The sequence below is a fragment of the Mycobacterium sp. UM_WGJ genome, assembly GCF_000455125.1.
Lineage (GTDB): Bacteria > Actinomycetota > Actinomycetes > Mycobacteriales > Mycobacteriaceae > Mycobacterium.
Genome location: NZ_AUWR01000060.1, coordinates 1 through 41,046, shown reverse-complemented (window position 1 = coordinate 41,046; position 41,046 = coordinate 1). Strand labels below are relative to the sequence as shown.

Here is a 41,046-nt window from a genome sequence, read left to right as displayed (position 1 = left end):
CTCGCTCAACTCAACCTCCCCGAGAGCCGCGCGAGCAGCTCGTCATCTGTCATACAGACCGAGCAGTAGCATCCAGTCGGTCGAACCCATCACGCTGGTAGATCTCCACGCAGCTGGAACGGCGGATCTTGCCGCTGGTCGTGATCGGGATGGCACCCGGCGACACCAGGACCAGGTCTCCACTCACCAGGCCGTGCGCCTTGGACAGCGCAGCGGTCACCTTGCGACGGACCTCGGTCAGCCTGTCCAGAATCTCCTCATCGGACCCCCCCTTGTTCTTGAACTCTGCGATCGTAACAAGCTGCTCGGAGTGGCTGTTCGGGATCGAGACCGCGGCCACACGCCCACCGGTGATCTCCTGCACGGTTGCCTCGATGTCGTCCGGGTAGTGATTGCGCCCGTCGACGATCAGCAGGTCCTTGATCCGGCCGACGATGTAGAGCTCTCCGCCGGAGATGACACCGAGGTCGCCGGTCATCAGCCAGGGCCCCTGCGGTGTCCCCGGCGTGGGCTCGACGAGCTTGCCGCCGAAGGTAGCTTCGGTGGCCTGCTGGTTGTGCCAGTAGCCCGCCGCGACGTTGGGCCCGTGCGTCCAGATCTCGCCGACTTTGCCTTCCGGATTCTCGGTCTGGGTCTCCGGGTCCACGATACGCACGGTGCAGGCCCGAGGAACACCGCAGCTGACCAGCTCGACGCCGCCTTCGGCGCCACTGGGCTCAGCTGTACCGGCCGCCAGCTTGGTGTAGTCGAACCGCGCGGTCGGTGGCGGGTTTCCGGGGGTGTTGGACGTCAAGTAAACGCTCGCCTCGGCCAGCCCGTAGCCCGGACGCAGCGCGGCCGGGTTCACGTTGAACTTGGCGAATCGGTCGACGAAGCGTCGCAGCGTCGCGGCGTGAATGCGTTCCGCGCCGAAACAGAAGGTGTGCACATTGGCCAGGTCAAGACCCGCCATGTCCTCATCAGAGGTCCGCCGCACGGCCAACTCGTAGGCGAAGTTCGGTCCACCGGTGAAGCCGATCGGCTGGCGGGCCAGCTCCTGCATCCACCGGGCCGGCTTCGCCAAGAACGCCATCGGGCTCATGTGCACCGTGTGAAGGCCCAAGACCATCGGGTAGATGACGGTGCCGAGCAGGCCCAAGTCGTGGTAGAAGGGCATCCACGAAACGATGGTGAGTTCCGGGGGCGGCGTTCCGCCGGACAGCTCGAACGTGTCCGAAGCCATCTGCCACATGTTCGAAACTGCGTTGGCGTGGGTCACCATCACACCGGCCGGCGTCCGAGTCGAACCCGATGTGTACTGCAGGAATGCGATCTTGGTGTGCGCGGTGGCCGTCGGTGCCGCCGCCGGCTCGGAGTCGAGATCCAAGGCGTCGACCTCAATGACCACCGGCGGCTTTCCGCCCAGGCCCTTGATTGAGCTGGCGATGTCGCCGACAGCCGACGTGGTAGTCAGGATCGCGGCCGGGGCGCTGTCCCGCAGTGCCGCCGACACCCGCTCGTCGTGCACGCCGAACATCGGCACCGGCAGCGGGACGGCGATCAGGCCCGCTTCCAGCGCACCGTAGAACCCGACGATGTACTCCAGGCTCTGCGGGGCCAGAATCGCCACCCGGTCGCCCGGCGAGGCGCAGGTTGCCAGTTCTGCCGCCACTACCCGCACGCGGTTACGCAGCTGCGACCAGGTGACGGTTTCGCGGTAGCCGGCGGGGTCGACGTCGTAGTCGATGAACGTGTACGCAGGCTCGTCCGGCTTGTCCCGTTCGAGGTTCGCCAACAGGGTCGGGATGTGCGTTTCAGTTACCGACATTGCGTTGTCTTCTCCTTGTGCTGTCAGGTCCGTGGACCTCACCTGCTGAGTACTTCGGCCCCGTCGAGAGTCATTGCGCTTGCTGTTGAACTGACGGTTTCGCTGCGCAAGGTCCCTGCACAGCGGAGGTATGCAATTGGATTAGCGACATTTGGGATGGGCCCCCCGCGGGGATCAGCTCTGGCGGGCATCCCTGGCGGAGTTGCTCAGCTGAATACGTCAGCCTCAGCACAGGTCGGTTGCTCGCCCTGCCGGGTGGAGACGGGGGCGGGGACCTCCGAGCGCCGGGATCGACCGGCCGACACGGCCGGTGCGGATGATTCGACCAACGACACGGGTTACCCCTTCTGGATGTTTGAAACCTGCGCTAAAACTCCTTGGACCCCGACATCCCAGGTGTTTCCCTCCGGCGGAGGCTACCACGGACGCGCTGTTGACAGGCAATTTGTGGCCCACATCCAGCGCAAACGCAGCAGATCCGCCATACTAGCGGAGAAGTCAATTTCGTGCATCACGAGTAACTTCGGCACCAAGAGCCCATTAACAATCCAGACCGGGCCGGCCGGGTCAGCCCTGGCCGTACCGCGCGATCTTCTGCTCGATATCGCCGACCAGTTCCGGCAGGTGATCGTTGAGGTAGAAGTGGTGTCCGGGCGCGGTGAACACTCGCGCGCTGAATTCGGCGGTGGTGCGCTCGGCCCAGGGCCCGACCTTCTCGGCGGTGGCGACGTCATCTTCGTCACCATGGAACGCAAAGATGGGGCACGACACTTGCGCCTCGGGCGGGCAGTCGTAGTTCGCGATGGCTTTGAGGCCGCGCAGAGTCGGCAGAATCTTGGCCGCGAACTCCTCGTTCTCCAAGAATTCGGGGTTGACTCCCGTCATGGAGCTGACGGCGTCCAGCAGGCCGCGGTCGGACTCGGGAATGTTGTCGTAGCCGGCTCGTCCCGGGGCGCCCGCCGCCGACACGAACAACGCGGCAATCCGGTGTCCGTCCGCCTCGAATCGGCGGGCCACCTCGAACGCCAGCAGCGCACCCATGCTGTGCCCGAAAAAGGCGACCGGCCCGTCGGACGGGGCCGGCGGCGCGACGGTCTTGCAGACCTGGTCAGCAAGGTCTTCGATGCTGGTGAAGGCGCCGAGGTCGTGAGTTCCGCCCTTGCCCGGGTATTGCACTCCGATGCGCTTGACGTCGGTGGTGAACGTCTTGGAGAAGGGAACGTAGTACTGCGGCGATCCGCCGGCGTGCGGGAAGATGTAGAGCTTCGGCGTACGGTCAGTCACTCGGCAACCTTACCGGCGGGCCAAGACGCCGCGGACCCCTCCCGCGCGCGGACCGGTGCACTAGCCGGTCGCGGCGTCCGGCGCGGCGAACGGCTCCCCCAGCTGCGGGATCGGGGTGTAGCCGTGCCGGCGTCCTCGGGCGACGCCCCGTCGGATCAAGGCGGCCGTGCCGACGAAACCGGCATGGTCGAGCGCCACGAACGGGGTCAGCAGCCGGTTGTGCACGAAGCCGATCGCCAGCCCGGAGGCGGGATCCGCCCAGCCCATCGACCCCCCGAGGCCGACGTGGCCGAAGCCGGGCAACACCGGCGCGAACGGGACCGCGTGATAACCCAGGTGGAACGCCAACGGAACGCCGACGGTGCGGTCCAGTTGCAGGCTGCGCGGACCGGTCAGCCCCGCCACCAGCCGGCGCGACAGGAGTTGGGTGCCGTCGATCTGCCCGCCGTTGGCCAGTGCGCCGTAGAGGCGAGCCAAGCCGCGGGCCGTGGCCACCCCGTTGAGGGAGGCGGCCTCGGTGTCCAGGAACGGGATGCCACCGCGAACGGTGTCCGTCACGCCAGGGAAATAGATGGCGCCAAGCCCCCCGTACCGCGTCGCCGCGGCGGCCCTGGGCACCAGCAGGTCGATCACCGGGTTCCGGCGGCTGCGCTGCGGCATGATGATCTCCGCGGCGACGGTGGGAGCGCCGGCGGGTGGCCGGCCCAGGTGCAGGCCGTCGACACCGAGTGGCCCGGCCAGCTCCGTGCGGAACAGCTCGCGCATGCCGACGCCGGTGACGGCGCGAGCCAGCCCGGACACCAGCCAGCCGTAGGTCAGCGCGTGATAGGCCGGTTTGCCGCGTTCGGGCCCCGGCGCCGCAGCGGCCATTCGGGCTTCCATCGTCACGTGGTCCAGCAGGTCTGCCCTGCTGGCGCCGTTGAGGTGGGTCAGGCCGGCCCGGTGTCCCAACAGCTCGCGGACGGTTATCGCCGACTTGCCGTTTGCGCCGAACTCCGGCCAGTACTGCGCCACCGGCACGTCGTAGTCGAGCAGTCCCCGGTCGACCAGCCGGTGGATGACAGTCGAGGCCGCACCCTTGGTCGCCGAGAACACCATGGCTCCGGTGTCGGCCGACCACGGCACCTGCCCTGCCCGATCCGACCACCCGGTCCACACGTCCACCACGGGCTCGCCGTCGAGGTAGACCGCCAGCGCCCCGCCGCCGTAGCGGCGGCCCGGGAACATCGCGGCGAAGGCGCGCACAGCACAGGCGAAGTTCGGATCGGCCGCGCCGTGCACATTCGCCGGAAGCCCTGAACGGCGAATGTTGAGATGCTGTGTCATGGTTGGGAATCTACCGCGCGAACCGGCGAACATGAGCCGGATTACCGCACGCGCGTGCCACTAATCCCAGATGGCACCGAGGATGCGCTGGGCGGCCAGCGCAGGGGTCAGTTCTCCGCTGAGTACCTGCTGTTCCACCTCGGTGCGCACGTCTCGCACCGCCGGGTCCGACAGGGCTCGTTCGAGCACGGCGTCGCGCACCAACTGGCGGGTCCAATCCACCTGTTGCGCCCGTCGCCGGGCGTCGAATTCACCGGCGTCGATCAGCGTCTGTCGATGGCGCTCCACGGTCTCCCAAAATTCCGACAGCCCGGTGCCCTCGATCGCGCTCATCGTCAAAACCGGTGGTCGCCACAGCGTTTCGCGGGGATAGATGAGCCGGATCGCGGTCGACAACTCCCGCGCAGCCATGCGCGCCTCGGCCAGGTGGTGGCCGTCGGCCTTGTTGACCACCACGATGTCGGCCAGCTCCAGCACACCCTTCTTGATGCCCTGCAACTGGTCACCGGTGCGGGCCAGCGTCAAGAACACGAAGGTGTCAACCATGTTGGCCACAGTGACCTCGGATTGGCCCACGCCGACGGTCTCGATCAGGATCACGTCGAAGCCGGCGGCCTCCAGCAGCACCACCGTCTCGCGGGTGGCCTTGGCGACCCCGCCCAGCGTGCCCGACGTCGGCGACGGCCGGATGTAGGCGCGTTCGTCCGCGCCCAACCGTTGCATCCGGGTCTTGTCGCCGAGGATCGAACCACCGGTGCGCGTCGACGACGGGTCGACCGCCAGTACCGCGACCCGGTGGCCTTGCTCGATGAGGTGCATTCCGAGGGCTTCGATGGTGGTCGACTTGCCCACCCCGGGAACACCGGTGATGCCCACCCGCCGAGCCCCGCCGGCATCCGGCAACAGCGCCAACAGCAGTTCCTGGGCTTGCTGGCGGTGATCGGCCCGAGAAGACTCGACCAGGGTGATGGCTCGGGGCAGCACGGAGCGGTCACCAGCGCGTACCGCCGCCGCCAACTCGGCAACGGTGTCAGACACGTTGTCGACCATCTACGTCGGGTCTGCCGCCGGTTCTGCCTGGTCGGCGAGCTCATAACCACGCTGGGACGCGAGGGTCTTCAGCAGGTCCACCGCAGCATCGGCGATCACCGTGCCAGGCGGGAAGATCGCGGTCGCCCCAGCGGCATAGAGCTCATCGAAGTCGCCGGGCGGAATGACTCCCCCGACCACGATCATGATGTCGGGCCGGCCCACTGCGGCCAGCGCGTCACGCAGCGCGGGCACCAACGTCAGGTGCCCGGCAGCCAGTGATGACACCCCGACCACGTGCACGTCGTTGTCCGCTGCCTGGCGCGCCACCTCGTCGGGGGTGGAGAACAGGGCGCCGACGTCCACGTCGAAGCCGATGTCGGCGAACGCGGTGGCGATCACCTTCTGGCCACGGTCATGCCCGTCCTGGCCCATCTTGGCGACCAGGATGCGGGGCCGACGGCCGTCGGCCTCGGCGAACTTCTCGACCAGGGCGGATGCGCTAGCGATATTGCTGCCTTTCCCGACTTCGTCGCGGTAGACGCCGGAGATCGTGCGGATCTCGGCCTGGTGGCGACCGTATACCTTCTCCAGAGCGTCGGAGATCTCGCCGAGCGTTGCCTTGGCCCGGGCGGCGTCGATCGCCAGTGCCAGCAGGTTGTTGCCGAGCCCGTCCTCCCCCGACTGGCCGCTGGCGCCGGCAGCCCGGGTCAGCTCGGCCAGGGCGGCCTGGCAGGCCGATTCGTCACGCTCGGCGCGCAGCGCTTGCAGCTTGGCCAGCTGTTCGGCGCGCACCCGACTGTTCTCGACCTTGAGGACCTCGATCTCTTGGTCTTCGGCGACCTGGTACTTGTTGACGCCGATCAGCGGCTGACGCCCGGAGTCGATCCGGGCCTGTGTGCGGGCGGCGGCTTCCTCGATGCGCAACTTCGGGATGCCGTCGCTGATCGCCTGGGCCATGCCGCCGTGCGCCTCGACCTCCTCGATGTGGGCCCGGGCTCGCTGCGCCAGCTGATGGGTCAGCCACTCCACGTAGTAGGAGCCGCCCCACGGGTCGATCGGCCGGGTGGTGCCCGACTCCTGCTGCAGCAGCAGCTGGGTGTTTCGGGCGATCCGGGCGGAGAAGTCGGTGGGCAGCGCCAGCGCCTCATCCAGGGCGTTGGTGTGCAGCGACTGGGTGTGCCCCTGGGTGGCGGCCATCGCCTCGATACAGGTACGCGCAACGTTGTTGAACACGTCCTGGGCGGTCAGCGACCAGCCGGAGGTCTGCGAATGCGTGCGCAGCGACAGCGATTTCGAGCTCTTGGGGTCAAACCGCGCGACCAGCTCGCTCCACAGCAGCCGTCCGGCCCGCAGCTTGGCCACCTCCATGAAGAAGTTCATGCCGATGCCCCAGAAGAACGACAGCCGAGGCGCGAACTTGTCGATGTCCAGGCCGGCGTCCAGACCGGCCTTGATGTAGTCCACTCCGTCGGCCAGGGTGTAGGCCAACTCCAGATCCGCTGTGGCACCGGCCTCTTGGATGTGGTAGCCCGAGATCGAGATCGAATTGAACTTCGGCATCTTGGCGCTGGTGTAGCCGAAGATGTCGGAGATGATCCGCATCGACGGCTTCGGCGGATAGATGTAGGTGTTGCGCACCATGAACTCTTTGAGGATGTCGTTCTGGATGGTGCCGGCCAGTTTCTCCGGCGGCACCCCCTGCTCCTCGGCGGCCACCACGTACAGCGCCAGGATCGGCAGCACGGCGCCGTTCATGGTCATCGAGACGCTGACCGCGCTGAGGTCGATCCCGTCGAACAGTTGCCGCATGTCGAGGATGGAATCGATTGCCACCCCGGCCATTCCGACGTCGCCCTGCACCCGGGGATGATCCGAGTCGTAGCCGCGGTGGGTGGCCAGGTCGAACGCGACCGACAGACCCTTCTGGCCGGCCGCGAGATTGCGGCGGTAGAACGCGTTGGAGTCCGCCGCGGTCGAGAACCCGGCGTACTGGCGGATCGTCCACGGCTGGTTGACGTACATCGTCGGGTACGGCCCGCGTACAAACGGCGCTTCACCGGGGAAGCTGTCCAGCGGGTAGCCCTCGGCGACCGCGGCGGAGCGATCGGCGGCGGTGTACACCGGCTTGACCGCAATTCCCTCCGGGGTCTGCCATTCCAGCTGCTCCGGTGTGTAGCCGTGCGCGGCCGCGGCGGCCGCGACGTGCTCGGCGACGGCGGCCTCGGTCACCGGTTCGGCGACGCGGTCACCGTGCAGCGCCACCTCGGCGAAACTGCCGAGCGTGCCGTGTGAGGTGCTCGTGGTCATGGCTCTCAGGCCCCCAATCGGGTCAGTAAGTCCGACAGCGCCTGCACCGCATCGATCTTCATGGTCAGGTAGTCGTCCGGCTTCGGATCGGTGTCGGCGTTGGGTCCGCCAGGGCCCCCTAGAGCCGTGGCCGGGCCCGCCAGATAGACCCGGTCGACTCCGGCGCTACGCGCCGCCTCGATGACTGCGGCCGCTTCGGCACCGTAGCGGGCATCGCTGCCGCACAGCACCGCCGCGGCGGGCGAGCCGGCGTCGGCGACGGCGGCGGCGACGGCGGCCACCTGCTCGGCGTCCACCGTGCCGGGGTTGATCACCGCGATGCCGCCGGAAGCCAGCAGGTTCGCCACGAATGTGGTCCGAATGTTGTGTTCGGCCATCGGCCCCAGCGGCAGCAGCAATACCTGCGGCCGGGCGCCGGTGCGCGCCAAGTACATGTCGGAGCGGTCACGCAACTCCTCGAACTGCGCCGCGTAGCGCCGCACACCGGCCGGGGAATTCTGCGTCGCGGATGGCGGCAACGGCGCCTCATCGAGGTTCGGGTACTCGTTGACCCCGGTGATCGCGCTGCGCCGATGTGCGATCTCGTCGGCCCGCGCGGCGGCCACCTCGGCGATCCGCTCGGCGATGTGCTCCCGCGCGGCCTCGAATCCGCCGAGCGCCTCGATCTCCTGGAATTGACGCCACGCCTGCTGCGCCAGCTGTTCGGTGAGGTCTTCGACGAACCAGGAGCCGCCCGCCGGGTCCAGCACCTGACCCAGGTGCGACTCCTCGAGCAGCAGCAGCTGGGTGTTGCGGGCGATCCGCCGCGAGAACGTCGTCGAGGTGCCGGGCTGCCCACCCGGAATCACCGCGTCGAACGGCCACACCAGCACGGTGTCGGCGCCGCCGACACCGGCGCCGAAGGCGGCCAGGGTGGTGCGCAGCATGTTCACCCACGGGTCACGCTGCGTCATCATCGCCAGAGACGTCTCGGCGTGGACGACGGCGGCGCCCGCTTCTGGCACCCCGGCGACCTCGGTGACCCGCGCCCAGAGTTGGCGCGCCGCCCGGATCTTGGCGATGGTGATGAACTGGTCGTCGTCGGCGGCGATCCGGAAGCTGACCTGGCGGGCGGCGTCGGCCACCGACAGGCCGGCCTCGGTGAGCACGCGCAGGTAGGCCACGGCCGCGGCCAAGCCGGCAGCCAACTCCCCCGACGCACCCGCGCCCAGGTTGTGCAGGGCCGGGCCGTTGACGGCGATAGCCCGCACCCCCGGATGGGCGGCGGCCCGCGCCGCCACCGCGACCACCTCGTCGATCGACGGCGCCGGACGGTCCGTCAGGGGCGCGGTCAGCGGGTCGGCACCCAGATCCACCGACAGGTTGGCGCGGTTGTCCGGGTCGAGCGCGTCGACCAGCGCCAGCATGGTCTCGGCGGCGGTGGCGTAGTCGCCGGCACCGGCACCGTCGAGAAGTACCGGAACCAGGTCCAGGTAGACGTCGTCGAATACGCCCCGCAACTCGGCGGCCGGCACCCCGGTGTCCCCGACCCGCAGGGTCAGCGCGCTGACCCCGTCCGTCAGGGCACTCAGAACGGCGCCGTTGGCGTCAGTGGCCGAACCCGGCCCGCCGATGGGAAAGACCTCGGCGACCTTCCAGCCGGTGTTGACATCGCGGCGGGCGTCGGCACCGCGCACGAAGGGCCACTGGCCCGGCAACGGTGGCTCCGGCCGGGCGTCCAGCGCGGTGTAGAGCGCCCGGACGGCGAAGCCGCCCTGCCCCGCCAGCCCCTCCACCGGGGTGTCCAGCAGCCGCTCCGGCTCACCGCCGGTCTCGGCGTCGATATCGGCCGGCTCGCGGCGCGCGCTCTTGGCCAGCACCCCGGCCACGGCCGCACGCCAGCGGGCCCGGGCCTGCTGGATGCCGGCGGGTTCGGCGGACACCTCGATTGACACCGGCGACTCCTGTGGTTACTCGCGAGTAACTGTGGAAGCGCTACCCGACATGTGTCAACCAGGCTAAATGATGCCGATCAGCCGACACGGGTGAGGTGTGCCGAGCGGCGAAACTCCCGCTGAGTGACACGAGGTGTTCACCCACGGCCCGTAGTCTTGGGCGCTGTGACGCCCGCCTCGACCCGAATCGCGCAGGTGCTGCGTGGCACCCGGTCGGCAGTCCTCGCCACCGCGCTGCAAGTGGGGCTGCGACGATTGGCGTTGACCACGGCGGTCATCCTGAGCTTGGTCGCGGTGGCGCTGCTGGTCCCGGTGCCCTCCGCCGTACAGCTGCGGGACTGGGCGCAGACGTTGGGGCCGTGGTTTCCGGTGGCGTTTCTGCTGGCCCACACGGTCGTGACGGTGTTCCCGTTTCCACGGACCGCCTTCACGTTGGCCGCCGGCCTGCTGTTCGGCCCGTGGCTGGGCGTCCTGCTTGCCGTGGTGGCCAGCGCATTGAGCGCGGTGGGGGTGTTGATCCTGATGCGGGTATTCGGTTGGCAGTTGAGCCGGGTGGTGCAACACCCGCGACTTGACGCGCTCGACACCCGCCTTCGCCAACGCGGCTGGCCCGCGGTGGTCTCGCTGAGGTTGATTCCGGCGATCCCGTTCTCGGTGATCAACTACGCCGCCGGTGCCTCGGCGGTGCGACTCGTGCCGTACACGGTGGCCACCCTGATCGGGCTGCTGCCGGGCACGGCCGCCGTGGTGGTGCTCGGCGACGCCCTGACCGGTGAGGTGAGCCCGTTGCTGTTCGCGGTCTCGGCCTGCACCGCCGCGGTCGGGGTGGCGCTGCTGGTGTACGAAGCGCGCTCGCACCGCGTACAGCGGCCCGTGGCCGGCCCGGACACCCGCGAAATCGACTCGAGCGAATCGGTGGCCATCGGCTGATCACGGCGCGCCGACCGGGCCGCGGGTAGCGTGCTGAAGATGCCGTCCTTGGCCGACACCGTCAGCCGATTGTTGAGTTCGCGCCGGCTGATGCGCGCCCCGATCTGGCTGTACCGCGCACGACTCGGCGGCCTCCTCGGCCAGCGCCTGTTGATGCTCGAGCACATCGGGCGCAAGACGGGGGCGCGCCGCCGCGTCGTCCTAGAAGTCATCGACCGCCCCGCCGACGACAGCTATGTGGTGGCATCGGGTTTCGGCGACCGCGCTCAATGGTTTCGCAACATCCGCGCCAACCCCCGGGTGCATGTCTACGTCGGGAGCAGGTCCGCGGTACCGGCCACCGCCCGAGTGCTGGAACAGACCGAAGCCGACCGGGTGCTGGGCCACTACATCGAGCGCCATCCCCGCGCTTGGGAGAAGTTCAGCGCGGTGCTCGAGAAGACGCTGGGCGCAGCCGTGAACCCGCCCAATACGGCACTGCCACTGGTCGAATTGCGCCTGAACCGATAGCGCCGCGGCAAACAACACGAAGCCCTCATTAATCCAGCAACAATTCGGTGAAAAATGGTGGGCGAATAGCCGCCTGAAGGCCCTGCGCCGTTACAGTCCTGATTAGTGCCATGTGCTGGCACAGCACAAATTGGGCAAGTGCCCGACGGAGTGAAGGGACCGGATCAATGGCTGATCGGAACGCCTCGGTGCGCAAATATTTGACCGAAATGATCGGCACATTCGTTTTCATGTTCGCAGTGCTCGGGATCGTCTTGTCCGGCACCGAATGCGTGGCTGCCACCGCGCTGGGCATCGGCTCGGTGCTGATGGTGATGGTGTATGCCAGTGGGCACATCTCGGGCGGCCACCTGAACCCGGCCGTCTCCGTGGCCGCTTATCTGCGGGGTGCACTGCCCTTGGGCGACTTGGGGCCCTACATCGTTGCGCAGTTGGTCGGTGCCCTCGCCGCGTTCGGTGTGGGATTCGGGTTGTGGCATGACAAGTACGCCACGGGCACACTTGATCTGACCGGCACGGTCTGGGCCGCATTCTTGGCCGAGTTGGTATTCACATTCGCGTTGTGTTACGTCGTTTTGCACACCGCAACCAGCAAAGACAGCGCCGGCAACAGCTTTTACGGTCTGGCGATCGGCTTCGTGGTGACCGTGGGCGTGGTGGCGGTCGGCGCGATCTCGGGCGCGGCGTTCAACCCGGCCATCACCTTCGGTCTGATGCTGTCGGGGATCTTCGCCTGGAAGTTCCTCTGGGTCTACCTGATCGCCCAGTTGCTCGGCGCGGTAGTGGCCGCCTACGCCTACAAAGCGACCACGCTCGACGAGCACACCGCCGCGTCCCGCCGGGGCTGAATCTCCCCCGGAAACCCCCGGGAACCCCGAAAGCTAGGACTCCAGGGCCCGTACCCCGCCCCCAGCGGTGTGCGGGCCCTGCGCGGTCATCGCGGCGAACACCATCAGCAGCAGTACCGTGGGCACGATGTTGGCGATCCGGTTGCGCACGCGCAGGTGGATGCCCAGCGCTCCGGCAAAATACAACGTCAACAAGCCGGTGGTGAGCCGGGCGACGGCCGGGAAGCGGAACACCGATGCCAGCCCCAACGCGGTGGCGGCCTTGGCCACCGGGACCGCCCAGCGGACCTCCTCGGGAATCCGCATGGCATCCATGTTCTTGGCGACGTAGGGCACCGGGACCGCCGACGCCACGGCGTCACCCGCCAGGAATGCGGCCAGCGCCGCGTAGGTCGGCCGTGCCGTCAGCGCGCTCACGCCGGACCGGGATCGAGCTGCGGCGGCAACACGCCCTCGACCGGCTTACGCGCATCCGCCTCGGCTTTGGCGACGGCCTGGGCGATCGCCGGGTCGGTCTGGGTGGTGAACCAGTCGGCGACTTCGTCACTGTCGTCCTCGGCCCGGTGCCGGGGCTCGTCATAGGGCGAGGGCTGGTAGCGGAACACGCCGTCCTCGCCGGGGGCACCGAGCAGTTTGGTGAAGCCCTGCAGTGCGGTGCCGAAATCACTGGGCACCACCCACACCTTGTTGGCTTCTCCCCGGGCCATCTCCGGCAACACCTGCAGGTACTGGTACGCCAGCAGCTCGGGGGTGGGCCGAGCGGCCTTGATCGCGGCGAAGGTCTTCTCGATGGCTTTGGCCTCCCCCTGAGCCTGCAGGTAGGCCGCGGCACGCTCACCTTGGGCGCGCAGCATCCGGGACTGCCGGTCGGCTTCGGCGGCCAGGATCGCCGCCTGCTTGGCGCCCTCGGCGGTGAGGATCTCGGACTGCTTCTGGCCTTCGGCCTGTTTGATGGCGGCCTCGCGCTGTCCCTCGGCGGTCAAGATCATGGCCCGCTTCTCGCGGTCGGCCTTCATCTGCTTCTCCATCGATGCCTGGATCGACGGCGGCGGGTCGATGCTGCGCAGCTCCACCCGGGCCACCCGCAGACCCCACCGTCCGGTCGCCTCGTCGAGCACGCCGCGCAGCTGGCTGTTGATCACCTCGCGGGAGGTCAGCGTCTGCTCCAGCGTCATCCCGCCGACGACGTTGCGCAGCGTCGTGGTGGTCAGCTGTTCCACACCGACGATGTAGTTGCTGATCTCATACACCGCGGCCTTGGGGTTGGTGACCTGGAAGTACACCACGGTGTCGATGTTCAGGGTCAGGTTGTCCTCGGTGATCACCGGCTGCGGCGGGAAGGACACCACCCGTTCACGCAGGTCGATGCGGGCCCGCACGCGGTCGATGAACGGAACCAACAGGGTCAGCTGTCCGCTGACGGTGCGACTGTAGCGGCCCAGGCGTTCGATCACCGCTGCCTCGGCCTGCGGGATCAGCGCGACCGACTTGGCGACCACGATGATCGCGAACACCACCAACACGGCCAGCAACAGCAGCCCGGTTGTGACGCCTTCCATGACGATTCCTTTCGTTACAGGATCTTGCCGACCACGGCGGTAGCGCCGTCGATGTGCATCACGGTGACCTGCTCCCCCGGTTCGAAGACGTCGCCTTCGGTGAGCGCGCGGGCGGTCCACACCTCGCCGCCCAGCTTCACCCGGCCACCGTGTTGTTCGACCCGGTCGAGCACCAGGGCGGTCTTGCCCTGCAGCGCCAGCACCCCCGTGTCGCCGCCTGTTTCGGCCCATAGCCGTCGCCGCAGCGCGGGACGGACCAACGCCAGCAGCAGCACCGAAACCACCAGGAACACCGCGCCGTCGGTCCACAGCGGCCAGTCGGTCAGGGCGCTGGCCGCCGCCGCCGACAGCGCACCACCGGACAGCATGAGCAGGAACATGTCGCCGGTGAGGGCCTCGGCTCCTGCGAGACCGAGTGCGAAGACCAACCAGATCAGGGCAGTCGGCATGCGGTCAGGATAGCCCGAGAACCGCCCGTACCTATGCGGTCCAGCAACGAAGGGGCGGCAACTACACTGCCTTGCATCATGTGGTGCCCGAGTACTTCCCTGTCGGTGTGGGCCAACGCCTGGCTTGCCGGCCGAGCCGCACCCGACGATGTGTTGGACGCACTATCGGCCTGGGCGCCAGTGCAATCGGTGGCCGCCCACGACGCGGTCGTCGCGAGCAGCGTTGGTCTGTCATGGCCGGACGCGTGCGACGGCGGCGCCGCCGCCCTGCTGCAGTTGGTGCGGGGTGCGGGGCCGTCGGCCGCCGGAGCCGGCATCCGCCCGGTGTTTCCGGTCCCCGGCGACGTCCGCGGACTGCCGGCCGGGACGGTCTTTTCCCAGGAGGCGATCCTCGCCGGCGAAGCCGTTTTGCTCGGCTCTTCGGATGCCTCGACTCCGATCGGGCTGGTTCCGGCGTACTCGGAAGACGCCGACGCTGATTACGCCGCCGAACTGTGCTGGACCGTGTTCCCGCTGACCAGCGTGCCGGCCGGCGAGCAGCACGATCTCGGTGACGCCGAGTACTCGTTGCGGTCGGCGGTGCGGACGGCCGCCGAAGCATTGGGCTCCACCGGTTCGCGGTGGGCCGACTACGGCGTGGCGGATCCGCGACTGCGTGTGGAGCAGATGATGGAAGCTGCTCTCTTGCACAGGATTCCGGACCATGCGCCGAACCGTGCGGTACGTGTTCTGCAGAGCGCCGCCCACGTCGAGGCGATCATCACCGTCAGCGCCGATCTGCTGACCGCCAGCGCTCAGACGTCGGCGGCGGTGCAGCGCGCCGTGGATGCGGTCGCGCCGCTGGCGAGCGTGGTGCGCGCGGCACGCAGCGCAGCGGTGACCGAGATTCTGCAGTCGGCCTGGCGCAACTAGCGAGCCGGCGGCGTCACGGCCGCGATGCAGTGCGATGAGCCGCATGGCGCGCCGTCGACCCCGAACCCACAGCCCAGGCCGGGCGGACCGGCGACGCGTTCGGGTGCGCAGCCGTCGCGCAGCTCCTCGACCAGGCCGCGGGCCAGCCGGGCCAGTCGTCGATCGGCATTCGGTGTGGTCGCTCGCGCGTAGGCGATTCCGGCCTTCTGCGCCGCAGTGCGGACTTCGTTGTCGAGGTCCCAGAGCACCTCGATGTTGTCGCTGAGAAAGCCGATCGGGCACACGATCACCGCGGGCACACCGGCGTCGGCCAGGGCTACCAGATGTGCTTCGACGTCGGGCTCCAACCAGGGCACCTGCGGCGGCCCCGAGCGCGACTGCCACACCTGGTCGTAGTCGGTGTAACCCGCGGCGGCCGCGACCAGACTCGTCGCGTGGGCGACCTGGCGGCTGTACAGCTGTGGACCGTAGCGCGCGTCGGCGCTCACCGGAATGGAGTGCGCGGTGAACACCAGCCGGGCCGAATCGCGCAGGCCCGGCGGCAGCGTGTCAGCGGCGGCGCCAATCGCCTCGGCGAACATCGCCACGAACAACGGGTGGTCGAAGTACTGGCGCAGTTTCACCAGTTCCGGGGCCTGATCCCCCACCGCCGCTCGCGCCCGGGCGATGTCCTCGGCGTACTGGTCGCAACCCGAATACCCGCCCCACGCCGAGGTCGGGAACACCGCGGCTCGTCGCACGCCGTCGGCCGCCATCTGCGCGACGACATCCTCGACGTAGGGCTCCCAGTTGCGATTGCCGAAGTACACCGGCAGAAAGGGCATTTCGGCACACAGCGCATCGGCCAGCTCGCGGTTGATCCCATTGATCGGCGACACGCCACCGAAGTGCTGGTAGTGCTCGGCGACCGCGTCGAGCCGGGCCGGGGGCACGCCACGTCCCCGGGTGACGTTCTCCAGGAACGGCCGAACCTGTTCCGGGCCTTCCGGACCGCCGAAGGACAGGAGTAAGACGGCGTCTAGATCCATCCGCCGTCCTATCTACAGCAACTGGGTGTGCGCGCCACCGTCGGCGTAGACGACCGTTCCGGTGGTGGACGGCAGCCAGTCGGACAGCAACGCGCAGACGGTCTTGGCCACCGGCGTCGGGTCCTTCATGTCCCAGCCGATCGGGGCCCGCTGGTCCCAGCCCTCCTCCAGCAGCCGGATCTGCTCGCCGGCGCCCTCACCCAGGGCACCACCCACGATGGCGCTCATCGCCAGTGTCCGGATCGGGCCGGCCGCAACGAGATTCGACCGGACCCCGACCTTGCCGGCTTCGCGCGCCACGAACCGGTTCACCGACTCCAGGGCACTCTTGGCCACCGTCATCCAGTTGTAGGCCGGCATCGCCCGCGTGGGGTCGAAGTCCATGCCGACGATGCCCCCGCCGGGGTTCATGATCGGCAGTACCGCTTTGGCCAGCGAGGCATAGGAGTATGCCGAGATGTGGATGCCCTTGGCGACATCCTCGTAGGGGGCGTCGAAGAACGGGTTGATGCCCATGCCGGTCTGCGGCATGAAGCCGATGGAGTGCACCACGCCGTCGAGCTTGTTGCCCTCGCCGATCACCTCGGTGACACGCTCGGCCAACGAACCCAGGTGCTCCTCGTTCTGCACGTCGAGTTCGAGCAGCGGCGCCGGCTCCGGCAGCCGGTCGATGATGCGCTGGATCAGCCGCAGCCGGTCGAACCCAGTACACACCAGCTGCGCGCCGGCCTCCTGCGCCACCTTGGCGATGTGGAATGCGATCGAGGAATCGGTGATGATCCCGGTGACCAGGATCCGCTTGCCTTCGAGAATGCCTGCCATGAAAAGTCCCCTATCTTGAACTGAACGAGTCGCTAGTGGCCCATGCCCATGCCGCCGTCGACGGGGATGACCGCGCCGGCGATGTAGCTCGCGTCCTCCGATGCCAGGAAGCTGACCGCGCCGGCGACCTCCTCGGCGGTGCCCACCCGCTTGGCGGGGATGAAGTCCAGCGCGCCCTCCTGGATCCGCTCGTCGAGGGCGCGGGTCATCTCGGTGTCGATGTAACCGGGCGCAACCACGTTGGCGGTGACGCCGGCCTTGGACAGCTCGCGCGAGATCGAGCGGGCCATGCCGATCAGACCCGCCTTGGCGGCCGCATAGTTGGCCTGGTTGCCGATCCCCCACATGCCAGAGACCGATCCGATGTAGATGATCCGGCCAAAGCGCTTGCGCTGCATGCTGCGCGACGCCCGTTGGGTGACCCGGAAAGCGCCGGTGAGGTTGGCGTTGATGACCTCTTCGAAGCGCTCCTCGGTCATCCGCATCAGGAACGCGTCTTTGGAGATGCCGGCGTTGGCCACCAGCACCTCGACGGGGCCCTGGTGCTCCTCGACCTCTTTGAAGGCGCGGTCGACGGCGTCGTTGTCGGTGACATCGCACACCACCCCGAACAGCCCCTCGGGTGCACCGGAGCCGCGGTGCGTCACCGCCACCTTGTGGCCGTCGGCGGCCAGTCGCTGCGCGATCGCCAATCCGATGCCCCGGTTTCCACCGGTGACGAGGACCGAACGGGACACAAAGGCGGGCTTTGCTGCGGGGGCTTCGCTGTCTGTCACCGGCATAACCTATCGAATCGACACGTTGACTCTGCGCACAGGGCGCGGGCTACTCGCACTTGCGCGCCGGGAACGCAGAGTCAACGCGGAAGAGGTGGGGTGGGACCTAGGCGGGCAGCCGCCGGTTGAGCAGCAGTGCCGCCAGCGCGGCCACCGCCAGAGTGAAAGCACCGAGGCGCAGCCAGCCGGTGCTGGCGTCACCGCGAATGGTCTCGAAGCCGATCTGGTCCTGCAGGGTCGCGTAGACCTCTTTGAGCTGCTGCAGGCTGGAGGCGGTGTAGGCGCTGCCGCCGGACAGGTCGGCGATCTTCTTCAGCGAATCGTCATCGACGGGCACCGGTTGACGCTGCTCGTTGATCTCGACATAGCCGTAGGCCGTGCCGAATGAGATCGTCGAGACCGGAACGCCCTGGTCCTTGGCGGTGCGCGCTGCGGTGAACGCCCCCTTGGGATTGTCGGGGTTGGACGGCACGGTCTCCTTACCGTCGGAGAGCAGCACAATTCGGGCCGGTGGCGGGGTGTCACCGCCGCCGATGACCGCACCCACCGTGGCGATCGCCTGCAGCGCGGTGAAGATGCCTTCACCGGTGGCGGTGCGGTCGGCCAATTGCAGCTTGTCGATAGCAGCCTTGGTGGCTTCGCGGTTGGTGGTCGGCGAGGTCAGCACCGTCGCGGTGCCGGCGTAGGCGATCAGGCCCAGGTTGATGCCTGCGGTCAGTTCGTCGGCGAACTGCTTGCCGGCCTCTTGGGCGGCTGCCAGCCGGCTGGGCGCGACGTCGGTGGCCCGCATCGACTGGGAGACGTCGATCACCAGCATCACCACCGCGCGGTTGCGCGGAATCCGGACGTCGTGGGTGGGGCCGGCCATCGCCACGGTGAACAGCAGCAACGAGCTGATCAGCAGGATCGCTGACAGGTGCCGCCAGCGCGTCGGCGATTTGGGCGCCACGCTCTCCAGCAGCTCCATGTTGGCGAACCGCAGGATCCGCCGGTGCCGCGCCACCTGCATGAGGATGTAGAGCGCGATCAGACCCAGGATCGCCAACAGGAACAGAAAGAACCACGGGTGGGCGAAGCCGGTAAGCGTCATCGGCCCGAGTATCGGCAATGTCATAACAGACCTGTCTTTGTACGGGTCGAGGTCACGGCGTTCCCGCCAGCGCCCCGCGCCGGCGTGACTCGACGAAACGGACGATGTCAGCAATCCAGTCCCGGTCGGTCCGCAACCCCAGCAACGGCGCGCCGCAGCTGCGCAACGCGCGTGCGACGTCGGCGCGGTGGGCCACCGCGGCCCGGGCGAAATCGTCGCGCAGTTTGGCGTCGATGGTGAACTCGCGAGTGATCCCGGACTCGGTGTCCTGCAGCACCACGTCGCCGACGTCGGGCAACTCGACGTCACGCGGGTCGAGGATCTCGATGCCCAGCACCTCGTGGCGGGCGGCGATCGCTCGCAGCGGGCGCATCCAGTTGATCGGTCCGAGGAAGTCACTGATGATGACTGCCATCCCGCGCCGACGTTCGGGCCTGCGCAAGGCGTCGATGGCCGCCGCCAAGTCACCACGCACCCCGGCGGGGGCCCGCGGAATGGTGGCGATGGTGCGCAGCAGGGTCTGCTCGTGGTTGCGCCCCGAGCGGGCCGGTACCCGCACGAGGCGGTCACCGTTGGCCACCAGGGCGCCCAGCCGGTTGCCGCCGCCGCTGTTGAGGTAGACGATCGCCGAGGCCGCCGCCACCGCCAGGTCACGCTTCTCGCAGGTGGCGGTGCCGAAATCCATGCTGGCCGACATGTCGACCACCAGCCAGGTCTCCAGCTCGCGGTCGGCGATCATCTGGCGGACGTGCGGATGGGTGGTGCGGGCCGTGACCGACCAGTCCATCCGGCGCACGTCATCGCCGGGCTGGTACAGCCGGGATTCGCCCGGCTCGGAACCCGGGCCGGGGATCAAGCCGAGGTGATCCCCGTGCAGCACCCCGTCGAGCTTGCGCTTGACCGTGAGCTCCAGGGTGCGCAGTGCCGCCGCCAGCTTGGGGTCGCGGATTCCGCCGCGCAGCATCGACGGCGGTGCGGTGCTGGTTCCCGGTGGCTGATTCGATCCAGCCCCGGTGTCGGGGTCGCTCACCGACCGCCGGCCACTGCCGCTGCGGTCGGGGCACCTGGTGCCGACGAATGCTGTTGCTGCGGAACGGCGTTCACCTGCGGCAGCGGCACCGTCTGCAGCACCCGGTTGATGACGATCTCCGGGGTGATCTCGTCGGCGAGTGCGTCGTAGGACAGCACCAGCCGGTGCCGCAGCACGTCCGGGATGACCTCGATGACATCTTGCGGGATCACGTAGTCGCGGCCACGGACCAGGGCCAGCGCCCGGGACGCCGAGATGATGCCCAGCGAGGCACGCGGCGAGGCACCGAACGACAGCCAGTTCTTCACGTCCGGCATGCCGAACTGCTCGGGCTGGCGCGTTGCGGTGATCACTCGCACCACGTAGTCCACCAGGGCGTGGTGCACGAAGTTGTTGGCCGCCAGCGTCTGCAGCCGCACCAGGTCGCCGGTGCCGAGGATCTGCTTGGGCTCCGGCGGGGTCACGCCCATCCGGTAGATGATCTCGCGCTCTTCCTCGGGCGAGGGGTAGCTGACGTTGATCTTGAACAGGAAGCGGTCACGCTGCGCTTCAGGCAGCGGGTAGACGCCCTCGTGTTCGATCGGGTTCTGGGTGGCCATCACCAGGAACGGGTTGGGCAGCGGGAAACTCTTGCCGCCGATGGAGACCTTGCGCTCCTGCATGACCTCCAGCAGCGCCGACTGCACCTTGGCCGGTGCGCGGTTGATCTCGTCGGCCAGCAGGAAGTTGGTCATCACCGGGCCGAGCTCGGTGTCGAACTCCTCGCGGCCCTGACGGTAGATGCGGGTACCGATGATGTCGGTCGGCACCAGGTCCGGGGTGAACTGGATCCTGGCGAAGCTCCCGCCGACCACTTTGGCGAAGGTCTCCACGGCGAGGGTCTTGGCGACACCGGGCACGCCTTCGAGCAGCACGTGGCCCTTGGCCAGCAGGCCGACCAGGATGCGCTCGACGAGCTGGTCCTGGCCGACGATGACACGCTTGACCTCAAAGATGGCCCGCTCCAGCGCGTGTACGTCGGCGGCGAGCCCGCTACCGCCGACTGTGCCTGTTTCGGCACCGGCCGAGCCGGGGAAACCGCTGGCGCCCGCGGGCGTCCCATCCGATGACGTCATCGACAAATCCTCCACAAAGGTCGGTCAGACACAACTGCTTGCACGGCGCACGGCCGAGGGGCAGCGTTGTGCCCGCGTTTCACTATTCCAGGGTTAGCAGCATCCGTCGACGTAAGGGCCGTCCCGAATGCGTCAGTACTCGATGATGCGGGTCAGATACGGCGTCATTCCCGACGTCCGCACCGGGCTGACGACGACTTTGCCGGCGCTGCCGGAGGCCTCCAGCATCTTCCCGCCACCCAGGTACATGGTGACGTGCTGGCCGCCACCGGGGCCGTAGAACATCAGGTCGCCGCGACGGGCCTGGTTGGGCGGAATGTGCCGACCGGCGTTGTACTGATCACCGGAGAACCGCGGGATCAGCACGCCGACGCCGGCGAACGCGTACCGCATCAGGCCCGAACAGTCGAAACCGACGGTGCCCGCGCCGGAGTCGACGCCCTTGCTGGGACCGGTCAGCGAGCCACCGCCCCAGGAGTAGGGCACGCCCATCTGTGAGCCGCCGCGACGAATCACGTACTCGATGGCCTGCTTGCCGTGCACCCGCTGCCCGGGCGAGACGTTGCCGGTGGCTTCGTCGCCGACGTTGAAGCCGAGGCCGGACAGAAATTTGCGGCCCAGGTCCATGGTGGTCTGGGTGGCCTGTGCGGTGGCCTGCAACGAGGCGTTGGCGATCGCCAAGGGGTCACCAGGCGCACCGGCGCTGATTGTCGCCGGCAGCGTGGGGTCCCACCCCGGGTCCGCCTCGGCCGATCCGGCCAGGCCCACCATCACCGGAATCGCCACCAGCAGCGACCCGATGAGGCGCGATAGTCGTAGAGAACTCAGTTGCATTGCACCGCCGTCAGTACTCGATGTATCGGACTACATAGGGCGTCATCCCGCTCTTACGGACCGGTGACACCTTTACCGTCTGACCCACGTCGGGGGCCTCCAGCATCAGGCCGTTGCCGAGGTAGAGCGTCACGTGCTGGCTGCCACCGGGCCCGTAGAAGATGACGTCGCCACGACGCGCCAGCGCCGAGGGGATCTGGCGGCCCATCTTGTACTGCGAACCCGAGTAGTGCGGCAGCTTGATGCCCACCCCGGCGAAGGCGTAGAGGATCAGCCCGGAACAGTCGAAACCGACCGTGCCCGAACCGGAACCGATACCGCGGCCGGGCCCCGCGGCGGTGCCCCCGCCCCAGGAGTAGGGCACGCCGCGCTGCGAAAGACCGCGGCGGATCACGTACTCGGAGGCCTGCCGCCCGTAAACCCGCGGGATCTTGCCGTTGTTGATCCCGGTGTCGTCGGGCTTGGCCAGTCCCAGCGACTGCAGGAACTTCTGGCCCAGGTTTGCCGTCACCTGCGCCGAGGTCTGCGAGATCCCGAGCACCTGGTTGATCACCGCGATCGGGTCGCCGGGGACGTCGGCGCTGGGGATCATCGGCAGGGTCGGGTCCCAGGGGCCGTCCCACTGCGCGGGCTTGCCGACGGTGGGGCCGACGACCGGACCGGCGGGGTTTCCCCACCGGTCACCGGCGGGAGCACCGGCCGGAGCCGGCCCGGATTGGGGCTGCTCGTGGCCACGGGCCGCGGCGAGTTTGGCCTGCGCCTGGTTGCGTCGTGCGGCCAGCCGGTCGATCTCGCCCTGCTGCTCGCCGAACTTGCGCTGGGTGTCGGTGAGCGCAGCCACCGCGGCGTCCTGACTGGACTGCGCGTCGGCGACGGCCTGATCGGCCTTCTGCTTGGCCAGCCGGGCGGCCGACTCCTTGTTCAGCTGTTCGGTGCGGGCCTGCTTGAGCTGGTCCAGCGCCCGCTGGGAGGAGAGCGCCAGGGTCTGGCCGGCCGCGGCCGTGGCGATCATCTCCGAGGGGTTGGCGGCGGTCAGGTAACTATCGGAGGGTCCGTTGACATACGTGGACGCGGCGAAGGTGTTGAACCGGCGCTGCGCGGCGGCGATCGCGGCGTCGGCGTCGGCGATTGCCTGCCGGCCGGACTCCACCTCCTGCTGGGCGGCAGCCGCGTCCTCGCGCGCAGTCTGCAGATCCACCAGGGCCTTGTTGACGCCTTCCTTCTCCTCGGCGATCTGCGCGCCCAGGTTCTGCAGCTGCTGGTTGGCGTCGGCGACGTCGGCGATCAGCGCGGCGATGCCGTCGGGATCCTGGCCGGGGTGAGCCGCCGCCAGCCCCGGGGTGCCCAGCACCATCGCGGCACTGAGCACCGACACCGTCGCAGGTTGGGCGAACCGGATCGCCATACGGAACACAGAGCCATCGGAGCCACAACGGATGCGTCTCATTCGGCTTGGATCTCCTCGGACTCTGAGCAGGCGGCGCCGCACTTCGGCCGGTGGCAAAAGCACAGAAACAACAGGTACAACAGCTGCGCCTTTTGAGACCATACGTCACATCAGTCACTGGAGAAACGTTCGTAACAAACTACATTATTGTAGTTAAGCGCGTTGTGACCCTACGGTGACCTAATTATTTGCGACAGCCCGCCACCGGGCGACAATTGATCGCCCGGTTTCCGTGTTTTCGGCGGTAAGGCCGCTAGTCGGGGACGCTGGAGCGCTCCGCAGCCTGTTTGCTGCGTCGCTGCAGGAAGCGGGTCCCGACGGCTGCCGCGGCCACCCCCACCAGCAGCACCACTGTCATGCCCGTCCAGGGCAGATCCGGAGCGGTCAATTCGTGCAGGAAATTCTGCGCGGAAGTCACCGGATTACCGGTTTTCGCATGATCCTCGGCGGCTTCCAGCTTGGACCGGTGAAACTGGCCGCTGTAGCTGCCGACATAGTTCGTACTGACGACCAGGACCGTGGAATCCGGATAGTCGTAGCCGACCACCGTGGCGACGTCGCGCAGTGCGGTGTCCATGCCCGGGTTGCGGGCGACCTCGACGATCTTGAGGTCGATGCCGTCGCGGCCCGCCTGCGCCACCACTTCGCGCAGTGCCGGTACGTCGGCCGCCGGGGCGCTCACCCCGTCGGCGGCGACAGCAACCTTGACCAGCGCCATGCAGTCGTCGGGCGGGGTGGCCGGGTCAAGGCCGACGGTGAGGCAGAGCTCGCCGGGGATGTAGGCCGGCGGGTGCTGGATCGTCACGGGTGTTGACGGTATCAACCCCGCCCAGGTGAGGTGAACCTTACTTTATACAGGACAATCGTACTGTTAGGGTTGTGTCGCCCGTCGGCGCGGACCCGTCGATGGATGAGAACTCGATCTCGGGGAGTTGAAGTGACCAGCAAAGATTCGGTGAATTCGTTCGGAGCCCGCGCCACCCTGACCGTGGGTGAGAAGGACTATGAGATCTACCGCCTCGATGCCGTCCCCGGCACCGAGAAACTCCCCTACAGCCTCAAGGTGCTGGCCGAGAACCTGCTGCGCACCGAGGACGGCGCCAACATCACCAAAGATCACATCAACGCGATCGCCAATTGGGACCCGGCCGCCGAGCCGAGCATCGAGATCCAGTTCACCCCGGCCCGGGTGATCATGCAGGACTTCACCGGTGTGCCCTGCGTCGTCGACCTGGCCACCATGCGTGAAGCCGTAACCGCCCTGGGCGGCGACCCCAACAAGGTCAACCCGCTCTCGCCCGCCGAGATGGTCATCGACCACTCCGTGATCCTCGACGTCTTCGGCACCGCCGACGCCTTCGAGCGCAATGTCGAGCTGGAGTACCAGCGCAACGCCGAGCGCTACCAGTTCCTGCGTTGGGGCCAAGGCGCTTTCGATGACTTCAAGGTCGTCCCGCCGGGCACCGGGATCGTGCACCAGGTCAACATCGAGTACCTGGCCCGCACCGTGATGGTCCGTGACGGGAAGGCCTACCCCGACACCTGTGTCGGCACCGACAGCCACACGACCATGCAGAACGGCCTGGGCGTGCTGGGCTGGGGCGTCGGCGGCATCGAGGCCGAGGCCGCCATGCTGGGCCAGCCGGTGTCGATGCTGATCCCCCGCGTCGTCGGCTTCAAGCTGACCGGCGAGATCCAGCCGGGCGTCACCGCCACCGACGTGGTGCTCACCGTCACCGACATGCTGCGTAAGCACGGGGTGGTCGGCAAGTTCGTCGAGTTCTACGGCAAGGGCGTCGCCGAGGTGCCGCTGGCCAACCGCGCCACCCTGGGCAACATGAGCCCCGAATTCGGCTCGACCTGCGCGATCTTCCCGATCGACGCCGAGACCATCAACTACCTGCGGCTGACCGGCCGCACCGACGAGCAGCTCGCGCTGGTCGAGGCCTACGCCAAGGCCCAGGGCATGTGGCACAACCCCGATCGCGAGCCGGCCTTCTCCGAGTACCTGGAGCTGGACCTGTCCACCGTGGTCCCGTCGATCGCCGGCCCGAAGCGTCCGCAGGACCGAATCCTGTTGTCGGAGAGCAAGGTCGCTTTCCGCAAAGACATCCACAACTACGTCGAAGAGCAGCACCCGACGCCGGAGACCAAGCTCGACGAAGCCATCGAGGAATCCTTCCCGGCCTCCGACCCGGTCTCGCTGTCCTTCGCCGACGACGGTGCCGTGGACGTGCAGTCCGCCGCCAACGGCGCCGAGGGCCGGCCGAGCAAGCCGGTGCGGGTCAAGGGCGAGCGCGGCGAGTTCATCCTCGACCACGGCGCCGTCGCGGTCGCGGGTATCACCTCGTGCACCAACACCTCCAACCCCTCGGTGATGATCGGTGCGGCCCTGCTGGCCCGCAACGCCGTCGAGAAGGGCCTGTCGTCCAAGCCGTGGGTGAAGACCAACATGGCGCCGGGCAGCCAGGTCGTGACCGACTACTACGAGAAGGCCGGCCTGTGGCCCTACCTGGAGAAGCTCGGCTTCTACCTCGGCGGTTACGGCTGCACCACCTGTATCGGTAACACCGGCCCGCTGCCCGAGGAGATCTCCAAGGCGGTCAACGAGGAAGACCTGACCGTCACCGCGGTGCTGTCGGGTAACCGCAACTTCGAGGGCCGCATCTCCCCCGACGTCAAGATGAACTACCTGGCTTCGCCGCCGCTGGTGATCGCCTACGCCCTGGCCGGCACCATGGACTTCGACTTCGAGACCGATTCCCTGGGCAAGGACTCGGACGGCAACGACGTCTTCCTGCGCGACATCTGGCCGTCGGCCCAGGAGATCGACGACACCATCAAGTCCGCGATCAACCAGGACATGTTCCGCAAGTCCTACGCCGACGTGTTCAAGGGCGACGAGAACTGGCGCAACCTGCCCACCCCGGACGGCGACACCTTCGCCTGGGACGACGCGTCGACCTACGTGCGCAAGGCGCCGTACTTCGACGGTATGGGGCTCGAGCCCGAGCCGGTCTCCGACATCAAGGGCGCCCGGGTGATGGCCCTGCTGGGCGACTCGGTGACCACCGACCACATCAGCCCGGCCGGCCCGATCAAGCCCGGCACCCCGGCTGCGGACTACCTGGATTCCCACGGCGTGGCGCGCAAGGACTACAACTCGCTGGGCAGCCGTCGCGGCAACCACGAGGTCATGGTCCGCGGCACCTTCGCCAACATCCGGCTGCAGAACCGGGTGCTCGACACCATCGGGCTGGAGGGCACCCAGGGCGGCTACACCCGCGACTTCACCCAGGAGGGCGGCCCGAAGGAGTTCATCTACAACGCCTGCGTGAACTACCAGAAGGCCGGCATTCCGCTGGTGGTGCTCGGCGGCAAGGAGTACGGCTCCGGTTCGTCGCGTGACTGGGCGGCCAAGGGCACCACGCTGCTGGGTGTGAAGGCCGTCATCACCGAGTCGTTCGAGCGCATCCACCGCTCGAACCTGATCGGCATGGGCGTGATCCCGCTGCAGTTCCCGGTCGGCGAGAGCGCCCAGTCGCTGGGCCTGGACGGCACCGAGACCTTCGACATCGTCGGTATCGAAGAACTCAATGCCGGCAAGACGCCCAAGACGGTCAAGGTCACCGCCACCAAAGAGACCGGCGAGAAGGTCACCTTCGACGCCGTGGTGCGCATCGACACACCCGGCGAGGCCGACTACTACCGCAACGGCGGCATCCTGCAGTACGTGCTGCGCAACATGCTGAAGTCCGCTACGACCGCGTAGACGGCGATCACCTGATGCCCAGGGTCAGCGAGGATCACCTGGCGGCCCGGCGCCGTCAGATCCTCGATGGCGCACGGCGGTGCTTCGCCGCCTACGGCTACGACCAGGCGACGGTGCGGCGACTCGAACAGACGGTGGGCTTGTCGCGCGGGGCGATCTTCCATCACTTCCGCGACAAGGACACCCTGTTCTTCGAGTTGGCCCGCGAGGACGCCGAGCGGATGGCCGATCTGACCTCACGTGAGGGCCTGATCGCCGTGATGCGGGACATGCTGGCCGCGCCCGAACAGTTCGACTGGCTGGCGACCCGGCTGGAGATCGCCCGCAAGCTGCGCCACGACCCGGAGTTCAGCCGTGGCTGGGCGGAGCGATCAGCCGAATTGGCCGCTGCGACAACCGATCGGCTGCGCCGCCAGAAGCAGGCCGGCCGGCTGCGCAACGATGTCGCGGCGGATGTGCTGCACTGCTATCTGGATCTGGTGCTCGACGGCCTGGTCGCGCGACTGGCCTCGGGCGAAGATCCACAGCGACTGTCAGCGGTCCTCGACCTGGTCGAGGATTCGGTGCGGCAGAGCTGATTTCGCTGCGCAGTGACGCGCGGCTGCGCAGTGGCTAGCGAGATCGGGTGCGGTGGTTGGGCCCACCGCGGCTGCGCATCGCCACACCCGACTCGCGCAGCATGCTGTGCACGGATCCGTACGATCGGCCGGTCGAGGCCGCCAGGGTCCGGATGCTCGCCCCGCCCTCGTAGGCGCTCCGCAACTCGACCAGTTGACGATCGCGTTGCTTGTTCGGTTTCGTCGTTGTCGCCACGTCCCACCATCCCCTCGCCGGCCCAACGGGTTCAGCGTAAGAAGACGGTGCCGCCACCGGGCGACTTTGACTGAATCAGGCGAGCTCGATCAGATCCCGGTAGTCCGCCGACCAGTGATCCTCGGTGCCATCGGGCAGCAACACCACCCGCTGCGGGTCGAGCGCCTCGGCCGCGCCCGGGTCGTGGGTGACCAGCACCACCGCACCGGCATAGCTGCGCAGCGCGTCGAGTACCTGCTCACGTGACGCCGGGTCGAGGTTGTTGGTCGGCTCGTCGAGCAGCAGCACGTTCGCGGTGGATGCCACCAGACCGGCCAGCGCCAGTCGGGTCTTCTCACCGCCGGACAGCGTGCCGGCCGGTTGCTCCAGCTGCGGCCCGGTGAACATGAACGCGCCCAGCAGTCCCCGCAGATCCTGCTCGGAGGTGTCGGGGGCCGCGTGCCGAATGTTCTCCCACACCGTCGCGGCGTTGTCGATGGTGTCGTGCTCCTGGGCGAAGTAGCCGATCTTGCAGCCGTATCCGGGCTCCAACTGACCCGCGTCGGGGGTTTCGACGCCGGCGAGCAGTCGCAGCAGGGTGGTCTTGCCGGCCCCATTGAGGCCCAGCACGACAACGCGCGAGCCCCGGTCGATGGCCAGGTCGACACCGGTGAAGATCTCCAGCGAGCCGTAGACCTTGGTCAGCCCAGATGCCATCAATGGGGTTTTCCCGCAGGCCGACGGGGTGGGGAACTTGATCCGGGCGACCTTGTCGGCGACCCGTTCCTCATCCAGCGCCGCCAGCATCCGGTCGGCGCGACGCAACATGTTCTGCGCGGCAACGGCTTTGGTGGCTTTGGCGCCCAGCTTCGCGGCCTGGTTGCGCAGCGCGGCGACCTTGCGTTCGGCGTTGGCCCGCTCCCGGCGGCGACGCTGCTCATCGGTGGCTCGGGCGTCGAGGTACTTCTGCCAGCCCATGTTGTAGACGTCGGCCTCGCCGCGCACCGCATCGAGGAACCACACCCGGTTGACCACGTCGGCCAACAGGTCCACGTCGTGGCTGATAAGGACCAGTCCCCCGCTGTGGTTCTTCAGGAAGTCCCGCAGCCAGCCGATGGAGTCCGCGTCGAGGTGGTTGGTCGGTTCGTCGAGCAGCAGGGTGGTCTGGTTCGAGCCGCCCGCTCCCGCTTCTGAGGCGGCGAACAGGATCCGGGCCAGTTCCACGCGGCGGCGCTGTCCGCCGGACAGAGTGCGCAGCGGCTGGGTCAGCACCCGGTCGGGCAGGCCCAGGCTGGTGCAGATCCGGCCCGCCTCGCTCTCGGCGGCGTAGCCGCCCAGGGCGGAGAAGCGCTCTTCGAGCTGGCCGTAGCGGCGGATGGCACGGTCGCGCTCGGTCTCGTCGACGACCTCGGCCATCCGTACCTGCTGCTTCTCCAGGTCGGCCAGGATGGCGTCCAGGCCTCGGGCTGACAGCACCCGGTCGCGCGCCAGGACGTCGAGGTTGCCTTCCCTAGGGTCCTGCGGCAGGTAGCCCACCTCGCCGGTGCGGGTGATGGTGCCGGCGTAGGGCTCACCTTCACCGGCCAGGATGCGCAGCGTCGTCGTCTTGCCGGCGCCGTTACGGCCGACCAGACCGATCCGGTCGCCGGGTTGCACCCGCAGCACCGAGTCCACCGAGTCGAGCAGGGTGCGCGCTCCGGCGCGGACCTCCAGGCCCGTTGCGGTAATCACGCGCGCGTACTCCTGTCGTGGTTATTGCTACTTATCGTCAGTGAAGGCAGGCGGGCGCTTCTCGGCGCGCGCAGCGACGGCTTCCTCGAAGTTGCTGGTCAGCAGGCGCACGTAGAGCTGTCCGAGCCCCTCGGCCTGCATGTGCCCCTCTAGACTACCGGCGTCGAGTCCGCTCCAGAGCGTCCGCTTGGTCAATTCGGCCCCCGGCCGGGAGAAGCCGGCGATCCGCTCGGCCATGTCGTAGCAGGTGTCCAGCAGGTCGCGCTGCTCCACCACGCGCGAGACCAGGCCGATTCGCTCGGCCTCGGCGGCGTCGACGTCGCGGCCGGTGAGCATGATCTCGAACGCCCGCGACGCCCCGATCGCTCGGGGCAACAAGTAACTCAGGCCCAGCTCACTGGCGGTCAACCCGTTGTTGATGCCGGCCGCCCGAAAGTAGGCGCCCGACGCGGCGACCCGGATGTCGGCCGCCAGCGCCAGGCACAGTCCGCCCCCGATGGCCGCCCCGTTGACCGCGGCGATCACCGGCTGGTGCAGGCGCCGTAGGCCCAGGATGATGTCGTCGAGGAGTTCCATCGAGCGCAGCCCGAATGTGGGCCGGGTCAGGCCGGCCACATTGGGCACCGAACCCGCGGACTTGTGGTCAGCGCCCGAGGAGAACCCGCGGCCCGCCCCGGTCAGCACCACCACCCGCACCGAGTTGTCGTAGCTGACTTCTGCCAGCACGTCGCGTAGCGGAACCATGACGTCGAACGCCATGGAGTTCATCCGCTCCGGGCGGTTCAGCGTGATCAGGGCGACGTGCGGGCGTGGGCGCTCGACCAGGACGAATTCGGATTCGGAAGACACGGATGCACGCTATCGCGTGCGCGCACTCAGACCTGCTCGGGCTTGCCGGCAGCGGCCTGCTCGGCCAGGGCGGCCTCGACGTCGAGGTCCTTGACCTGCTGGACCAGGTTCTCCAACGCCGCAGCGGGTAGGGCGCCGGCCTGGTTGAACACCAGGGTGCCCTTCTTGAACGCCATCAGGGTCGGAATGGAGCGGATCTGGGCGGCAGCGGCCAGCTGCTGCTCGGCTTCGGTATCGACCTTGGCGAACACCACGTCGGGGTGCTTCTCGGAGACAGCCGCGAACGTCGGCGCGAACGATCGACACGGTCCACACCAGGACGCCCAGAAGTCGACGAGCACGATGTCGTTGTCGGCGATGGTTTCTTCGAACTTCGCTGCGGTGAGGTCTTGGGTTGCCATGATTGGGGTAACGCCCGGACGCCTCCCGGTGTTCCCGGCGGCCGTCGCGCAGGTGCCGAGTGGTCTACACAGCGGGCTCACAGCTCAGAGCTAGCTGCCCGCTAACTCGACCATCGACGGTGGTAGCACCGGTCGGCGGTATCCACCGTCGCCGATATCAACGAACGGAGACTGCCGATGTCCCCCCGCCCGAGCACACCCACCCACACGATCCGCGCCCTGACCGGAGTGACCGCGCTGTTCGCGGCCGGGATGTTCGTCCCGGCATTGGCGCACGCCCAGGGCGACCACGTGATGGGTTCGGTCTCCTCGGTGTCCGGCGACACCTTCGAGGTGGCCCGCTCGGCCGGCACCACCACCGTTTCGTTGGCCGATGACACCCGGATTTTCGAATCGGTGCCCGCCCAGCGCGGCGAGATCACCGCCGGCACCTGCATCAAGGCCGGTGCCGGTCGCGACAGCGCCCCGGCCGACGACGGCGCCATCACCGCGAAGTTCGTGGCGATCAGCACCACGGTCGACGGCCAGTGCCCGCAGCGGCCCGCCGCCGCGGCCGACGCTCCGGCACCGGCGAAGCCGCACCATGGCGTACGCGGTGTGGTCGAGTCGGTCTCCGGCGACACCCTGACCGTCAGCGGCCCGTCCGGCCCGACCACCGTCACGCTCAACGACAGCACCCGCTTCCGCCGGATGGTCGCCGTCAGCGCGCCGTCGATCAGCCCCGGAAAGTGTGTCGCCGCCGGTGGCACCACCGACGGCGACGGTGTGCTGCAGGCACGCCGGGTCACCGTGTGGACGGCCAACGGCGATTGCCTCGAGCGGCCCGCGTAGCGGGCCCGAGGCGCCCGCTCGCCAACCCCTACCCCAGCACCTTCCCGTAGGTCTGCCGACCCATCAGATAAGTGGCCTCCACAGCCACGTCACGCAGTTCGTCCGGCGGAACCCGGCGGGGGTTGTGCGACAGCACCACCAGATCGGCGTACTTGCCGGCTTCCAGGCTGCCGATCTCGGTGTCCAGCCGCAGTTGCCATGCGGCGTTGAGGGTCTGCGCCTTGATCGCCGCGTCGACGCCGATGCGCTGCTCGGGGGCCAGCACCCGGCCGCTGCCCTTGGCGATCCGGTTCACCGCGGTGGCGATGTTGCCGATCGGATTGGGCGGGGTGACGGTGCCGTCATTGTGGAACGACAGGTGCAAGCCGGCGTCCAGGGCCGACCGCGCCGACATCCAGTGCGAGCCGTGTTCTGGACCGAACAGCTTGTCCACCAACACATCTCCCCAGAAATAGAGGTGTTCGATGAACAGGCTGGGGGTGATTCCCAGCTTGGCGGCCCGCGCGAACTGATCGGGCCGCATGGCCCCGACATGTTCGATCCGGGGCCGTAGCGCCGGCGGTGTGCGCGCCTGTTCGAACGCGTCCAGCACCACGTCGATCGCGGCATCGCCGTGGACGTGGCAGGAGACCTGCCAATGCTGATCGACGAAGGCCTTGGTCAGTTCCTGGATCTGCTCGGGCGAGTAGTTCATCCTGCCGCGGTGGTCGGGTCCCAGCCCCATGTTCGCCGTGGTGGCGTTGGTCAGATACGGGAAGGTGGTGAAGATGTTGCCCTGCCAGGGCGAACCGTCCGCCCACATCTTCATCCCGATCTTGTCGAACAGCACGTCGGCGCGGGCTCGCTTGCCGCGCACATTCTTCGAATCCGCAGCCAGATCTGCGGTGCCGATCTCATAGGCCCGCACCCGCACCGCGCAGTCGGCCTGCTGGGCGAGCTTGCCGAACACCTCAGACTGGGCACGTGCGTCATAGGAATGCTCGGTGGCCGTGGCGATTCCCGCGCGCGCGAGTTGCGCGTAGGCCCAGCGCAGGTTATCCCCGGCGTTGGCCATGATCGCCCCGGAGAACGGCGCGATCAACGCCATCACCGCCGCCGCCTCACGCACCTCGCCGGTCAGCTGTCCGTCCGGGCCGTGGAGGTACTGCGCTCCGGCCGGGTTGGGGGTGGTTTTGGTGATGCCGGCCGCGGTGAACGCGGCGGTGTTGCCGTAAGCGGCGTGGCCGCTGTTGGAGATGATCACCACGGGATTGTTCGGGGCCAGCCGGGACAGTTCGGCCCGGGTGAAGGGCTGTAGCCCGGTCTGCAGCAGCGGATCCACCCCGTTGAGCAGAATCGGCTGGCCCTTGGGGGTGTCTGCCACGGCCTCGGCCAGCTTGGCGAATACCCCGTTGGCGGTGGGGACGGTGAAGGGCCGCACGTCGATGGCCGGTGGGGCCAGGGTGGAGCCCATTTCGAAGGGATGCCCATGCGGCTCCACGAACGCCGGTAGCAGCGCCCGGCCGCGCAGGTCGATGACGGTGGTGTCCGACCCGCGCAGTCGCAGCACGTCGTCGGCTGCGCCGACCTGGCTGATCCGTCCGCCGGTGACGGCGAGTGCTTCGGCTTCCGGGGCGCCGGGTGCCACTGTCACCACCGGGCCACCGACGAAGATCGTGTCGGCCCCCGGCCCTCGTGATCCGCACCCGGCGAGCCCACCGACGGCTGTGCCGGCCGCGGCGGCAGCCATCCCGGCCATAAACCGTCGTCTGCTTGTCGTCACCGTGTCCGCTCGTTTTCGGTCGCAGTCACGCGACGAGTATGGCAGCGCCCGCCTCCCGGGCCGCCGGCCGGGACACATGACAACGTTGACCGGTCCCGCGCTAGGTGAGGTCGTCGTGGTCGCCGCGGGCCCAGGCTGCGTGGCGGTCCGCCGAGAACCGGACCGCGGCCACCGCATCGGTGTCGATGGTGTTGGTGTGCAGGCCGTAAATGCGGTCGAAGCGCAACTGTTCCATCGTCTCGGCCATCCGCTGGGCGACAGCGGCCGACAGCGGTATCCGGTTCGGGTAGCTGCGCAAGAAGGCCACGGTGCGCCGGTCCGGGTTCGGGAATACGGTGTCGCCGACCAGCAGCACTCCGCGACCGTCGGCACCGGCGTCCCAGCAGGCGACGGAGCTGCCCGGAAAGTGCCCGCCGACTTGAATCAGGGTCAATCCGGGTGCGATCTCCAACCGCCCGGACCAGTATCGGATCGCCGGATCCGGACGCATCACCCATTCTTTGTCCGCGGCGTTGACGTACACCGGTACCCCGCCGAGTCGCCGGCCCCATTCCACCTGGGCGCCGAACATGTGCGGGTGACTGGCTACCACACCGAGCACCGGGCCCTGCTCGAGCGCCGCAGCGACCCCGGCCTCATCGATGAATCCCGAAGGATCCCAGAGGATGTTGCCGCTGGGCGTGCACACCAGCTTGCCCAGTTGACCGATACCCAGGGGCGGGTTGCTGCCGATCCCGATCAATCCGGGTTCTAGCTCAAAGGCGTAGGACCGCATGCCCTCGGCGACCAAGCCGTCCAACGTGGCCCAGTGCTGGCCGTCCTGCGGCACCCATTGCCGGTCGTCCTCGCAGATCGCACACACCTGCGGCGTCGCATCGTGTTCGACACCGCAGGTCCGGCACAGCCAGAACTCGGATGCCGGCACGGTCAGACCGTGAAACCGACTGCGCGCATCATCTCGCGGCCCTCGTCGGTGATCTTGTCCGGTCCCCAGGCCGGCTCCCAGACCCAGGACAGGTCGACCTTCTTGACCAGGCCGGCACCCACCGTGGCGTTCTCGACCTGTTCGGCGATCATGTCCTGCAGCGGGCAGGCCGGCGAGGTGAGGGTCATGGTGACGACCGCGGCCGCCCCGTCCTCGTCCTGCCGGATCGACAGGTCATACACCAGGCCCAGGTCCATCACGTTGATGCCGATCTCGGGGTCGATGACGTCGTGCATCGATTCCTCGACTTCGGCGAGCAGCTCGTCCGGTCCCAATTCGCTCATCGATTCATCTCCTGGGTTGTGCCACTGACTGATGCCAGCGTTTGTTCCGATGTCTTCGCGAGTGCCTGTGCCAAAGCATCTTTGAACGCCATCCAGCCGAGCAACGCGCACTTGACTCGCGCCGGGTACTTGGCCACTCCGGCGAACGCGATACCGTCGCCGAGCACCTCCTCGTCGCCTTCCACGCTGCCGCGCGACGACACCATTTCGTGGAACGCATCGAATGTCGCGCACGCCTGCTCCACCGTCAAGCCGATCACCTGGGTGGCCAGCACCGAGGTGGCTGCCTGCGAGATCGAGCAACCCTGCCCGTCGTAGGAGACATCGGCGATCTGCGTACCGTCGGCCGACAGCGCCACCCGCAGGGTCAGTTCGTCACCGCAGGTGGGATTGACGTGATACACCTGCGCGCCGTAGGGCTCCCGCAGACCGCGATGCTGCGGATGCTTGTAGTGATCGAGGATCACCTCTTGATAGAACTGCTCAAGACGCAAGTCTCACACTCCCCCAAAGAATTCCACGGCTCGGCGCACACCCGCCAGCAGGCGCTCCACCTCCTCGTGGGTGTTGTACACCGCGAATGAGGCGCGCGCGGTGGCCGCCACATTGAATTTGCGGTGCAACGGCATGGCACAGTGGTGGCCCACCCTGACCGCGACACCGTCGTCGTCGAGTACCTGCCCGACATCGTGCGCGTGCACCCCGTCGATCACGAACGACACCGGCGAGCCGCGGTCGACCGTCGTGGTCGGCCCGACGATATGCACCCCGGGAATGCCGGCGAGGCCCTCGAGCGCGGCGGCCACCAGCTCACCTTCGTGGGCGGCCACCACCTCCATCCCGATCGCGTCCAGGTAGCGAGCGGCCGCAGCCAGCCCGACGACCTGCGAGGTCATCGGCGTACCGGCCTCAAAACGTTGCGGCGCCGGCGCGTAGGTGCTCGAAGCCATCGTGACGGTCTCGATCATCGATCCACCGGTGAGGAATGGCGGCAGCGTCGCCAACAGCTCCCGCCGGCCGTAGAGCACCCCGATCCCGTTGGGCCCCAGCATCTTGTGCCCGGAGAACGCCGCGAAGTCCACCCCCAGCGCGTGGAAGTCGACCGGCTGGTGCGGAACGGACTGGCAGGCGTCCAGCACGGTGAATGCACCCACCGCGCGGGCCCGCGACACCAGCTCGGCGACCGGGGCCAGTGCACCGGTCACGTTGGAGTGATGAGTGAACGCAACGACTTTGACCCGCTCGTCGAGTTCCAGCGAGTCCAGGTCGATGCGCCCATCGGGCGTCACCGCGTACCACTGCAGGGTCGCACCGGTACGCCGCGCCAGCTCCTGCCACGGAATCAGGTTGGCGTGGTGCTCCAATTCGGTGGTGACGATGACATCGCCGGGGCCGACGGCCGACTCGAAGCGGTCGTCGCCGAGCACATAGGACACCAGGTTCAGCGACTCGGTGGCGTTCTTGGTGAACACCAGCTCATCCGGGTGGGCGCCGACGAAGCGCGCGATCGCAGACCGGCCGTCCTCGTAGGCGTCGGTGGCCTCCTCCATGAGCTGGTGCGCCCCGCGGTGCACCGCACCGTTGGAGTTCAGCAGGAACTCCCGCTCGGCGTCGAGCACCGGCAGCGGACGCTGCGAGGTGGCCCCGGAGTCCAGGTAGGCCAGCCGGCTTCCGCCGCGCATGACACGGTTCAGGATCGGGAAATCCGCCCGAATCGCATCGAGGTCCGGCACCGCCGGACGACTGACCGAAAGTGTCATGTCCTACGCCTCCGCCACTGCCGCCTCGGCGGTGAAGCGCTCGTAGCCGTTCTCCTCCAGCTCGTCGGCCAGCTCCGGCCCACCCGACTCGACGATCCGGCCGCCGGCGAAGACGTGCACGAACTGCGGCTGGATGTAGCGCAGGATGCGGGTGTAGTGCGTGATCACCAGCACGCCACCGTTCTCCGCCTCCTGGTAGCGATTCACCCCTTCGCTGACCACCCGCAGCGCGTCGACGTCCAGGCCGGAGTCGGTCTCGTCGAGGACCGCGATCTTCGGCTTGAGCAGGCTCAGCTGCAGGATCTCGTGGCGCTTCTTCTCACCACCGGAGAAGCCCTCGTTGACGTTGCGCTCGGCGAACGCGGAGTCGATGCCCAATTCGGTGAAGGCCGCGCGCTGCTCCTTGATCCAGGCCCGCAGCTTCGGCGCCTCGCCGCGCACGGCGGTCACCGCGGTGCGCAGGAAGTTCGACATCGACACCCCCGGCACCTCGACCGGGTATTGCATGGCCAGGAACAGTCCCGCACGCGCACGCTCATCGATGCTCATCGCCAGCACGTCTTCGCCGTCGAGGGTGATCGACCCGGACGTGACGGTGTACTTGGGGTGCCCGGCAATCGCGTACGACAGGGTGGACTTGCCCGACCCGTTGGGGCCCATCAAGGCGTGCGTCTCACCGGAGTTCACCGTGAGGTCGACGCCGTGCAGAATCGGGATGTCGGCCGTGCCGTCGTCGCCGGTGCCGCCAGGCGACACACTCACATGCAGGTCCTTGATTTCCAGTGTGCTCATTGCTGATGCGTGTCCTTAGATGATGAGTTCGGGGTTATTGGTTCTCGGTGACCGCGAGTTCACGCTCGACGGCCTCGGTGAGGCGTTCCTGCACAGCCGGAACGGGGATCTTGCCGATGATCTCGCCGAAGAAGCCGCGCACGATCAGGCGTCGGGCCTGCTCTTCCGGGATGCCGCGCGCCTGTAGGTAGAACAACTGCAGGTCATCGAATCGTCCAGTCGCACTGGCGTGTCCGGCCTGCACGATCTCCCCGGTCTCGATTTCGAGGTTGGGGATCGAGTCGGCCCGGGCACCGTCGGCCAGGACAAGGTTGCGGTTCACCTCGAAGGTGTCGGTGCCGACGCCGGTCGCGCGGATCAGCACGTCGCCGACCCAGACGGTGCGGGCGTCCGGCAGGGCCGAATCCGGGTCACCTTGCAGCGCACCCTTGTACAGCACGTTCGACCGGCAGTTGGGCTGAGCGTGGTCGACCAGCAGCCGCGATTCGAGGTGCTGGCCGTCGTCGGCGAAGTACAGGCCGAGCATCTCGGCGTCGCCCCCCGGGCCGTCGAAGCGGACCCGTCCGGTCAGACGCACCAGTTCGCCACCCAGCTGCACGGCGCTGTGGCGCAGCACCGCGTCCTTGCCCAGCGCCGCGTGATGCATGGTGACGTGCACCAGATCCGAGTCGGCGTCGGCGATCCACACCACGGTCAGCGCAGCGCCGTCGCCGACCACGAGTTCCAGGTTGTCGGCGTAGGTCCCACCGCCCCGCACGTCGATCACGACCGTTGCCCGCGACAGTTCCTCAGCGCGCACCTGCAGATGGCCGTAGGCCGTCGCTCCGGCCCCCGGGCCGGTGACCGTGATCGCGATGGGTTCCTCGACGCTGACTTCCTTGGGCACGGTTACCACCGTCGCCTCACGAAACGCCGAGAAGGCCTGGGCCGCAATGCGGTCCGCGGGCACGCCAGCCGCACCGAGCCGGTGGTCGCCGCGTGCGACCGTCTCGATCCGCACCGTGTCCGAACCGCGGACTTCGATGCCTGCGGACGCGTCGGCGACCGCGGAACCGTCGTGCAGGCCGCGCAGCCGGCGCAGCGGGGTGAACCGCCACATCTCATCGCGACCGTGCGGCACCTCGAATGCCTCGACGTCGAACGAGGTGAACGCGGTGCCCTTGGTGCCGCCTTCGACCGCTGCGGTCAGGTTGGCCGCCGGGGCGGACGTCAAACCAGTCGAGGTCACCTAGCCCACCGAGCCTTCCATCTGCAGCTGGATCAGCTTGTTGAGTTCCAGCGCATATTCCATCGGCAGTTCCTTGGCGATCGGCTCGACGAAGCCGCGCACCACCATCGCCATCGCCTCGTCCTCGGTCAGGCCACGGCTCATAAGGTAGAACAGCTGGTTTTCGCTGACCTTCGACACGGTGGCCTCGTGGCCGACGGTGACGTCGTCCTCACGGATGTCGACGTAGGGGTAGGTGTCGCTGCGGCTGACGTTGTCGACCAGCAGCGCATCGCATTTCACGCTCGACTTCGCCCCGTGCGCGCCCTTGTGGATCTCCACCAGACCCCGGTATGAGGACCGACCGCCGCCGCGCGACACCGACTTGGAGACGATGTTCGACGACGTGTTGGGCGCCAGGTGCAGCATCTTGGCGCCGGTGTCCTGGTGCTGGTCCTCGCCGGCGAACGCCACCGAGAGCACCTCGCCCTTGGCGTGCTCGCCGGTCATCCACACCGCCGGGTACTTCATGGTGACCTTCGAGCCGATGTTGCCGTCGACCCATTCCATGGTGGCTCCGGCCTCGGCCCGGGCCCGTTTGGTGACCAGGTTGTAGACGTTGACCGACCAGTTCTGGATGGTGGTGTAGCGGCACCGGCCGCCCGGCTTGACGACGATCTCCACCACCGCGGAGTGCAGCGAGTCCGAGGTATAGACCGGCGCGGTGCAGCCCTCGATGTAGTGCACATAGGCGTCTTCGTCGATGATCATCAGCGTCCGCTCGAACTGGCCCATGTTCTCGGTGTTGATCCGGAAGTAGGCCTGCAGCGGGATGTCGACGTGCACGCCCTTGGGCACGTAGATGAACGATCCCCCGCTCCACACCGCGGTGTTGAGCGCGGAGAACTTGTTGTCGCCCGCCGGGATCACCGTGCCGAAGTACTCGCGGAACAGTTCCTCGTGTTCCTTGAGCGCGGTGTCGGTGTCAAGGAAGACGACGCCCTGGGCTTCCAGGTCTTCGCGGATCTTGTGGTAGACGACCTCGGACTCGTACTGGGCCGCCACACCACCGATGTAGCGCTGCTTCTCAGCCTCCGGGATACCCAGCCGGTCGTAGGTGTTGCGGATGTCCTCGGGCAGGTCGTCCCAGGTCTGGGCCTGCTTTTCGGTGGACCGCACGAAGTACTTGATGTTGTCGAAGTCGATGCCGGACAGATCCGAACCCCAGTTGGGCATCGGCTTCTTCATGAAGGTCCGGTAGGCCCGCAGGCGGGCTTCGAGCATCCACTCCGGCTCGTTCTTCTTCGCCGAGATGTCGCGCACCACGGCTTCGGACAGCCCGCGCTGGGCGGCGGCGCCCGCGGCATCGGTGTCGGCCCAACCGTATTCGTACCGGCCCAGCGACGCGATCGTCTCTTCCTGGGTGGTCGGCTCCACAGCTGCTGTGGTGGCCTCCGGCGTCAGTGTCATGGTGACACTCCTTCGGTGCTCGTGATGGCTTCGGCGCAGGGTGTGCGCCGAAGGTCGGTCGGTGCTGCTAATGCTGTTTTTTGACGGTCGCGGCGGCGCCGGACTTGCCGGCCTTGGCGATCTTGGCGCTCCGGTTGGTCAGTGGCACATGGGTGGTGCAGACGTAGCCGCCGTCGGCGATGGTCGCCAACCGTTGCACGTGAGTGCCCAGCACTTCGGCCATCGCCTGCCGCTCGGCCCGGCACAATTCCGGGAACTCCTTGGCGACGTTGGCCACCGGGCAGTGGTGCTGCAGGATCTGCACCCCGGGTACACCTCCCTGCACCCGAGCCGTGGTGGCGGCATAGCCGGCCTCCGTCAGCGCGCCGGCGATGCGTTGGGCGGTGGCCTCCAGGTCGCCGTCGTCGCCCGTGCCGCTGCCGGCTGCGACGGCCGCCACCTTGGCCAGGATGGCGTCAATGCGCTGTCGAGCGAAGTCGACCACCGCGTCCTCGCCGCCGATCTCGCGCAGCTGGCGCATGGCGGCCACCGCGAGGTCGTCGTAGCGGTGGCCGAGCTTGCCGCGGCCGGCGTCGGTGAGCTGGAACCGCTTCGCCGGACGCCCGCGTCCCACCTGCTGCCAGGATGCCGCCGCATGTGCCTCGGCGTCACCCATCTCGATCAGGGCATCGAGGTGGCGACGCACCCCGGCGGCCGACAAACCCAACCGGGCGCCGATCTCCCCCGCGGTGATCGATCCGGATTCCATCAGCAGGCGTACCACCGCGTGACGCGTGTCGTGGCCGCCGGCGACTTCGGCCGGGGTGTCCGCCGTAACCGCACCGCCGGGGCGTTGCCCGGCGGTTTCGGTTGCGGTGTCCACCTCCCCCATTTCGGAGGCCTCGAATTTCACAACACCAGTGTGACGCAATTCCAGAGCTCGGTCTAGAAAGGGTTACCTCAGTTCAGCCCGGATCGGCCGTTGCGCTGATCACATCCGGCGCGGCGCCGGGCGTCCCCAGGCTTCGAAGAGCGGCCGTTACGCTGCTGTGATGGCCCTCCGCCGGCACTCGCTGAGCTCGTCGATCGCGCACCTGCACGGCGATGAGCGCACCGTCGGCTCCCCGCTTAACGCCGCTGAACTGGTCGCATTGCGGAGAACCCGCCGGTTCGGCGCCACCGGCACCGTGCTGATGGCCATCGGTGCGCTCGGGGCCGGTGCACGGCCGGTGGTGCAGGACCCGACCTTCGGAGTCCGGCTGCTGAACCTGCCGTCGCGGCTCGCGACGGTGGCCCTGACCATGACCACCACCGGCGCGGTGATGATGGCGCTGGCCTGGCTCATGCTGGGGCGGTTCGCGCTGTCTTCTTCACCGGACTCCTCCGCACCT

Annotated in this window: 39 protein-coding genes; 8 read left to right on the top strand and 31 right to left on the bottom strand. The window is 68.0% G+C overall.

What is annotated here, in order from left to right:
- Positions 1-49: 49 nt before the first annotated feature.
- From N416_RS0117625 to mutA, 6 genes are all read right to left on the bottom strand, one after another.
- Positions 50-1,807, bottom strand: a complete 1,758-nt coding sequence (locus N416_RS0117625) for an AMP-binding protein (protein WP_024443422.1) — start codon at positions 1,805-1,807, stop codon at positions 50-52.
- A gap of 567 nt (positions 1,808-2,374) precedes the next feature.
- Positions 2,375-3,091: a thioesterase II family protein gene (locus N416_RS0117620; RefSeq protein ID WP_024443421.1), complete on the bottom strand. Its 717-nt coding sequence runs from the start codon at positions 3,089-3,091 to the stop codon at positions 2,375-2,377.
- A gap of 60 nt (positions 3,092-3,151) precedes the next feature.
- Positions 3,152-4,417, bottom strand: a complete 1,266-nt coding sequence (locus N416_RS0117615) for a serine hydrolase domain-containing protein (RefSeq protein WP_036458426.1) — start codon at positions 4,415-4,417, stop codon at positions 3,152-3,154.
- Between the two features lie 60 nt (positions 4,418-4,477).
- Positions 4,478-5,467 (bottom strand): methylmalonyl Co-A mutase-associated GTPase MeaB, encoded by a 990-nt coding sequence (gene meaB / locus N416_RS0117610; RefSeq protein ID WP_024443419.1) that lies wholly within the window; start codon positions 5,465-5,467, stop codon positions 4,478-4,480.
- Complete coding sequence (gene scpA / locus N416_RS0117605; RefSeq protein ID WP_024443418.1) at positions 5,468-7,756, bottom strand: methylmalonyl-CoA mutase; 2,289 nt, start codon at positions 7,754-7,756, stop codon at positions 5,468-5,470.
- Between the two features lie 5 nt (positions 7,757-7,761).
- Positions 7,762-9,690: a methylmalonyl-CoA mutase small subunit gene (mutA, locus tag N416_RS0117600; RefSeq protein WP_024443417.1), complete on the bottom strand. Its 1,929-nt coding sequence runs from the start codon at positions 9,688-9,690 to the stop codon at positions 7,762-7,764.
- A gap of 165 nt (positions 9,691-9,855) precedes the next feature.
- Here mutA and N416_RS0117595 point away from each other — a divergent pair, with 165 nt between their 5' ends.
- From N416_RS0117595 to N416_RS0117585, 3 genes are all read left to right on the top strand, one after another.
- The gene (locus N416_RS0117595; RefSeq protein WP_024443416.1) at positions 9,856-10,620 is read left to right on the top strand and encodes a TVP38/TMEM64 family protein; all 765 of its coding nucleotides are present in this window, start codon (positions 9,856-9,858) and stop codon (positions 10,618-10,620) included.
- A 39-nt stretch (positions 10,621-10,659) separates the two neighbouring features.
- Positions 10,660-11,130 carry a nitroreductase family deazaflavin-dependent oxidoreductase gene (locus N416_RS0117590; protein ID WP_024443415.1) on the top strand — a complete coding sequence of 157 codons (471 nt, stop codon included), beginning with the start codon at positions 10,660-10,662 and terminating at the stop codon, positions 11,128-11,130.
- A gap of 167 nt (positions 11,131-11,297) precedes the next feature.
- Positions 11,298-11,978, top strand: coding sequence for an MIP/aquaporin family protein (locus N416_RS0117585; protein ID WP_036458424.1), 681 nt, complete (start codon positions 11,298-11,300; stop codon positions 11,976-11,978).
- Between the two features lie 33 nt (positions 11,979-12,011).
- On the opposite strand, the gene N416_RS0117580 is transcribed toward N416_RS0117585, so the two are convergent.
- Genes N416_RS0117580 through N416_RS0117570 form a run of 3 tightly spaced genes read right to left on the bottom strand, consistent with a single transcriptional unit; the run spans position 12,012 to position 13,986 of the window.
- Complete coding sequence (locus N416_RS0117580) at positions 12,012-12,395, bottom strand: DoxX family protein (RefSeq protein WP_024443413.1); 384 nt, start codon at positions 12,393-12,395, stop codon at positions 12,012-12,014.
- Complete coding sequence (locus N416_RS0117575; protein ID WP_024443412.1) at positions 12,392-13,537, bottom strand: SPFH domain-containing protein; 1,146 nt, start codon at positions 13,535-13,537, stop codon at positions 12,392-12,394. Before N416_RS0117575 ends, N416_RS0117580 begins: the two co-directional genes overlap by 4 nt.
- Before the next feature lie 14 nt (positions 13,538-13,551).
- A complete protein-coding gene (locus tag N416_RS0117570) occupies positions 13,552-13,986 on the bottom strand; it encodes an NfeD family protein (protein ID WP_024443411.1) in 435 nt (144 codons plus the stop codon).
- A 78-nt stretch (positions 13,987-14,064) separates the two neighbouring features.
- Between N416_RS0117570 and N416_RS0117565 the strand changes: the two genes are divergently transcribed.
- Positions 14,065-14,898, top strand: coding sequence for a hypothetical protein (locus N416_RS0117565; RefSeq protein ID WP_024443410.1), 834 nt, complete (start codon positions 14,065-14,067; stop codon positions 14,896-14,898).
- Here the strand turns inward: N416_RS0117565 and N416_RS0117560 are convergent.
- The 9 genes from N416_RS0117560 to N416_RS0117520 form a co-directional block, all read right to left on the bottom strand.
- Positions 14,895-15,926, bottom strand: a complete 1,032-nt coding sequence (locus N416_RS0117560) for a ferrochelatase (RefSeq protein ID WP_024443409.1) — start codon at positions 15,924-15,926, stop codon at positions 14,895-14,897. The two genes, N416_RS0117565 and N416_RS0117560, sit on opposite strands and share 4 nt — an antisense overlap.
- A 12-nt stretch (positions 15,927-15,938) precedes the next feature.
- Positions 15,939-16,748, bottom strand: coding sequence for an NADH-dependent enoyl-ACP reductase InhA (inhA, locus tag N416_RS0117555; RefSeq protein WP_024443408.1), 810 nt, complete (start codon positions 16,746-16,748; stop codon positions 15,939-15,941).
- A gap of 32 nt (positions 16,749-16,780) precedes the next feature.
- On the bottom strand, positions 16,781-17,524 hold the full coding sequence (gene fabG1, locus N416_RS0117550) for a 3-oxoacyl-ACP reductase FabG1 (RefSeq protein WP_369797613.1): 744 nt from the start codon (positions 17,522-17,524) through the stop codon (positions 16,781-16,783).
- A gap of 106 nt (positions 17,525-17,630) precedes the next feature.
- Positions 17,631-18,638 carry a VWA domain-containing protein gene (locus N416_RS0117545; RefSeq protein WP_024443406.1) on the bottom strand — a complete coding sequence of 336 codons (1,008 nt, stop codon included), beginning with the start codon at positions 18,636-18,638 and terminating at the stop codon, positions 17,631-17,633.
- Between the two features lie 28 nt (positions 18,639-18,666).
- A complete protein-coding gene (locus N416_RS0117540) occupies positions 18,667-19,578 on the bottom strand; it encodes a DUF58 domain-containing protein (RefSeq protein ID WP_024443405.1) in 912 nt (303 codons plus the stop codon).
- A 62-nt stretch (positions 19,579-19,640) separates the two neighbouring features.
- A complete protein-coding gene (locus N416_RS0117535; protein WP_024443404.1) occupies positions 19,641-20,759 on the bottom strand; it encodes a MoxR family ATPase in 1,119 nt (372 codons plus the stop codon).
- A 132-nt stretch (positions 20,760-20,891) separates the two neighbouring features.
- Positions 20,892-21,593 (bottom strand): NlpC/P60 family peptidoglycan endopeptidase RipB, encoded by a 702-nt coding sequence (ripB, locus tag N416_RS0117530; RefSeq protein WP_024443403.1) that lies wholly within the window; start codon positions 21,591-21,593, stop codon positions 20,892-20,894.
- A gap of 10 nt (positions 21,594-21,603) precedes the next feature.
- On the bottom strand, positions 21,604-23,040 hold the full coding sequence (gene ripA, locus N416_RS0117525) for an NlpC/P60 family peptidoglycan endopeptidase RipA (RefSeq protein ID WP_024443402.1): 1,437 nt from the start codon (positions 23,038-23,040) through the stop codon (positions 21,604-21,606).
- 253 nt (positions 23,041-23,293) lie between these two features.
- Positions 23,294-23,818 (bottom strand): DUF6676 family protein, encoded by a 525-nt coding sequence (locus tag N416_RS0117520; RefSeq protein ID WP_343252062.1) that lies wholly within the window; start codon positions 23,816-23,818, stop codon positions 23,294-23,296.
- Positions 23,819-23,977: 159 nt separating this feature from the next.
- Between N416_RS0117520 and acnA the strand changes: the two genes are divergently transcribed.
- Both acnA and N416_RS0117510 read left to right on the top strand, forming a co-directional pair.
- Entirely contained in the window at positions 23,978-26,812 is a 2,835-nt protein-coding gene (gene acnA / locus N416_RS0117515; protein ID WP_024443400.1) for an aconitate hydratase AcnA, read from the top strand.
- A 14-nt stretch (positions 26,813-26,826) separates the two neighbouring features.
- Positions 26,827-27,390, top strand: coding sequence for a TetR/AcrR family transcriptional regulator (locus tag N416_RS0117510; RefSeq protein ID WP_024443399.1), 564 nt, complete (start codon positions 26,827-26,829; stop codon positions 27,388-27,390).
- 34 nt (positions 27,391-27,424) lie between these two features.
- Here N416_RS0117510 and N416_RS0117505 read toward each other — a convergent pair whose 3' ends face one another.
- From N416_RS0117505 to trxA, 4 genes are all read right to left on the bottom strand, one after another.
- Entirely contained in the window at positions 27,425-27,625 is a 201-nt protein-coding gene (locus tag N416_RS0117505) for a helix-turn-helix domain-containing protein (RefSeq protein ID WP_024443398.1), read from the bottom strand.
- Positions 27,626-27,700: 75 nt separating this feature from the next.
- A complete protein-coding gene (locus N416_RS0117500) occupies positions 27,701-29,335 on the bottom strand; it encodes an ABC-F family ATP-binding cassette domain-containing protein (protein WP_024443397.1) in 1,635 nt (544 codons plus the stop codon).
- A gap of 27 nt (positions 29,336-29,362) precedes the next feature.
- Positions 29,363-30,184, bottom strand: a complete 822-nt coding sequence (locus N416_RS0117495; RefSeq protein ID WP_024443396.1) for an enoyl-CoA hydratase — start codon at positions 30,182-30,184, stop codon at positions 29,363-29,365.
- A 26-nt stretch (positions 30,185-30,210) separates the two neighbouring features.
- Positions 30,211-30,585: a thioredoxin gene (gene trxA / locus N416_RS0117490; RefSeq protein ID WP_024443395.1), complete on the bottom strand. Its 375-nt coding sequence runs from the start codon at positions 30,583-30,585 to the stop codon at positions 30,211-30,213.
- A 177-nt stretch (positions 30,586-30,762) separates the two neighbouring features.
- On the opposite strand from trxA, the gene N416_RS0117485 reads away from it, so the two are divergent.
- Positions 30,763-31,416, top strand: a complete 654-nt coding sequence (locus N416_RS0117485; RefSeq protein WP_024443394.1) for a DUF5666 domain-containing protein — start codon at positions 30,763-30,765, stop codon at positions 31,414-31,416.
- A 28-nt stretch (positions 31,417-31,444) separates the two neighbouring features.
- Here the strand turns inward: N416_RS0117485 and N416_RS0117480 are convergent, their stop codons facing one another.
- The 9 genes from N416_RS0117480 to N416_RS21830 all read right to left on the bottom strand — a co-directional run bounded on the left by N416_RS0117480 (position 31,445) and on the right by N416_RS21830 (position 40,568).
- Positions 31,445-33,178: an amidohydrolase gene (locus N416_RS0117480; RefSeq protein WP_024443393.1), complete on the bottom strand. Its 1,734-nt coding sequence runs from the start codon at positions 33,176-33,178 to the stop codon at positions 31,445-31,447.
- Between the two features lie 100 nt (positions 33,179-33,278).
- Complete coding sequence (locus N416_RS0117475) at positions 33,279-34,103, bottom strand: MBL fold metallo-hydrolase (RefSeq protein WP_024443392.1); 825 nt, start codon at positions 34,101-34,103, stop codon at positions 33,279-33,281.
- A gap of 2 nt (positions 34,104-34,105) precedes the next feature.
- Entirely contained in the window at positions 34,106-34,447 is a 342-nt protein-coding gene (locus tag N416_RS0117470; protein ID WP_024443391.1) for a metal-sulfur cluster assembly factor, read from the bottom strand.
- Positions 34,444-34,941, bottom strand: coding sequence for a Fe-S cluster assembly sulfur transfer protein SufU (gene sufU, locus N416_RS0117465; protein ID WP_024443390.1), 498 nt, complete (start codon positions 34,939-34,941; stop codon positions 34,444-34,446). The genes N416_RS0117470 and sufU overlap by 4 nt, the downstream gene beginning before the upstream one ends.
- A gap of 3 nt (positions 34,942-34,944) precedes the next feature.
- A complete protein-coding gene (locus N416_RS0117460) occupies positions 34,945-36,207 on the bottom strand; it encodes a cysteine desulfurase (RefSeq protein WP_024443389.1) in 1,263 nt (420 codons plus the stop codon).
- A 3-nt stretch (positions 36,208-36,210) separates the two neighbouring features.
- The gene (sufC, locus tag N416_RS0117455; RefSeq protein WP_024443388.1) at positions 36,211-36,999 is read right to left on the bottom strand and encodes a Fe-S cluster assembly ATPase SufC; all 789 of its coding nucleotides are present in this window, start codon (positions 36,997-36,999) and stop codon (positions 36,211-36,213) included.
- A gap of 34 nt (positions 37,000-37,033) precedes the next feature.
- Positions 37,034-38,227, bottom strand: coding sequence for a Fe-S cluster assembly protein SufD (gene sufD / locus N416_RS0117450; RefSeq protein WP_024443387.1), 1,194 nt, complete (start codon positions 38,225-38,227; stop codon positions 37,034-37,036).
- Positions 38,228-39,676 carry a Fe-S cluster assembly protein SufB gene (gene sufB, locus N416_RS0117445; RefSeq protein ID WP_024443386.1) on the bottom strand — a complete coding sequence of 483 codons (1,449 nt, stop codon included), beginning with the start codon at positions 39,674-39,676 and terminating at the stop codon, positions 38,228-38,230.
- Between the two features lie 67 nt (positions 39,677-39,743).
- Positions 39,744-40,568, bottom strand: a complete 825-nt coding sequence (locus tag N416_RS21830) for a helix-turn-helix transcriptional regulator (RefSeq protein WP_369797612.1) — start codon at positions 40,566-40,568, stop codon at positions 39,744-39,746.
- Between the two features lie 139 nt (positions 40,569-40,707).
- Between N416_RS21830 and mptB the strand changes: the two genes are divergently transcribed.
- The coding region (mptB, locus tag N416_RS21825) for a polyprenol phosphomannose-dependent alpha 1,6 mannosyltransferase MptB (RefSeq protein WP_036458420.1) at positions 40,708-41,046 on the top strand (339 nt) is incomplete at its 3' end.

Excerpts from the sequence above, each read along its gene's own strand:
- N416_RS0117625 (WP_024443422.1), bottom strand. The coding sequence starts at position 1,807 with ATGTCGGTAACTGAAACGCACATCCCGACCCTGTTGGCGAACCTCGAA.
- N416_RS0117615 (WP_036458426.1), bottom strand. The coding sequence starts at position 4,417 with ATGACACAGCATCTCAACATTCGCCGTTCAGGGCTTCCGGCGAATGTG.
- meaB (WP_024443419.1), bottom strand. The coding sequence starts at position 5,467 with ATGGTCGACAACGTGTCTGACACCGTTGCCGAGTTGGCGGCGGCGGTA.
- scpA (WP_024443418.1), bottom strand. The coding sequence starts at position 7,756 with ATGACCACGAGCACCTCACACGGCACGCTCGGCAGTTTCGCCGAGGTG.
- N416_RS0117590 (WP_024443415.1), top strand. The coding sequence starts at position 10,660 with ATGCCGTCCTTGGCCGACACCGTCAGCCGATTGTTGAGTTCGCGCCGG.
- N416_RS0117585 (WP_036458424.1), top strand. The coding sequence starts at position 11,298 with ATGGCTGATCGGAACGCCTCGGTGCGCAAATATTTGACCGAAATGATC.
- N416_RS0117575 (WP_024443412.1), bottom strand. The coding sequence starts at position 13,537 with ATGGAAGGCGTCACAACCGGGCTGCTGTTGCTGGCCGTGTTGGTGGTG.
- N416_RS0117570 (WP_024443411.1), bottom strand. The coding sequence starts at position 13,986 with ATGCCGACTGCCCTGATCTGGTTGGTCTTCGCACTCGGTCTCGCAGGA.
- N416_RS0117565 (WP_024443410.1), top strand. The coding sequence starts at position 14,065 with ATGTGGTGCCCGAGTACTTCCCTGTCGGTGTGGGCCAACGCCTGGCTT.
- N416_RS0117560 (WP_024443409.1), bottom strand. The coding sequence starts at position 15,926 with ATGGATCTAGACGCCGTCTTACTCCTGTCCTTCGGCGGTCCGGAAGGC.
- inhA (WP_024443408.1), bottom strand. The coding sequence starts at position 16,748 with ATGGCAGGCATTCTCGAAGGCAAGCGGATCCTGGTCACCGGGATCATC.
- N416_RS0117545 (WP_024443406.1), bottom strand. The coding sequence starts at position 18,638 with ATGACATTGCCGATACTCGGGCCGATGACGCTTACCGGCTTCGCCCAC.
- N416_RS0117540 (WP_024443405.1), bottom strand. The coding sequence starts at position 19,578 with ATGCTGCGCGGCGGAATCCGCGACCCCAAGCTGGCGGCGGCACTGCGC.
- N416_RS0117535 (WP_024443404.1), bottom strand. The coding sequence starts at position 20,759 with ATGACGTCATCGGATGGGACGCCCGCGGGCGCCAGCGGTTTCCCCGGC.
- ripB (WP_024443403.1), bottom strand. The coding sequence starts at position 21,593 with ATGCAACTGAGTTCTCTACGACTATCGCGCCTCATCGGGTCGCTGCTG.
- ripA (WP_024443402.1), bottom strand. The coding sequence starts at position 23,040 with ATGAGACGCATCCGTTGTGGCTCCGATGGCTCTGTGTTCCGTATGGCG.
- N416_RS0117510 (WP_024443399.1), top strand. The coding sequence starts at position 26,827 with ATGCCCAGGGTCAGCGAGGATCACCTGGCGGCCCGGCGCCGTCAGATC.
- trxA (WP_024443395.1), bottom strand. The coding sequence starts at position 30,585 with ATGGCAACCCAAGACCTCACCGCAGCGAAGTTCGAAGAAACCATCGCC.
- N416_RS0117485 (WP_024443394.1), top strand. The coding sequence starts at position 30,763 with ATGTCCCCCCGCCCGAGCACACCCACCCACACGATCCGCGCCCTGACC.
- N416_RS0117470 (WP_024443391.1), bottom strand. The coding sequence starts at position 34,447 with ATGAGCGAATTGGGACCGGACGAGCTGCTCGCCGAAGTCGAGGAATCG.
- N416_RS0117460 (WP_024443389.1), bottom strand. The coding sequence starts at position 36,207 with ATGACACTTTCGGTCAGTCGTCCGGCGGTGCCGGACCTCGATGCGATT.
- sufC (WP_024443388.1), bottom strand. The coding sequence starts at position 36,999 with ATGAGCACACTGGAAATCAAGGACCTGCATGTGAGTGTGTCGCCTGGC.
- sufB (WP_024443386.1), bottom strand. The coding sequence starts at position 39,676 with ATGACACTGACGCCGGAGGCCACCACAGCAGCTGTGGAGCCGACCACC.